This is a genomic window from Skermanella sp. TT6, from assembly GCF_016653635.2.
In the GTDB taxonomy this organism is placed as follows: domain Bacteria; phylum Pseudomonadota; class Alphaproteobacteria; order Azospirillales; family Azospirillaceae; genus Skermanella; species Skermanella cutis.
Genome location: NZ_CP067420.1, coordinates 1,305,172 through 1,359,056, shown reverse-complemented (window position 1 = coordinate 1,359,056; position 53,885 = coordinate 1,305,172). Strand labels below are relative to the sequence as shown.

Here is a 53,885-nt window from a genome sequence, read left to right as displayed (position 1 = left end):
TCGAGCATCGCCCACTGGAGACCTTCTGAATGAGTTCGGCCGATCTGATCGGACAGATCATGGAAAAGCCGGCGGAGTTCGCTCCGTCCACCTTCGCGCAGCGGGGGGTGGCGGTCGACTTCACCACGCCGCTACTCGTCCAGGCCCGAATCCGGCAGTCGACCGGCGACTCCGTGGAGCTGATCCTGCCGAACCTCGCCGGCGGCCGCGGCTCCTATATCCTGGCCTGGCGCTCCCTGGTGCAGTTCGCCACGATCACCATGCATGACCATGCCCTCTACGAGTCCGTGCTGCGCGTCGAGCGGATCGATCCGGCGACCGTGCGCACCGCGACGCTCGGCGTCGCGGCGGAAGGCTTGGCCGGCCGCGACGCCATGCGCCGCGCCCAGGCCCTTCTCGCCCAGGAGAAGGAGGAGGCGCTGCTGACCAACTTCCTGCTGGTCGTCGACCTGCTGAAGCTGGCCGGCATCTCGGCCCAGGAACTCATGACCGGCCGCCCTGGGGAGGATACCGAAGCCCGCATGAAGCGGGCGATCTTCCAGGTCTCCGGCGCGCTCAACATCTCGCCGGAGATCCTCTACCAACGGATCGAGAGCCTGACCCGGTCGACCTTCTCGGTGGGGCTGCCCTGGGCTCCGGCGCCCGGCCGGCTCCGGCGCCTGCTGCTCGACCTGGACTCGTTCCAGGAGACGGTGTCCCAATGGCAGAGCCGGGACGTCTCCGGCGCCGCCGAGGTCGGCCGGTTCGCCGTCCAGGTGGCGATCCATACCACCACCATGGCCCGGCTCACCCTGGTGGAAACCGACGCGATACTCCGCAACGTCCTGAGCATCATGCGCAACTGGGACCGCGACTCCCGAGTGGTCAGCGGCCAGATGTCGCGGCTCGCCTGGCTGCTGGACGGATGGTCCTACATCGTATCATTGTGGACCTCGGTCGTGAACGAGCCGCACGAGCGGCAGCGCGACGCGATCCTGGACCTCGCCAGGCTCATCCCGGTGATGCCCAAGGAGGTTTCGGAATGGACCGAGAGCGGGCTCGAGCAGGAAGCCCGGACGATCCAGCGCAAGTGGGTGCGGCTGAACCAGGATTGGCGCACCGGCAGGAACCTCCGTGACCAGGTGGTCCGGAACGAGTTGCTGAAGGGAGCCATGCGATGACGCTGAACTGGGCGGAACTGCAGCAACTGGGCCTCGCGATCGCCCAGGCCTCGGACGAGAAGCTGGTCCAGATCGTCAGGATGGTGGACACGCTGCCGGAAAGGACGCAGCTGGACGACGCGATCGCCAAGGTCCGCCACCGGCTTTTCTGGCTGAAGCCCCCGCGCCCGCTGTCCATGGCCCGGATCCTGTTCTCCCCGGTGGAGGACCTGCTGGACACGCCGCTCCGCTATCGGCGCGGCACCCGGCGGTTCAACCGCGCCATCATCCGGCCGGTGGTCGACCTGGTCGAAAGCGGCCTGGGCGCCCAGAAGGCCGCCGCGATCAGGGCCGAGCTGGCGGGCAAGACGACGCTGGACAGGACCTTCATGCTGGCCCTGGGGGAGCGCCTGTGGCCGGTGGCGGCGGGGATCCTGGCGGATTTCGTCAAGCGTGCCCAGCTGGACACGCGCCTGCGGATCGAACGGATCGGGCGCGACGACGACGTGCTGGTCCAGATCGCCGAGATGGGCGGCTTCCTGCAGCTCGGCGCGCAGATCGAGCGCATGAAGGCCGATCTGCCCCCAAAGCCGTTCGACGACCTCCAGGCCCACCATGTGCAGCTGATCGAGGAAGCCTTCGTCGCCCTGCCGACCCCCGAGGACGTCTCGCTGCTGACCCGCATCCTGCTGTCCCTGTCGGGAGAGCCGGCGAAGATCCTGGAGCTCCTGGAGCGGGTGAAGCTCCAGGCGACCCAGCGGCAGCGCGACATGCTGGTCGGCGACCTGACCCAGTCGGTGATCGACCGGCTGGGCGACGATGCGGAACGGCTGATCGACATCCCGGAGACCGACATCCAGGTGGCGGCGAAGGTCGCCAGCCGGCTGGTCAGCAGCCTGGACAGCCTGGGCCGCAAGCGCCAGTGGGGAACGGTCAACATCGACAACCGCACGCTCGACCGGACCCGCCGGGCGATCGGCGACTTCGTCATGGACAACCTGGACCGCACCGCCGGGAAATCTGCAGCCGCCCGCGCGGCGGTCGCGGCAAATCCCGGCACCTCCAGCGATGCCGAAGTGGCGGAGGCCGAGGATCGCGCCTCGGCGCTCCGCCAGTTCAAGGACCTGTCGCGATCGCTCAAGATCGAGCACCAGACCAAGGCGAAATTCGATTCCATCACCAGATCGATGGAAGCGGAGGCGATCGAGCAGATCCGCTCGGCGGTGAAATGCGGCCTGTCCCGCGCCGAAATCAACCAGATCATCGTGGACCGGCTGCGGCTGTGCGACATCGTCGAAGGCTACGACCGCGTCAAGGAACTGAAGGCCAAGCTGCTCGCCGCCACGAGGTGAGCCGGTCTCGATGCCCCGTCACGCGGTCGGCCGCTGCGCCTCCGCGTCCGCGCGCGGCGCCTGCCTCCGCTGCCCGGTCGGGCAGAGATCGAGCAGGACGCAGCGGCCGCAGGCCGGATTGCGGAAGTAGCAGCATCGCTGGCCGTGCAGCATCATGACTTCGTGGTTGTCGTAGATCTGCTGCGCGGTCCATTCCTCCGGCAGTTGGGCCGACAGGACGGCATGGGCGGGACCGACGGCCAGGGTGGCCGGTATCATGCCGGTGCGGACGGCGACCCGGTGATGATGGCTGTCCACCGGCAGGGCCGGCCGCCGCAGCGTGCTGAAGCTCAGCACGGCGGCGCTGGTCTTGGGGCCGACGCCGGACAGCTCCTCCAGCCAGGCCCTCGCCTCGGCGACCGGCAGGTCCGCCAGGAAGTCGAGCGACAGCTCGCCCCGTCGCCGCTCGGCGATGCCGCGCAGGATCTGCTGGATGCGCGGAGCCTTCTGTTCCGGCCAGGTCACCCCGGAGATCACCTGCTGGATCTCGTCCGTCGGCGCATCGCGCACCGCCGCCCAGTCCGGATAGGCCGCCCGCAACGCCTTGAAGGCCCGGCCCGAATCGGCATTGCGGGTCCGGTGGGACAACAGGGACGAAACCAGCTCGCTGAGCGGGTCCAGGCTGTGGAAATAGGCCACCGGACAGTCGTAGGCGACGCAGAGCCTGTGGTGGATCTCCAGCACCTTGGCGTTCGGATCGTCCAGATTTCCGGTCATCGGCAACCTCCTGTCGCAGGCAAGGTGACTTAGGACGAAAGGAGCCTCAGAAAAGCCCATGCAGCAGGGTCCTGCGGGAGCGCCGGACCGTCACCACCAGCCCGGCGGCCCGGCGCTGGATGTCCTGGCAGCGGAAAGGGTCGGAACCGCGCCCGGACTCGGCGAAGTCGCCGCCGCTGACCGCTTCGAACAGGCCGATCAGGTCGGCATCCGCGTCGAACCGGAACACCCAGCTTTCGCGGTCGAGCAGGTCGAGCCACAGCTCGATCCGGCGCTGCAGGCCGAGGATCTCGGCGCGCAGGCGGATCCCCTCGACGCCCATTTCGGCGGCCGGCAGGCTCCAGGCGCGAACGCCGGCATCGGCGAAGCGCTCGATGTCGCGGCAGAGATCGTCGATCCGCGCCGACAGGTCGCCGCTGCGCAAGCCCATGCGGTTCAACGCGGTATTGGTCAGCGCCGTCAGCATCGCGCCGCCCAGCGCGCCGCCGAGGAGGCTGCCCAGGAACGCCTTGTCCTCCCACATGGATCCGCCCCCGAGCCATAGTTTGCAAACGCATGTTCTGTGTTTGTTCACTATAACCGCGAGTTGGTCCGGAGCCAAGGGGCGGCTCGACGGTCGGAGGACTTTATTCCAGCGATTCGGAGGACGGCGGCAGCCCGAGGATGTAGGATTCGATCGCCAGCTTCGTTCGGCGATACTCCCCATCGGCTTCGATCACGATACGGCGGGCGAGGTCCTCGCGCGAGAAACCTGCGGTGTCGAGGGTGGCGAAAACCTCCTGGAGCCACGCCATGGAATAGGACGGCCCACCTATCCTTACCACCACCGTGTCCCCGCGCCTCAGGGCCGGGACCAGCAGGTCGTCGCGGAACGCCTCGGCACTGTGGGGGCCGCCGCTGCGATGGCGGCCGCCCGTGACCAGGGAGAAATCCCTGCCGATGTCGATCAAGGTCATCGCGTCCTCCGGCGTGGCGGCGATCGGTCCGCGCCGGTGACATTAGCGAAAATTTCCGGAGTCTTCGAGAGGCGACTTGCTCAGGACCCGGTCAGGCCGCAGCTCCATTTGCGGACGCGGTACTTGGGATGGGCTTCCGCCCATTGCACGGCGAGCCGCTGACCCTCGAACATGCAGGCGTGCATGCTCATCTGGCTTGACTCGAAGGGAGGCCATTCCTTGTGGCACTTGGTCGGGTCGGACGCGAGGCAGACGAGCAGAACCAACTCAATCATCTGAATCTCTCTCCACTTGGCTCTTTACGCGATAGCCGGACCTTGATCCCTGCTTGAGGATCGTCGGCGGGGCGGCCTGATGAACCTGTCAACGGTTTCGCGGATTGCCAGTGCCACCCGATTCGATCGGTTCCCTTGGCCGATTCGCCCCGGGAATTTTTTTGTCGCGACAGTTTTCATGTTGCGTCGCCGAAGAAGAATGCCGCACTGCCACGGAAACGTTGCAGTAAGTTTGCTAAAACTTAGTTTCATTCGCCTTTTAGTACGAACTAATGTGTCGGCAACCCATCAAAAGATCTTACGCCAGAGCGATAGGTGCACGCAGTTTCAACGCTTTAGGGTCATTCCGACTGGTGCCTTCTAAAGTCTTATTGTCCGCCCCCGGGAGAGGCGTTACGGTGATCTTCTAAAAATCTGCCCATTGCCACGGAGGCGGAAAGACGGTCGGCAAGGGAACGCCGATCGATCACAAAGTCGGTTGCGTCAGAGAATAACGAACTCGGGAGGAGACAGATATGCGGCGGATGAAAATCCTGCTGACCACGGTTGCCTTTATCACCGCGGGAACGGCATACGCCAACGACGAAGTGATGAAGCTGCAGAAGGACCCGAACAACTGGGCGATGCAGCTCGGCGACTACTCCGGCAAGCGCTACAGCCCGCTCGACCAGATCAACACCCAGAACGTCAAGGACCTGCGGGTCGATTGGAGCTTCTCCACCGGCGTCCTGCGCGGCCACGAAGGCGGCCCGCTGGTCATCGGCGACGTCATGTACGTCCACACCCCCTTCCCCAACATCGTCTACGCCCTCTCGATCCCCGAGAAGGGCAGGATCCTGTGGAAGTACGAGCCGCGCCAGGATCCGAACGTGATCCCGGTGATGTGCTGCGACACGGTCAACCGCGGCGTGACCTATGCCGACGGCAAGATCTTCCTGGCCCAGGCCGACAACACGCTGGTGGCGCTCGATGCCAAGACCGGCGAGGAAGTCTGGAAGGTCAAGAACGGCGACCATGCCAAGGGCGAGACCCTGACCGCCAACCCCGTGGTCGTCAAGGACAAGATCTTCGTCGGCATCTCCGGCGGCGAGTTCGGCGTCCGCGGCCACCTGACCGCCTACGACATCAAGGACGGCAAGCAGATCTGGCGGGCCTACTCGACCGGTCCCGATGCCGACGTCAAGATCGACCCGCAGAAGACCACCATGCTCGGCAAGCCGATCGGCGACCGCGACCTGGGCGTGTCGACCTGGAACGGCGACGAGTGGAAGATCGGCGGCGGCACGACCTGGGGCTGGTACACCTACGATCCCGAGTTGAACCTCATATATTACGGCACCGGCAACCCGGGCACCTGGAACCCGGCCCAGCGCGCCAAGGACGGCAAGCGGGAAGGCAGCGACAACAAGTGGTCGATGTCGATCTTCGCCCGCGACGCGGACACCGGCGAGGTCAAGTGGGTATACCAGAAGACCCCGTTCGACGAGTGGGACTATGACGGCGTCAACGAGAACATCCTCGCGGACATCACCGTCAAGGGCAAGCAGGTCAAGGCCCTGGTCAACTTCGACCGCAACGGCTTCGTCTACACGCTCGACCGCGCGACCGGCGAACTGCTCGTCGCCGAGAAGTACGACCCGACCGTCAACTGGGCGACCCACGTCGACATGAAGACCGGCCGCCCGGCCGTGAACGAGAAGTACAGCACCTTCGCCAACGGCCCGGACACCAACTCCGAAGGCATCTGCCCGGCGGCGCTGGGAACCAAGGACCAGCAGCCGGCGTCGTTCTCGCCGGATACCGGCCTGTTCTACGTGCCGACCAACCACATCTGCATGGACTACGAGCCGTTCGAGGTCGCCTACAGCGCCGGCCAGCCCTACGTGGGTGCCACGCTGTCGATGTATCCGGCCCCGAACTCCCACGGCGGCATGGGCAACTTCATCGCCTATGACGCGGCCGAGGGCAAGATCGTCTGGTCGAAGCCCGAGGCGTTCGCGGTGTGGAGCGGCGCTCTGACCACCAAGGGCGGCGTCGCCTTCTACGGCACGCTCGAAGGCTTCCTGGTGGCGGTGGACATGAAGGACGGCAAGGAGCTGTACCGCTTCAAGACCCCGTCCGGCATCATCGGCAACGTCAACACCTTCGTGGCCGACGGCAAGCAGCACATCGCGGTGCTGTCGGGCATCGGCGGTTGGGCCGGCATCGGCTTGGCGGCGGGCCTGAACGACCCGCATGCGGGTCTGGGCGCCGTCGGCGCGCACGCCTCGCTCGGCCAGTACACCAACCTGGGCGGCGTGCTGACCGTCTTCACGCTGCCGGACTGATCGGTCCCCGGGCGCTGAGAACCAAGTACCGATAAATACTCCCGGTGTTTCCGCTCCGCGAGGGGCGGAAACACCGGCTCGTTTCACTGGAAATCGAACGCCATGAATCTGTCTTTCCTGACGCGGGTCGCGACTGCCGGCGCCGCCTTCTTTTTCCTCTCAGCCGGAACTCCACACGCCCAGGACGCCGAAACGGATCCCTACGAGAAGCCCTACATCGTCGAGGACGGCAAGGTCGATCAGGGAACCTACAACGGGTTTCGGCGCTATCACTCCTCCTGCCACGTCTGCCACGGCCCCGACGGCCTGGGCGGCTCCTTCGCGCCGGCCCTGGTGGAGTCGGTCAAGAGGCTGGACTACGACCAGTTCGCCGAGATCATCGCGAACGGCAAGCAGGAGGCCGGCGCCTCGGGGCAGCGGGTCATGCCGTCCTTCGGGACCGATCAGAACGTCATGCTCTACGTCGCAGACATCTACGGGTACCTGAAGGCCCGGGCCGACGGGAAGATCGACCGCGGCCGCCCCGAACGTATCAAGAAGTAACGGATCAGCAAACATCGCACCGGGAAGTGACGCTGCCGTCACGGAGATCTGACATGCTGGCACGAATCTCGATGCTGGTCGCCGCCGCCCTGCTGGCGGCCGGCACGGCCTCGGCGGTCGAATTGCCGAAGCGCGACGCGCTTCGGGTCTGCGCCGACCCGAACCTCCTGCCCTTCTCCAACGACAAGCTGGAAGGGTTCGAGAACAAGATCGCCGCCATGATCGGCGAGGAACTGGGCGTTCCCGTCGTCTATACGTGGTGGCCCCAGACCATCGGCTTCGTCCGCAACACGCTCCGCGCCCGCAAATGCGACATCGTCATGGGAGCGGCGTCGGGCGAGGGGCTGATGCAGAACACCAACCCCTATTACCGCTCGGTCTATTCCCTGGTGTACCGCGAGAGTACCGGGTCGAAGATCACGGCCATGAACGATCCGGCCCTGCGCGACATGCGCATGGGCGTCGTCGCCCAGACGCCGGGCGCCACGCTCGCCACCATGAACCGGATCAACAACCTGGAGCCCTACCAGCTCGACGTCGATACCCGGGTCGATAACCCGGCGCGCCGCGCGGTCGAGGACGTCTCGTCCGGCAAGATCGACGCGACGGTGCTGTGGGGACCGATCGCCGGCTACTTCGCGGCCCAGCAGCCGACCAAGCTGACGGTGGTGCCGCTGGTCGGCGATCAGGGAACCCGCGTCGAGTTTCCGATCACCATGGGCATCCGCGTGGAAGAGCCGGAATGGAAGCACTGGCTGAACGACTTCATCCAGCGCCGTCAGAGCGACATCGACGCCGTGCTGGCCCAGTACAATGTTCCGCTGCTGACCTCGAACGGTCAGCTCCAGTCCGCCGCCGTCACCCGGTGATCGGTCGGACCGTCGCCGCCGCGCTGGTCGCGGCGGCGACGCTTTCTGCGCCGTCCGCCGCGGCGCCCCCCAAACCGGCGGATTTCAGGATGTCCGACTACCGGGCGCCGACGCCCGAGTCCGTTCCCGGCGCCGCCACGGTCGGCACCGGGCGGGTCCAGGAGATGGCGAAATCCGGCGAGGCCGTGCTGATCGACGTCTACCCCGCCCCGCCCCGCCCGGCCACCCTCCCCGCCGACGCCGTCTGGATGCCCAAGGCCAGGCGCACCGTCCCCGGCGCGGTCTGGCTGCCCAATGTCGGGTACGGCGCCCTGTCGGACGACATGGACCGATATTTCCGGGACAGCCTGGAGCGCCTGACCGGGGACGACCGCGGCCGGCCGATCGTCTTCTTCTGCGAGCCGGACTGCTGGATGTCCTGGAACGCGGCGCTCCGCGCCGTCGGGTACGGCTACGCAGCCGTGCACTACTACCCCGAGGGGGCCGGTGGCTGGGCCTCGGCGGGATTGCCGCTGGAACCGGTCCAGCCCGAGCCCGGACCTGCCCGGGCAGAGTCCGGCGGCTTCCCTTAGGGTGGCGTCACTCCATGTGGTTCGCGATGGTCCGGGCCAGCTGGCCCACCCGCCGCTCGACGATCACGGGCTGCTCGCACAGGGCGCCCAGCGAGCGGTGCCGTTCCTCGATGATCCGGCGCTGCCATGCCAGTTGCTCGCCGAGCTCGCGGATGCGCGCCTCGTCGCGAGGCTCCGCCGCACGGGCCTTGTCGAGTTCGCCGACCGTCTTCGTCATGTTGGCGAGCATGCCCTTCTGCGCCCGGTCGAACTTGCGGATCGCGTCGACCGCCCTGCTCCGCGTGCGGTTCGCTTCGTCGAAGACGCCCGCGAACAGCAGCGTCAGCGTCTCGTTCCGGTCGCCCTGGATGCCCTCGGCGAACCGGTCGACCGCCGCGTTGGCTTCGTCGTCGGGAACCGCGCGGGAGACGGCCCGCGTCGCGAGCGAGGCGATCTCGCGGTTTTCCGGCCATGCCTTCAGGTAATCATCGACCGGCGGGCCGGCCCAGATCGTGGCGGCGGAGAGGGTCGGCACGAAGACCTGGACGCACGGCCAGTCGGGAGGGGTATCGACCCGCGGCTGGGCGTGCGCCGCGGCGGCGGACATCGCGGCGAGGCCCGCCCCGAGCAGCGCGGCTTTGAGGCTCGTCTGTACGGAATTCCGGAAACCCATGTCTCTCCCTCTGGTCGCTCTTCATTCTTGATCGTTTTCAAAGGAAGCATACACCGATGTCACGGCTGATTCCGCTGCTGATCGCACTCCTGACGGCGGCCTTGCCGGCCGTCGCGGCGCCCCTGCCCGCCGCGGTCTTCGAGATCGAGCTGGTCGACACCAGCGGCGAGGGACGGTCGCCCGCCCAGGAGCAGCGGATCCGGGCGACGACCGAGGCGCTGCGCCGCGAACTGGCCGAGACCGGCCTCTATGCCCCGCTGGACCTCGCTCCCGCCGCCGGCCGGATCGGCGATCACCTGTCCTGCGAACAGTGCCTGCTGGACATCGCGCGGGACATGGGCGGCCAGGTGGCGGTGATAGGCAAGGTCAACAAGATCAGCACGCTGATCCTCAGCATGGACATCGTCGTTCGCGACCTCGCCGATGGCAAGGTGATCGCCCGCGGCACCGCCGACATCCGGGGCGACAACGATCGCGCGTGGCTGCGCGGCATGCAATGGCTGGTGGAACACCGGATCGCCCCCCAAGGGGCGGCCGGGGAGGAGCGTGCGCCCCGTTGAGGGCGGGGCGCAGCCGGCTCTTCGGACTACTGCTTGGCTCCGCCCTGGGGAGTCGCTTCCGGCGGACGCTCCTGGGATCCGATGGCACCCTGGCGCTGGGCCGCGAGCGAGTTGGAATCGGCGTCCTTCGGACCGAACTGGAGGCTGCCTTCGGTACCGCCCCCGGTCGCCGCCTCGGCCTCGCTTTCGGCGCCGCTGCCGGACAGGTTGCCGGACTGGTCGGCAGGCTTCGGGGGCTGCTGCTGGTTGCCCATGGCGCCCTGCCGTTCCTGCATCAGGGTTCCGTCGGGATTGGTTTGCTGAGCGAACGCCGCAGATGCGCTCCCCAGGGTCAGCGCCAGAATGGCGGCGACCGTGGAAACCTTCTTCACTTGCATGAACATCCTCCAGTCTTCTTGTTGATTCCCGGTGGCTCTCACCACCGTCAAGAACCATCAACACCGGGCGGATCGTTTCATCACGAACGGACGACTGCGCCGGCGGCGCCGATACTGGTATAACCGAGACAAACGAACGGGAGGACCTTCAGATGAAGGCTGTGATCATCGTGCTGGCGACGGCACTCTCCATCGGCGGCGCCAGCGCCCAGACGGCCGGTTCCACCGCCGACCCCCACGATTACCCGACCGCCGCGCGGGTCGATTACGTGATCGGCTGCATGGCGACCAACGGGCAGACCCAGGAAGTCATGGAACGCTGCTCCTGCAGCATCGACCATATCGCCCGGACGATCCCCTACAACAGCTTCGTCCAGCTGGAGACCATCCGCAGGATGCAGGACCAGCCGGGCGAGCGGGCGATGCTGTTCCGCGGCGTCGGATGGATGAAGGACCTCCAGGATCGCTTCCGCCTGGCCCAGGTGGAAGCCGACCTGGAGTGCTTTCCCCAGTGAACCCGCGGCGGCGGCTCAGCTCGCCGGCTCAGGCGTGACCTGCCAGTCCCCGGTATAGACCTGGTCCTTGCTGTCGGTCACCCGGACGTCCAGTTCGCCCGGTCCCCTGGGCTGGAACGTGAAGTGCAGGCTGGGATCCTCGCTCAGCGAGATGTCGGTCTCGACCTCCATCAGGGGCTTGCCGTCATAGCTGACCTTGATCGACCTGACGAAGTAAGGCGGCACGTATGTGCGCGAGATCTGGTCGAACTGCATGCCGCTGTGGTTCGGATGGCTGACCAGGAGCTGCGCCGTCACCGGCGCGTCCGCCGGGACCGACTGCGGCAGGTTAAGCTTCATTTTGCCCAGCCGGGCCAGGGCCTGCTGCGGGTCCTTCATGGCCGGAGCCGAGCAGCCCCCCGCCGCCTTGACGTAGCGTTCCGCGCTGAGCAGGCGGCCGTCGCTGGTCTCGGCCACGGCATGGATCAGGGTATATTCGTTGACCCGGACCCGCGTGCTGATCTCCAGCGCCTTGCGGTCGTCATGGAGGTGGAACTTGCCGGCGAGCGGCACGGGGTTGCCGTCGATCAGCAGGGTCAGCGTCCGGATCGACCACCCGGCATCCTCCGGGATCGAGGCCTTCATGGTGATCGGGACGAGCGCCGCGTCGTGCGCCCGGTACGGCGCCTCCAGCGACAGGAACGCGCTGCCGTCCTCGATCTCCCGGTCGGGAAAATAGACTTCCCTGACGCTGTCCCAGCGGGCGTAGTCCTCGGGCTTGGCGTCGCTGGGGCGGGTTTGGGCCGGCACCGAGCCGACGGTCAGCAGCAGGGCGGCCAGGAAAGATCCGAGCAGGATTGCCGGACGCGAAGCTCGTGCGGACATGATGCGATCCTCCGATCAGGTTTCTTATTCCCACTCCAGTTCGGCGAACACGGTCACCGCGTTCCGGGGGTTGTCCTCGTCGAACAGGCGCCAGCGCCCCCGTTCCGACGCGGCCGCCTCGGCCGACGCCCGGTCGATGGTGCCGCCGTCCTTCTGGATGGCGCGGATGTCGCCGACCAGCGCGGTCAGGTAGCGGCGGGTGTCTTCGGCTCCTTCCGGCCAGGGGGACGATGCCGGCCCGTGGCCCGGCACGACCCGCCGGGCCGGTACCCGGTCCAGGGCGTCGAGCACGCCGAGCCAGCCGAGCCCGCTGCCGTCGACCGTGGGCAGCCTCTCCTGAAACACCAGATCGCCCGCGAACAGCGTGCCGGTCGCGCCGTCGAACACCGTCAGGTCGTTGTTGGTATGGCCGGTCGGGTGGGCCGTCAGCTCCAGGGTGCGGCCCCCCAGGTCGATCCGGTGGGTGGCCTCGACCGTCACGGTCGGAGGAACCAGGACGGCCCGGGCCGCCGCCTCCTCGCCGAACTCCTCTTCGAGGCGCCGCTGGTAGGTATCGGCACGGGCCATCAGGGCGCCTTGGAAATTGGCATGCGCGACGAAGTCGGGGCGGTCGTCGAGGAAGGCGCCGTTGCCGAACACGTGGTCCGGATGCATGTGGGTGTTGATCACGACGCGGATCGGCAAGTCCGTCCGCTGCCGGATCGCCTCGCGCAGATCCCGGCCCAGGGCGGGCGTGTTGCCGGTGTCGATCACCGCGACCGCCTGCGTCCCGACGACGAACGCCATGTTGGCCACGTCGCCGCGGTTCGAGCGCTCGGCATATTCCGGCAGCCCGGCATGGACGAAGACTCCCGCGGCCACCTCCTCCACGCGCAAAGGATCGGCCATCGCGGGTTCGGCGCCGGACAGGCAAAACAGTATGATGGCCGCCCTCGATACCTTCATGACGACCAAGATAGTGGATCCCGGCTCCGCGAAAAACATCTCGATGGTCGAAAAGATCAGGCGGCTATCCGTAGAGCGGAATTTCGCATCTGCGAAGAATACCGAGAAGAGTGGGGAAAGAAGTCAGATGATTCGATGCAAGGGTTAGATCATTGCTGCGGCCTTCGGGGCCAGGGGATGCCGGCTGGCCGGCCAGCGGATCCGGAACCTGCCTTGGCCACGCCGGATCCCGGCCCCGGACGACCAAGGGCGTAAGCGCCCCTCCGCCTCAGATGCCGTCCGCCCGCACGATCACGGTGACGGTGCGCCGGAGGATCGCCATGTCCTGCCGGAACGACCGCCCCTCCACATAGGCGAGGTCGAGCCGGATCCGATCCTCGAAAGTCGTGCGGTGACGCCCGGAAACCTGCCACAGGCCGGTGATCCCGGGCTTCACGCGGGCGATCGCGGCGCGGGCTCCCGGATGGGCCTCCAGTTCGTGGGGCATGTAGGGGCGCGGGCCGACCAGGCTCATGTCGCCCGCCAGCACGTTCCAGAGCTGAGGCAGCTCGTCCAGGCTGGTCCGCCGGAGCAGGCGGCCGACCCGGGTCACCCGGGGATCGTCATGCAGCTTGTGGTGCCGCAGGTACTCGCCCCTCAGGACCGGATCCGCCGCCAGCAGCCTGTCGAGGCGGGCTTCGGCATCGACATGCATGGTGCGGAACTTGAGCGCGCTGAACGTCCCCTCCCCGGCACCGCAGCGCCGCTGCCTGAACAGGGCCGGCCCTGCCGTCTCCAGCCTCACCGCCAGCGCGGTCAGCAGCAGCAACGGCGCCAGCAGGCCCAGCAGCATCGCCGCGGCCGCGATGTCCAGCAGGCGCTTGGCCGGACCGTACGGCGTCGACCGCCCGGCGGCCGGCGGCGCCGTCGCGGGCATCGCCGCATCCCGATCCCCTGCTTCCATCACCGACATTGAGGCCTCCCCGTCGAGCGTCGTTCCGGACTTGTCGGCGGGACGTTAGCCGCACCGGCCGCGCGGCGCTGTGAGCCGGATTACAGGCGGAACCCCGGCGGGGCGCGCGGATCGAAGCGATCTTGTTCTCCGCGGCCGTGGATCGTTCCGCGGCGCCCCGCGTTCCCCTCCCATGCTTTCCGGACGGCAGCCGGACCTCCGGATCCCCTTCCCCCGCGAGACTCGAAGGAGCTTTTCCATGACCGAACAACAGACGCCCCTGCGTATCGTCGGAATTTCCGGCAGCCTGCGCAAAGGGTCGCTCAACACGGCCGCCCTGCGGGCCGCGCGCGATCTCGCCCCGCCCGGCGTGACGATCGAGATCTTCGACATCGCCGACATCCCGCTCTACAACGACGACGTCCGGACCGGGAACGGTTACCCGGAACCGGTCCAGGCCCTGCGCGACGCCCTGAAGGCGGCCGACGGCATCCTGTTCTCGACTCCGGAGTACAATTACTCGGTGCCCGGGGTGCTGAAGAACGCGATCGACTGGGCCTCGCGGCCGCCGGAACAGCCGTTCGACGCGAAGCCCATCGCGATGATGGGTGCCAGCCCCGGCGTGCTCGGCACCGTGCGCGCGCAGACCCACCTGCGTCAGTTCTTCACGTACCTGAACGGATTCGTGCTGAATCGGCCCGAAGTGATGATCGGGCAGGCCAATTCCAAGTTCGATCCGGAGGGACGGCTGACCGATCAGGGCACGATCGACTTCCTCAAGACCTTCCTGGCCTCCTTCGCCGATCACATTCGTTACCACCAACGTGCTAAATCAAGGCATTAGACGGTTGGACGATTGACCTCACCGGACGAATGGTCAACGATCGCGGCACAAGGGAAGAAATGTCTCGGTTGGGAGGGACTTTGTAATGGACGTACGTGCTGCCGTAGCCTTCGAGGCCGGCAAACCACTCAGCATTGAGACAGTACAGTTGGAAGGCCCCCGGGCCGGTGAAGTGCTGGTCGAGATCAAGGCCACCGGCGTCTGTCATACCGATGCCTACACGCTCTCGGGCGCCGACAGCGAGGGCAAGTTTCCCTGCATCCTGGGCCACGAGGGTGCCGGCGTCGTGGTCGATGTCGGGCCGGGGGTCACCAGCCTGAAGAAGGGCGACCACGTCATTCCGCTCTATACGCCGGAATGCCGCCAGTGCGAATACTGCCTGAGCCAGCGGACCAACCTGTGCCAGGCGATCCGCGAGACCCAGGGCCGCGGTGTGATGCCCGACGGCACCAGCCGGTTCTCGCTGAACGGTCAGCCGATCTGGCACTACATGGGCACCTCCACCTTCGCCAACTACACAGTGGCTCCGGAGATCGCGCTGGCCAAGATCCGCGAGGACGCCCCGTTCGACAAGGTCTGCTACATCGGCTGCGGCGTCACGACCGGCCTCGGCGCCGTGATCTGGACCGCCAAGGTCCATCCCGGCGCCAACGTGGTCGTCTTCGGCCTGGGCGGCATCGGGCTGAACGTGATCCAGGGCGCCCGGATGGTCGGGGCCAACATGATCGTCGGCGTCGACATCAACCCGTCGCGCCGCGAGATGGCCGAGAAGTTCGGTATGACGCATTTCGTCAACCCGAAGGAGGTCGAAGGCGACCTCGTCCCGTACTTGGTCAACCTGACCAAGGGCGGTGCCGACTACAGCTTCGAATGCATCGGCAACATCAATACGATGCGCCAAGCATTGGAGTGCTGCCACAAGGGCTGGGGCATCTCGACCATCATCGGCGTCGCCCCCTCGGGCGCCGAGATCTCGACCCGGCCGTTCCAGCTGGTGACCGGCCGCGTGTGGAAGGGCAGCGCCTTCGGCGGTGCGCGCGGACGGACCGACGTGCCGAAGATCGTCGACTGGTACATGGACGGCAAGATCAATATCGACGACCTGATCACCCATGTCGTGCCGCTGGACCAGATCAACGACACCTTCGACCTGATGCACGAGGGCAAGTCGATCCGCTCTGTCGTCACCTTCTGACGTCCGGCCGACGTCGGGCCGGCGATACGGACAAGAACGCCCGCGCGTGGCTTCACGCGCGGGCGTTCCCATTCGGGGTACGGGTTCCGGCAGGCGGCTTTCAGTAGCCGGAGCGGCCCGGCCGGCCACGCGGCGGGAAGCGGCTGGACGTGGACCTGATCTCCTGGCGCGAGCCGCCGACATCGTCGTCATCTTCGGGATTGCGGGCGGATTGCCTTTCCCGCTTGTTCTCGGCCTCCGCGCTGGCGATGGTCGCCTCCATTTCCCGGATACGCTCCTTCAGGGGGGCGATCACCGAGCCGTCCGGCTTGCGGGCGATGAACTGTGCGAGATCGTGCTTCAATCTGGCGAGTTGGCTCTTCAGAAGCGGCACGTTGGGCTTGGCGTTGGGATTGGGCTTCCCACCGCCGACCCGGTAGGCTTGCTCCTCGTATTTGCTCACGGCTTCCCTCCTGATTCGACCCACGATACACGGGGACCGTCCGGTGTACCCATGGGACCGGCTGGAGTACCGTAAGGTGCTTTGCCCCCGGGGTCACGCGGTTTAGGCCGCCGGAACATGGACCGGCGGCCCAAAGGCCAACGAAAGCCGGACCTTACGTCTGCTGTATCGCCGACAGGACCCAGCCGCCGCCGGCGGGGCGCCGGAAGGTCCAGACCTCGACGGCCTCGGTCGGCTTGGTCCGGTCGCCGTCCACCACGGAGTCGCCGGCCCGGTCGACCGTGTAATCCACCAGCGAGTAGCGCATGGCGACCGTGGCGTAGTCGATGGCGCCCTCGCGCCAAGCCTCGGACAGGTCGCCCTGGAGCAGGCGGACATCCTCGATCCGGTTGACGACGCCGCGCGCCGCGTTGGCGTCCAGTTCCTCCGCGAAGTAGGAGGCCATCTCGGGCGTGGTCAGCGACCGCAGGGCGGCGCGGTCCTCACGCCCGTAGCCGGTCTGGATCTCGCGCAGCAACCGTTCGAACGCCTCGTAATCGGCCGGCCCGATCCCGATGCCGTCGACGCCCTTGGGCGTCCTGGCCGTCCGCGCCGCGCCGCCTCCAAGCCCGGAGCCGGTCCCGGCATGCCCCCCGGAGGCGGCGCCCGGTGCGGCGCTGCGGTTCAGCGGTCCCCGGCCCAGCGGACCGCGGCCGCCGGGATTGCCGGCTCCGGCATAGGCCGGCTGGTTGCGGCTCCTGAAGAAGCGGACCGCGAGCCAGATCAGCCCGCCGATCAGCGCAACCTGGAGCAGGAACCCGAGAATCGACGCGAAGCCGCCCAGCCCACCGAAGAAGCCGCCCCCGAGCAGCATGCCGATCAGGCCGGCGCCCAGCAGGCCGCCGGCGAGACCGCCGAAGAATCCACGGTTGGCCGGGGCTGCCGGACGCTGGAGTCCCGCGGCGGCGCCGGGCTGCCCCGCCGTCGGCCGTTCCGTCGCGGAGCGTTCCATCGGGGCGGCCGTCCTTGGGGCCGTATTGGTCGGCGCGGGCGCTTCGTAGGTCCGGGCGCCCCGGCTGCCGAGATTGCTGTTCCGCCCGGGACGGGCGTCGACCGACGTCGCGACGAGCGTCAGGACGGCGGCAAGGGCTATGAGCGCCTGGGTGCGCCCGGGTTTTCTGTTCTGGGTCATGACCTGCTTCTTAGGGTCTGTTTCTTTTGCTTTCCCCATATGGGAGGTCGTGACCGGAATTTCAGCGATTCTCCGAACCGGTCCCTGCCAGCCCGGACCGGCCCGAGGGATCGCGCATCTGGCGCAGCCGATCTGACCGCCACTCCCAGAAACCGGCGCCGATATCGGCGATCTCGCCGTAGCCGCGAGCGGGACGGACCCGTTCGGAGAACGGGTCGGACGGCGGCGGCGACGTTCCCAGCAGTTGCCTGTCATCCGGCAGGGGCGTCAGGTTGCCGGTATGGTTGGGCGATCCAAGGGAATCGCGGTAGGTGTCGTAAGGGATCGCGCCCTGCGCGAAGGCGCCGGTCGGCACCAGGAGCAGGATCGCGCAGGGGACGGCGTGACGCAGCGGAAGGGGCATGGCGACGGCGCTCCGATTTCTCCGCCCGAGATTAACCGGAGGCCGCTCCGCTCCCCATGCTTCCGGCCGAGGTACGGCCGAATACTTCCAGGGTCCCGGCTGGACCACCCGGACCTAGCGCGGGTAGATGACCTGCTCGTCGTTCAGCAGGTTGAAGTCCCCGTTCGCCGCCGACGACCGCGCCAGGACGATGCTGATCCCACGGGTGCGCAGCGTATCGAGGACCTTGTCGGCATCCCTGATGTCGACGCTGCCTATCGGAAGCAACCTGTCGAGTTCCGCGATCGTGACGTTGCCCTGCCGTTTGCCGATATCCAGCAGCCTCAAGACAGGAAAGCTATGATCGACAGTAGCCACAGCCGGCCCTCCATCAAGGTTGTTCCGCCATAGCCCAACATCTTGGCCGCCGAATCGTCACTTCGAACCGCCCGCTGAACTCCCTTGCGGCGATGCTTGAAAGCAATCCCTTCGGATAAAACCTCGCCAAATGATCAGAAGCCGAACTCCTGCGTCGTTTGTTTTGCTGCAACGCACCGGTTAGAACCGCCAGAAATCTTCATATGAGGAAACTTCCATGGTAGGGCTTTTCGGCATCATACTATCCTTGGTACTGCTTATGTATCTGGCATACAGAGGCATCACGGTTCTCGTGCTTGCGCCTTTGCTTGCCGCCATGGCCGTTCTTTTCGCCGGCGATCTGCCGCTGCTGGCCACATATACGCAGGTCTTCATGACCTCGGCGGGCCGGTTCGTGACCACGTACTTCCCGCTGTTCCTGCTCGGCGCCCTGTTCGGCAAGCTGATGGACGACAGCGGGTCCGCGCGCGCGATCGCCCATGGAATCGTCGAGAAGCTGGGGGCCGAACGCTCCATCCTGGCGGTGGTCCTGGCCTGCGGGATCCTGACCTATGGCGGCGTCTCGCTGTTCGTCGTCGCCTTCGCGGTCTACCCGATCGCCGTGGCCCTGTTCCGCGAGGCCGGGATTCCCAAGCGCCTGATCCCCGGTGCCATCGCGCTGGGCTCGTTCACCTTCACCATGACGGCGCTGCCCGGCACCCCGGCGATCCAGAACCTGATCCCGATGCCCTATTTCGGCACCGACGCCTTCGCCGCCCCCGGACTCGGACTGATCGCCGCCGCGATCATGCTGGTCGGCGGCACCGCATGGCTGACCTGGCGCCACCACCGCGCCCATGCCGCCGGCGAGGGCTACGGCAACCATGCCGACGATCCCCGCCCGGAACCGCGCCCCCGCTCGGCCGGCGCCATGGCGATCGACCGGGACGAGGTCGCCGCCCCCGGGTTCCTCATCGCCGTGCTGCCGATCGTGCTGGTCATCGCGCTCAACTACGTCTTCACCAACTTCCTCATCCCGACCTGGGACACCGGCTACCTGGCGGAACCGAAATACGGCTCGACCACCGTCGACCGGGTCCAGGGCACCTGGGCCATCATCATCGCCCTGATCGTCAGCAGCGTGGCCGTCGTCGCGCTGAACTGGCGCGTCCTGCGCGACCGGGTCGTCACCTCGATCAACGAGGGCAGCCTGGGCTCCCTGCTGCCGATCTTCAACACGGCCTCGGAAGTCGGCTACGGCGCCGTCATCGCCTCGCTGGCCGCCTTCACCATCCTGCGCGACTTCGTGCTCAACCTGTCGCCGGACAACCCGCTGATCTCGCTGGCGGTCGCGGTCAACGTGCTGGCCGGCGTCACCGGCTCGGCCTCGGGCGGCATGAGCATCGCGCTGGAGACGCTCGGCAGCACCTATGCCGAGCTCGGACAGGCGGCGGGCATCAGCCCGGAACTGCTGCACCGGATCACCGCCATCTCGTCGGGCGGTTTCGACGCCCTGCCCCACAACGGCGCCGTCATCACGCTGCTGGCGATCTGCAAACTGACCCATCGGCAGTCCTACGTGGATATCCTGATGGTCGCGGTCGCCATACCGGTGACGTCGCTGATCACCGTGATCGTGCTGGGCACCATGTTCGGCTCGTTCTGACGAGGTCGCCGAAGGGGCGGCGGGACGCCGCCCCTTCCCGGACGCTCAGCGATTCCGGAGCTTCTTGTAGACGGTGTTCCGGGTGACGCCCAGGCGGCGGGCGGTTTCGGCGACGTTGCCGCCGGTCTGCTCCCAGGTCGCCACGACGCGGTCGATCACCGCCCGCTCCAGCGTCGAGGGTGACGGCGCGGGAGCGGTCCGGGCAGCGCCGACATGGTCGGCATCGATCAGGCCCCGCTCCCCGACCGCGATGGCGAGCCGGGTCAGCGCCCCGCGCAGTTCGCGGATGTTGCCGGGCCAGGGTCGCCCGGCCAGCGCTTCCAACGCCTCGTCCGTGATGGCGCAGCCGGGATCGATCGTCCGCAGCAGGTGGCGGGCGATGGCGGCGAAATCGGATCGCCCGGCCAGCGGCGGCAGTTCCACCTCCATCATGTCGAGCCGGTAGAACAGGTCGGCCCGGAAGCGCCCTGCGCCCACGGCCTCCGCCAGATCCACGTTGGTCGCGGCGACGAGTTGGAGATCCACCTTCCTGCGGGTCCCGCCGCCGACCGGACGGACCGTCCAGTCATCGAGCAGCCGCAGCAGGCTTCCCTGCACCGGCAGCGGCATGTCGCCGATCTCGTCCAGGAACAGGGTGCCCCCGTCCGCCTCGACGACCAGCCCCCGGGCGCCGCCCCGGCGGGCCCCCGTGAAGGCGCCCTCCGCATGGCCGAACAGTTCGGCCTCCACCAGGCTCTCCGGCAGCGCCGCGCAGTTCACCGGCACGAAGGCGCCGGAACGGCCGCTGGCGGCATGGGCGTGGCGGGCCATCAGTTCCTTGCCAGTCCCCGTGGCCCCCCGGATCAGGATCGGCACCCCCCGCGCCGCGGCACCGGACACCTGCCGCATCGCCGCCCTGACCGCAGGGTCCTCGGCGATGAAGCCGGCCTGGGCGCCGGGCGTCGTCCGGTCCTTGCGCGCATGGATCGGGCAGGCATGGCGCAGGTTGTCGATCGCCACGACGTAGCTGCTGCCCTCGTGGTCCTCCAGCCGCACACGGTCCCGGCGATGCCCCTCGTCCAGGAACCGGTGGAAGCCGGTCCGGAACAGTTCCGCGAAATGGTGCCCGGGTCGGGCCGGCAGCCCCTGGAGGAAGAACTGCGCCTGCCGGTTGGCCGCCAGGACCCTGCCCTCCCCGTCCACCGCCAGCAGGCCGGCGCTCAGGGTACGCAGATACTCGGCCCTGGTGTGGAAGATCAGGACGAGTTGGTCCCGGTACGCCTCGCGGAACAGCCCGTTCTCGATCTGGCGGACCGACATCTTCACCAGCGCCATGGTGTGCCGCTGGCGCGACCGGCAGTCGCTCGACGCGTCCAGCACGGCGGCGATCTCGCCATTCGGGCCGAAGATCGGCGCCGCGTTGCAGGTCAATCCGCCATAGGTGGTGAAGAAATGCTCCGGGCCGTGGACCGTCACCGGCGCCCGCATGGCCGCCGCCAGCCCCAGGGCGTTGGTGCCCTGGTGAAGCTCGCCCCACAGCCCGCCGGCCCGGATATTCTTGGCGTCGGCCGTGGTGCGGAAGGTATCGTCCGTGATGGTGTCCAGCACCATGCCCGCGGGGTCGCCCAACGCGATCATGAAATTCGAGCCGGAGATCTGGTGATAGAGGTTGTGCATCTCGGCCAGCGCCAGCCGTCGGGTCAGCTCGTGCCGCTCCCGCGCCTCGTCCAGCACGCTGCCGGCGGCGTAGAGAAGCTCCGGCGAGCGGTGCGGCTCGAGCCCGGCCTCAAGGCAGCGGTCCCAGGATTGCCGGATCTCCGGGGCGAGCAGGTCCGGCGAGGCGATCCCCCGGTCCTGGAGCACGATGCGCGCCTGCCTCAGGCGCTCCGCGGGCGAGAGCGATCCCATGTCCCGTTCCTCCCCTGACGACCTGTTATGTTCAAGTCTTGCACAGCCAAGGTGTGAGCAGGCGTTGATTATGTAAACACGCAATTCGGGGCAATTCCGGAGAATGCCGCGGATTCCCGCCGCTCCCGTCCCTGGCACGCCCATTGCCTCCAGGGTACCGGTCCCGACGAGGACCGGAACATCGACCGAATCACAAACGGGGAGGCTCATCCATGAAGGCGGCCGTGCTTTACGAATTCGACCCGTCGCTGACCAGCCCGCAATTCGTCCGGTACGAGGAGGTTCCCGATCCGAAGATCGAGAAGACCACCGACGTGATCGTGCGCATCGGCGGCGCGGGCGTCTGCCGGACCGACCTGCACATCGTCGAGGGGATCTGGCGCAGCAAGGTCGATGTCCAGCTTCCCTACATCATGGGCCACGAGAACGCCGGATGGGTCGAGGAGGTCGGCAAGGGCGTCGAGGGCATCAAGGTCGGCGACCCCGTCATCTGCCACCCCTTGGTGACCAGCGGCCACTGCCTCGCCTGCCGGCGCGGCGACGACATGCACGCGACCGACAGCAAGTTCCCCGGCATCAACGCCAACGGCGGCTACGCCGAGTACCTGCTGACCGGCGTCCGGTCCCTGATCAAGCTGCCGTCCAGCCTGACGCCGAAGGACGTCGCCCCCTATACCGACGCCGGCCTGACCGCCTACCGGGCCGCCAAGAAGGCGTCGCGCCACCTGCTGCCCGGCGAGTACGCCGTCGTGATCGGCGTCGGCGGCCTGGGCCATATCGGCGTCCAGGTGCTGGCGGCCCTGTGCGCCGCGGAAATCATCGCGGTGGACCGCTCGGACATGGCGCTGAACCTCGCGAAGGAATGCGGCGCGCATCATCTGGTGAAGTCCGACGGCACCGAGGTCGAGCAGATCCTGGCTCTGACCGGCGGACGCGGGGCCGAAGCGGTGATCGACTTCGTCGGGGAGGGCGACGCGGTCGAGAAGGGCCTCGCCATGACCCGCAACGCCGGCTTCTATTACATCGTCGGCTACGGCGGGAAAGTGGAGATCCCGACGATCGAGATGATCACGTCGGAGAAGACCATCGTCGGCAACCTGGTCGGCACTTATCCCGAACTGGTGGAGCTGATGGCGCTGGCCGACCGCGGCCTGGTCAAGCTGGCGACCCGCGAATACCGGCTGGAGCAGGCCAACGAGGCGCTGCACGACCTGCACCATGGCAAGGTCAAGGGCCGCGCCGTCCTGATACCCTGAGGCCCACATACCCGGAGGAGATCGCCATGGGTTTCGAACCCGAAGTCGCCCAGGCCGGCCCGTACGAGTGGGAGGTCGAGGAAGGCGATCTGGTCTTCTGGTGCCGGTGCGGACGCAGCGCCACCCAGCCGATCTGCGACGGCTCCCACGCCGGCACGGGGATCAGCCCGATGGGTTGGAGGGCGCCCGGCACCGGGACGGTCTTCCTGTGCGGCTGCAAGCGCACCGCCAACCCGCCGCTCTGCGACGGCCATCACAATGACCTCTGACGACGCGTTCCAGACCCTGATGGCCGAGCGCTACGCCATCGTCGCCAAGCTGACCGAGCTGAACTCGGCCCAGCTCACGCGGGAGGGCCGGCGCGCCGGGGTGGAGTTCGAGCTGTCGCGCTGCCGCCAGGATCTGGCGGCGGAGCCCACTCCCGAACTGTCGGCCCGGCTGGCCGAGCTGGAACGGGAGCACCGCGACGCCATCGAGCAGACGAAGAAGATCGAGGCTGAACGCGAGGCCCTGATCCTCAAGCTGGAAGACATCGTCCACCGGCTGAACGAACCGCACTGAACGCTGGACAGAACGAAAAACGGAGTTCCGACACCATGACCACTTCAGCCGCATCGGCCGAGGATGCTTCCAAGGACGAGTTCTTCAAACGGCTCGCCGACCTGTCACAGGAAATGATCGCCGCCCACGGCGAGGACTTCACCATGGGCGCCCTGATCCTAGGCGCCCGCTACATCGCGGAGAAGAAGGCGAAACCGGAGGAGGCGGCGAAGAAATAGCGCCTCGATCAGTGGCTCGGCATGGCGAAGCGCATGAGGCTGTAAACGGTCACGACCAGCCCCGTCAGCGCGACATACATGTGCCAGTAGCTCGGCAGGTGCTTCATCGACAATTGGAGCGCGAGGACACCTTTGCTCAAGACTTTCATCTCGGACTTGATCCCGCTGACCTCGGTTTCAAGCGTCTCGACGCGCATGTCCGTCCGATCCAACTGCCTGTCCATCTGCTTGGAATGCTCATCGATCTTTTCCAAGCGCTTGTCCACCTGCTCGAAGCGCCGGTCCACCTGCTCGAAACGCCGGTCCACCTGCTCAAAACGCCGGTCCATCTGCTCGAAACGCCGGTCCATGCGAACTCCGAGCTCGTGTATGGCGGCAAGGATCACTTCACGCTCGCTGCCGGTAACTTGGCCGAAGCTTCCACCAGTCATCGTCATCCCGCCGTCGTATTCCAGGTCCGGCATATTCGCCGTGCCAAAAAAGTAGCATGGCGTTGCGGAGCGCTCCAGAGAACAATCCGGATCACCGGGAACGACATACTGTCGCATGACGCGAACTAATCAAATTCCCACAACCGTCCACGTCGGCCCGTTTTGAAACACTCCAGCAGGCCTGAACGTCCCATAAGTAAACAATGACCACAGATCAGTTCGGGAAAAGGCTCCCCAAGCCAGTATTTTCAAGGAGCTTCGAGGCCCCCAAGAATTGGCACGGCCTTTGCTGACTATCACAAGCACAACAAAGCACCGCCCATGACGCAGTGCAATAAACAAGGAAGTAGTGCGGGGAAACGGACATGACAGCAGCACGGCGGAAAATTTCTGCACCCTGAGCGCATGCCACGCTCCGGAACGTCATGGATCGCCATCCCGGACTGAACTCAAGCCGGCCCGAAGAGCCGGCCAAGGCGGAAACCTGTCGTTATACGAAATGTCGGCAACGAGATTCCAGCCAACGAATTCCAGGGAGTAAACCATGCCTGACGGTTTGACGCTCAACAAGATCATCGCTCAGAAGGGCATCAGCATCGGCGAGGCGGCGCGCCGGGTCGCGGACTTGGGCTGGACCCCGTCCTATGTCCAGGAAGCCATGACCTTCCCGACGGACTACAAGATCTCCAAGGCGCCCAAGGACCCCATGAAGCAGGTCCTGCGGTCGTACTTCCCCATGCAGGAAGAGAAGGACAACCGGGTCTACGGCGCGCTCGACGCGGCGTTGCGCGGCGACATGTTCCGCAACGTGGAGCCCCGCTGGGTCGAATGGATGAAGCTGTTCCTGGCGATCATCCCCTTCCCCGAGATCTCGGCCGCGCGCTCCATGGCGATGGTCGGCCGGCTGGCGCCGGGCGATGACCTGCGCACCGGGTTCACCATGCAGATGGTCGACGAGTTCAGGCACTCGACCATCCAGATGAACCTGAAGAAGTGGTACATGGAGAACTACATCGACCCGGCCGGGTTCGACATCACCGAGGCGGCGTTCGGCAAGTGCTACGCCACCACCATCGGCCGTCAGTTCGGCGAGGCATTCGTGACCGGCGACGCGATCACCGCCGCCAACATCTACCTGACCGTCGTCGCCGAGACGGCCTTCACCAACACCCTGTTCGTCGCGATGCCGTCCGAAGCGGCGCGGAACGGCGACTACGCCCTGCCGACCGTGTTCCTGTCGGTCCAGTCGGACGAGAGCCGGCACATCGGCAACGGCCACTCGCTGCTGATGTCGATCCTCAACAATCCCGACAACCACCAGCTCCTGGAGCGCGATCTCAAATACGCGTTCTGGCAGAACCACGCGATCGTGGACGCCGCCATCGGCACCATCATCGAGTACGGCACCACGAACCGCGACAAGAACAAGGAGAGCTACGCGGAGCTGTGGCACCGCTGGATCTTCGAGGACTACTACCGGACCTACATGCTGCCGCTGGAGAAGTACGGCATCAAGATCCACCATGACGACGTCCACGAGGCGTTCGACCGGATCGTCAAGAAGAACTACGTCCACAAGGTCGCCCAGTTCTTCTCCGCCGGCTGGTGGGCCAACTTCTGGCGCATCGAGGCCATGACCGAGCGCGACTTCGAGTGGTTCGAGCACAAGTATCCCGGCTGGTACGACGAGTTCGGCGCCTGGTGGGAGAACTACGCCAAGCTCAGCAAGCCCGGCAACCCGCCGATCACCTTCGTGGACACCGGCTACGTCTATCCGCACCGCTGCTGGTCCAACCTGGTGCCCTGCCTGATCCGCGAGGACATGGTGGTGGACGAGGTGGACGGCCAGATCTACACCTACGGCCACGAGGTGGACCGCTGGACCCACAAGGTCGCCTTCCAGGGCGAGTACGAAGGTCGGCCGACCCCCGCCATGGGCCGTTTCAGCGGCCATCGCGAGTGGGAGAGCATGTACCATGGCTGGGACCTGGCCGACGCGATCAAGGACATGGGCTTCGTCCGTCCCGACGGTAAGACCCTGATCGCCCAGCCCCACCTGTCGTTCGACGAGAAGGACATGTGGACCCTGGACCATGTGCGCGGCTACGAGATCAAGAGCCCCCTGATCACGCTCCGCGAGATGACTCCCGAACAGCGCGAGAAGCACGTCGCCGAGTACAAGAAGGGCTTCAAGGTCCATCGGATCTGACGTCCGGCCGGGACAGGGGAGCGCCGCCAAGGCGCTCCCCGACTTCCGCCCGATACCGCCAGATCTTCGTCCAGGGGAAACGCACATGACCCAGAACCCGTTGGCCGCCCGCGCGGTCCACACGGTCCTGTTGCAGCCCGCCGGCATCGAGATGGAAGTCGAGGAAGGGGAAACCGTTCTCGATGCCGCGTTCCGCCAGGGCATCTCGCTGATGCACGGCTGCAAGGAAGGACAATGCTCAAGCTGCAAATGCGTGCTGGTCGACGGTGACGTCGAACTTCTGAAGTATTCAACGTTCGCGCTGTCCGAGATGGACCGCGACACCAACCATATCCTGCTCTGCCGCACGCTGGCCTACAGCGACATCGAGGTCGAGCTGCTGAACTATGACGAGGACCTGCTGTCCCGTTCGATCGCGGTCAAGGACTTCGCGGCCAGGCTGACCGCCATCGTCCCGCTGACCCACGACATCTTCCGCCTGGAACTGGAGATCGAGCAGCCGCTGAAGTTCTGGGCCGGCCAGTATGTCGACGTCACCATCCCGGGCAAGGGTATCACGCGCTCCTTCTCGATGGCGAACCCGCCCAGCGACCCCCACCACCCGCACTTCATCATCAAGAAGTACGCCCAGGGCGCCTTCTCGGCCCAGCTCGACGGGAGTCTCAAGGCCGGGGACAGCCTGATGCTGCGCGGCCCGTTCGGTACCTGCCTGCGGCGCGAGAACCGCTCCGGCCCGATGGTGCTGGTGGGAGGCGGCTCGGGCATGTCGCCGCTGTGGTCGATCCTCCAGGACCAGATCGGATGCGGCGAGCCTGCCCGGCCGATCCGCTTCTTCTACGGCGCCCGCCAGGCCCGCGACCTATTCTACCTCGACCGTTTCGCCGAACTGAGCGAACGCCTGCCCGACTTCCGCTTCATCCCGGCGCTGTCCGACGCGGCGCCCGAGGACGGCTGGACGGGCGAGACCGGCTTCATCCACGAGGTGGTGCGCCGGCATCTCGGTACCCTCGGCGACGCCTCCGACATCGACGTCTACTCCTGCGGGCCGCCGCCGATGATCGACGCCCTGCTGCCGGTGCTCCAGGTCGGCGGCGTCGAGCCGGACCGCATCTATTTCGACAAGTTCACGCCGGCCCTCCGGTGAGGGCCGTCCGACAACATTCGCAAACGGGGAGGAAAACAAAAATGACGGCACAGGTTCAGGAAACGGAAGTCAAGTCCGGCGCCGCCGGCGCGAAGAAGTTCCCGGGATGGGACAGCCGCAAGTACAATTACTATGAACCGAAGGGACGCAAGGCGACCCATTACGAGGACATGACGGTAGACGTCCAGCCCGATCCGGAACGCTACCTGCTCCAGAACTGGATCATCTCCTTCGCCGACGGGACGCCGACCTACTACAAGGGCTGGACCAAGCTCCAGTCGTCGGACTGGCACAAGTTCCGCGCGCCCGACCAGGAATGGGAGCGGACCCATTACCAGCGCCAGTCCACCATCGAGGGCATGATCAAGAACGTCGTGGACAATGCCCGCAAGTCGGGCGCCCCGTCGCGCTTCGATCAGCGCTGGGTCAAGATCCTCCAGGACCATGTCGGCGCCTACAAGCATGCGGAGTACGGGTTGGGCAAGGCCACCATGCATGCCCAGCGCTACGGCTACACGCAGATGGTCAACAACGCGATCCTGACCAACTCGTCCTACAAGCTGCGCTTCGCCCAGGACCTGACGCTGTACCTGAGCGAGATCGGCATGGACCTGCCCGTCTTCGACGCGACGGCCGGCAAGACCCACTGGCTCGAGGATCCGGTCTGGCAGGGTGCCCGCGAGGCGACCGAGGCCGTCATGGGCGCCGAGGACTACCTGGAGCAGTATTTCGCGACCAACGTCGTGTTCGAGCCGCTGGTCGCCGAGCTGTTCCGCAGCGGCTTCGTCATGCAGCTGGCCGCCGCCCAGAACGATTTCGCGACCCCCGCCGTGGTGTCCGCGGCCGAGGCCGACTACGAGCAGAACCTGGCCAACACGGTCGAGCTGTTCCACCTGTTGGCCCAGGACGCCGAGCACGGCGAGGCGAACCGCAAGGTCATGGAAGGCTGGCTGGAGAAGCACGGCGCCCTGTGCGTCAAGGCGGCGAACCAGTTGCAGCCGGTCTGGTCGCAGCCGCGCGTCAAGGCGGCCCAGTTCACCGACGCCTTCGCGGCCTCGTCCAACCGCCTCAGGGCCATCTGTGCCGAGATCGGCATCGAAGTGCCCGCCGCCGTCGCGATCGCGCCGGCCGCCGCCCCCGCCCAGCCGGCCGCCGACGCCTGAAAACCCCGGATCGAGAGAGGAGAAAAGAGCCATGAGCGTCGCCCATGACTTCAACATCTTCAAGCCCATGCAGGACCTGACCTTCGAGCACACGATCTCGCACCAGTGCGGCGTCACCATGAACGACAGCGTCGAGGCGCGCTGCATCGCCGAGGTGATGGAGAGCAAGCCGGGCATCAAGGTGACCTACATGCCGGCCATGATCCGCATCGACGGCGAAGGCAGGATGGAATTCAAGATGGACGAGATCAGCGAGGCGCTGGGCCGCGAGATGACCCCGCACCTGTTCGAGATCTCCACCTCCACCCATTACGGCCGCATGGTCATGATCGACGACAACACGGTCATGCTGTTCGGCAACATGGACGACGCGCTCGAATACACCTGACCCGACAAGATCCAATCAAGAACCGATCGGCGGAGGAAACGATGTTCAAGACGGCGGAAGGCGAGGAAATCTTCATCATCGACGGCCACACCCACCTGTGGGACGGCAGCAAGGAGAACCAGAAGAACGTCCACGGCGCGCAGTTCATCGACTGCTTCTACGGCTACCATACCGCGCTGAGCCCCAAGGATTATGTCTGGCCCAAGGAGAAGTTCGACAAGTACGGCGCGGAGACCATGTACAACGACCTGTTCGTCGAGGGCTACGACGACATGGCGATCTTCCAGCCGACATACCTGAAGGACTTCTACGTCAACGGCTTCAACACGACGGAGCAGAACGCCGTCCTGAAGGAGAAGTATCCCGACCGCTTCATCCTCAACGGCGCCTGGGACCCGCGCGACGGCGAGGCGGGCATCGAGGCGCTGCACGAACTGGTCGAGAAGTACAAGATCAAGGGCGTCAAGCTCTACACGGCGGAATGGAAGGGGGCCAGCAAGGGCTGGAAGCTGACCGACGAATGGGCCCAGCGCTACATGGCCGAGTGCGTCAAGCTGGGCGTGAAGAACATCCACGTCCACAAGGGCCCGACCATCCTGCCCCTGAACCGCGACGCCTTCGACGTGGCCGACATCGACGACGCGGCGACCAGCTTCCCCGAGCTGAACTTCATCGTCGAGCATTGCGGCCTGCCGCGCCTGGACGATTTCTGCTGGATCGCGGTGCAGGAGCCGAACGTCTACGGCGGGTTGGCGGTCGCCCTGCCCTTCATCCACAGCCGGCCCGACTACTTCAACCAGGTGATCTCCGAGCTGCTGTTCTGGCTCGGCCCCGACCGGCTGCTCTACGGCAGCGACTACGCGATCTGGTCGCCCAAGTGGATGGTCGAGAAGTTCATGGCGCACGAGCTTCCCGACACCATCAAGAAGGACAAGGGCGTCGATCTGAACCTGGATGCCAAGCGGAAGATCCTGGGGCTCAACGCCGCGAAGCTCTACGACATCGACGTGCCGGCCCACAAGGCCAGGCTGAGCGGGACGGCGCCGGCCCATGCCGGGGAACAGACCATGGCGCAGGTCGCCGAAGTCCTGGGAGACTGACGCCCATGACACCCCACGTCACCTCGGGCGACCCCCGCGTGGCGGAGGTGTGGGCGAGCCTGGCTGCGGTGACGGACCCCGAACTCGACGAATCCGTGACGGAGCTCCGCTTCGTCACGGAGGTCGAGGTGGACGCGGAGGACCGCGTCCATATCGGGTTCCGGCTGCCGACATACTGGTGCGCCGCCAACTTCGCCTTCCTGATGGCCGACGACATGCGCGTCGCCGTCTCCGCCCTCCCCTGGGTCCGGCAGGTCCTGGTCGACCTGCGCGACCACATGTATTCCGACACGATCAACGAGGGGCTGGCCCAAGGCCGCTCGTTCAAGTCGACCTTCAGCGACGAGGCGGCCGACGAGGACCTGGACGACCTGCGCCGGACCTTCCGGATCAAGGCGTTCCAGCGCCGGCAGGAGGCGGTGATCCGTTACCTGCTCGACCGGGGATGGACGGTCCCGTCGATCCTCGACCTCGACTGCCCGCGCCTGGCGACGCTGGCGATCGACGACGCCGAGGTCGCCCGCCAGTGCCGCCGCTACCTGGAAATCCGCCGCGAGTTCGGCGGCCCCGGCGACGCCGCCTTCACGACGGCGCAGGGCGAACCGATCGACCCCCGGAACTTCGCCGAATACCTGTCGGTGCTTCGGCGGGTCCGGATCAACACGGAGTTCAACGGGCATCTCTGCCGGGGCCTGCTCCAGGCCCGCTATCACGACCCCGCGCCGGACGGGGAGCCCACCCTGGCCGACTTCATCGCCGGCCGGGTGGCAACAGGGAACACGGGAGGGAACGACGGATGCCGAAAATGATGCTCCACCGCGCCGAAGCGCGCGCCGCCCTCGGCCGGGGCGTCGAGAAGCTGACCCTGGCGGTCCAGGGCACCCTCGGCCCCAAGGGCATGAACGCGATCATCGACCGGCCCATCGGCACGCCGATCGTCTCCCGGGACGGTGTCAGCATCGCCGACGAGGTCGAGCTGGAATGCCGGTTCGAGAACATGGGCGCCCAGGTGGTGCGGGAGGTCTCCAAACAGACCAACGAGATCGCCGGCGACGGCACCACCACCGCCACCGTGCTGGCCAACGCGCTGATCCAGGGCGGGCTGAAGGTCCTGGAAAACCAGGGCAGCCCGGTCGATCTGGTCGCCGGCATCGACCGGGCAGCGGGAGCGGTCATCGAAGCGCTGCGGAAGTCCGCCAAGCCTCTCTCTGGCCACACGCAGCTGGAAGCGGTCGCCACCATCGCCGCGACCGACCCGGCGCTGGGGCATCTGGTCGCCGAGGCGCTGCGCCGGGTGGGAAGCGACGGCATCGTCGAGGTGACGTTCGGCCCCGGCATCGAGACGACCCTGGAAGTCGTCGAGGGCATGTCGTTCGACCGGGGCTACATCTCCCACCACATGGTCACCGACGTGGAGACCATGCGGGCCATCCTGGACGATCCGCACATCCTGATCACCGACCAGCGGATCTCCTCGCCCGACCAGATCGCCCATATCCTGACGGAGGTCTCCGCTACCGGCCATCCGCTGCTGATCATCGCCGACGAACTGGCCCCGGAGGTCGTCGTTACCCTGATGGGCATGCGCCGCAACGGCGCGGGCCTGGCGGTCGCGGTGAACCCGCCGGAATTCGGCCACTGGCGGAAGGCCATGCTGGAGGACATCGCGATCCTGACCGGCGGACGGGTCATCGCCCGCGATCTCGGCGGCCGGCTGGAACAGGTCACCCTGGAGGACCTGGGAAGCGCCGACCAGGTCCGGGTCGGCCAGAGCTTCACCTCCCTGATCCGCGGCCACGGCGATCCCGAGCTGATCCGCGCCCGCCGCGCCCAGGTGCAGCGCCAGTTCGACGCGGCTCCGCCCAACATCGAGCGGGACAAATACACCGAACGGCTCGCCAAGCTGACCGGCGGCACAGCCACCATCCTGGCCGGCGGCGCCACCCCCGCGGAGCAGAAGCGCCGGGTCCAGCTGCTCGACGACAGCCTCAACGCCGCCCGCGCGGCCCTGGAGGAAGGCGTCGTGCCCGGCGGCGGCACGGCCCTGATCCAGGCAGCTTCCGCCCTGGACGGGCTTGCGGACCAGACCTCGGGCGGCATCCGCGACGGGGTGCGGCTGTTCCAGCGCGCGCTTGCGGCACCGCTCGGCTGCATCGCCGAGAACTGCGGCCTCGCGGCGAACGACATCGTGGCCCGCGTGGCCGAGGCGCCCCGGGGCACCGGGTTCGACGCGCGGACCGGCCAGTTCACCGACCTGATAGAGGCCGGCATCACCGACCCGGTCAAGGTCACCACGACGGCGGTGCGCAACGCCTCGTCCGCCGCGTGCCTGATCCTGAACACGCACACGCTGATCGCGGACAGGCCCGACATGTCCGATCCCACGGCCGGACCGGCGCTCGGTGCCGGAGCGGAGAAGTTTGGACGCGAATAGGCTTGGTTGGCAGTGAGATCCGCCGCTACCTGCCGGCCGGGGGTGCGACGCACGGGGCTGACCGCCGGTCCCGTGCGTCAATCTTGCGGTGGGCGGTGAAGCCGAAGGAGATCGTAAGAAGAGATCACCCGAACTTTATCGTTACCCAAAGACTGTGCGCAGTGTAAACTCCATGTTCCGGACCGCGCCGTCTGAGCACTAATAATAGGATCCGGGCGAGGGAGTGTGAATACATGCCCAAGACGGGAATCGGAGCGGCGATGCCGCCCCGTGCCGCTGCCCATGCCGATGAGGCGTCGATCATGCGGGCATGGGAGGATTTCCTGGCCGGCGTCGACAGCCATCCGCCGGTCCGGAACGTGGTCGTCAATTCCTGGCGGCGCAGCCTCGAGAGCGGCGTGAATGCTCATGGTTCCAGCGCTCCCCTGGCAGTCCGGGACGACGGGCTGCACCATCTCCGCATCCGTAACCGCGACCTGCTGACGGCGGCGGCCGGGACCCTTGCCGAGGCGGTGGACCTGTTCATCGGCACCGGGTCGATCATGCTGGTCACCGATCCCGAAGGCGTCGTCCTGACCACCGTCGGCGACCGCGCGACCCTGGAAGCCGGCCGCGAGATCCATCTGGAACCCGGCGGGGCCTGGCACGAATCGGTGGCCGGGACGAACGGCATCGGGACCGCGCTGGTCACCCGGCAGCCGGTCCTGGTCCATGCGACCGAGCATTTCTGTGCCGGGGTCAAGTCCTGGACCTGCGCCGCGGCGCCCATCCGAGACCCGATCGACGGCTCGCTTGTCGGACTGCTCGACATCTCCGGCCCCCGCCAGACCTTCCAGCGCCACAACCTCGCCCTGGCCGTCGTCGCCGCCCGCCAGGTCGAATGGGCCATGGCCGACCAGGCGCGGCAGGAGCGCGTGAAGCTGCTGGAGGCCTGCGTCGCCAAGCTGCCGACCTGGGTCGAGGACGGCATCATCGCGGTGGACCGGAAGGGTCGCGTCCTGCACATGAGCGAACGCGCCCGCGGCTTGCTGGAGCACGGCACCGGCCCTGCCCGGGTGGTGCTCGACAAGGAGTCCAGGGTCGCCAGCCTCGACCCGTCGTGCTGGCCGGCCGAGTGGACCAAGCCGCTTACGGTCGACGGCGAAACCCTGGGCGCCCTCCTGGTCATCCCGGCGAAACCCCGGCGCACGGCCAAGTCGGCGGGGCCGCGCCACGAGGGCGACGCCCGGCGCGGCAGCTTCGCCGCCATCGTCGGCTCCAGTCCCTCCGTCCGCGACGCCATCGACCGGGCCCGCAGGCTGGCGGGCCGGCGGGCGCCCGTGCTGATCGAGGGGGAGACCGGCACCGGCAAGGAGCTGTTCGCCCGCGCCATCCACGGCGAGGGTGCCGCGTCGCCGTCAGATCCCTTCGTCGCCTTCAACTGCGGCGCCGTCTCCAAGGAACTGGTCGCCAGCGAGCTGTTCGGCTATGTGCGCGGCGCCTTCACCGGGGCGGCAACGGAAGGTCGGCTCGGCCGCTTCGAACTGGCGCATGGCGGCACCCTGTGCCTGGACGAGATCGGCGAGCTGCCGCTGGACCTCCAGCCATACCTGCTGCGCGTCCTGGAGGAGGGCATCGTCTACCGGGTCGGCGACAGCGAGCCGCGGCACGTCGATGTCCGCCTGATCGCCATGACCAACCGCAACCTGCGCGACGAGGTCGCCGCGGGGCGGTTCCGGCAGGACCTCTATTACCGGATCAGCGTGACGACGGTCCGGATCCCGCCGCTCCGCGACCGTGCCGGCGACACCGACCTCCTGGTGCCCCATTTCAACGACCTGCTCGCCCGCCGCCACGGCCTGACGCCCAAGCGCTTCGAGCCGGCCGTGATGGACGCGCTGCGCCGCCACTCCTGGCCCGGCAACGTGCGCGAACTGCGGAACGTGGTCGAAAGCCTTCTGCTGATGAGCGACGAGGAGACCGTCACGCTGGCGGACCTGCCGCCCGACATCGTGCCGGCCCCCGCCGAACCGGCGGCCGGGCACCGGCTCGACCGGCTGGAACGCCAGGCGATCGAGGCCACCATCGCCGCCCATACCGGCAACCTGACCAGCGCGGCCCGCGAGCTGGGTATTTCCCGGACGACCCTGTACCGCAAGATGGAGCAGTACGGGCTGGAGCGGTATCAGTAATCCCGGCCGGGGCGCGCCCTGTAGACCGGCAGCGAAACCCCGAAGGCGATTCCGATGGCGCGGGTTCCGAAAGCGGTCAGGAAACCCGCCGCCTGCGACCACAGGGCGCCCGCTTCCGCCAGGATCAGCAGAAGATAGACCAGGGCGCCGGCCGCCGCTGCGGTCGCGTAGATCTCCTTGCGCAGGATCAGCGGCACCTCGGCGCACAGCACGTCGCGGATGATGCCGCCGAAGGTGGCCGTCATGACGCCCAGGATCACGGCGACCGGCAGCGGCGCCCCGGCGGCCAACGCCTTCTCCGCCCCGGTCACGCAGAACAGCGCCAGCCCGGCGGCATCGGCCCAGAGCAGGGCCTTGTAGCGCGATTCGAGGTAGGGTGCCGTGAAGAACAGCAGCACCCCGACGCCGATGCAGGTCATCACGTATTCCGGCGCCGAGATCCAGTAGACCGCCCCCTGCCCCAGCAACAGGTCGCGCATGGTGCCGCCGCCGATCCCCGTCACGGTGGCGATCAGGCAGAACCCGACGACATCCATCTGCTTGCGCGACGCCGTCAGCGCGCCGCTGGCCGCGAAGACGGCGACGCCGCAGAGGTCGAGCCAGGCGATCCATTGGTCCAACGCGAGTCTCCCATGCCGATGGTTGGGGCTCCACCTTCTATACAGGCATGCCCAAGGGTGCGAAGCTGGGCGGACATATCCCCGCGACGCGGAAGACTCAATGACATCGCTGTCCGCAGGACGGGCCAGGCCCGTCAATCCCCATTGGCTCGCGATCGTCCTCAGCTCGCTGATGGCGTTCGCCCCGTTGGCCATCGACATGTATCTCCCGGCCTTGCCGGAGATCGGCCGGAGCCTCGCCGCCTCCCCGGCATCGGTCCAGCTTTCGCTGTCCAGTTTCTTCCTGGGCTTCGGCTCAGGGCAACTGGTCTGGGGACCGCTGGGCGATCGGTTCGGCCGGCGCGGGCCGATCACCGTCGGCATCCTGATCTACATCGCCGCCAGCTTCGGCTGCGCGCTGACCACCGACGCCGACCACCTTGTGCTGTGGCGTTTCGCCCAGGCGTTCGGCGCCTGCGCCGCCCCCGTCCTGGCCCGCGCCATGGTGCGCGACCTGTTCCCCCAGGACCAGGCGGCGCGCATGCTGTCGCTGATGATGCTGATCATGGGCGTGGCGCCGATGGTGGCGCCGCTGCTGGGCGGCCAGATCCTTGTGCTGCTCGGCTGGCGCGCGATCTTCTGGGGGCTGGCGGCCTTCGGGCTCGCGGTGCTGCTGGCGCTTTTCTCGATACCGGAAAGCCTGGCGCCGGCGGCGCGCCGGCGGGTCGGCATCGGCGCCATGCTGTCGGGCTACCTGCGCCTGCTCGGCGACAGGTCATACCTGGCCTACTCGCTGGCCGGCGCCTTCTTCACCGGCGGCATGTTCAGCTACATCGCCGGGACGCCGTTCGTCTATATCGAGTATTTCGGGATATCGCCGCAGTCCTATGGCCTGCTGTTCGGCGTCAATGTCGTCGGCATGATGATCTTCAACCTGGTGAACCGCCGGCTGGTCCTGGCGGTCGGCTCCGACCGCGCGCTGCGCTACGGAGCCCTTGGCTGCGCCGCGTCGGGTATCGTCCTGGCGGCTCTGGGCGCCACCGGAAGCTTCGGGCTGGCGGGTGTCGCCGTGCCGCTGTTCTTCTATCTCGCCATGCTGGGTCTGGTCGGCGCCAACTCCATGGCGGGCGCCATGTCGGTCGTGCCCGGCATGGCCGGCGCGGCGTCGGGCCTTGCCGGGACGATACAATTCGGCGTGGGAGCCGCGGCGAGCGCCCTGGTCGGCTGGCTGTCGGACGGAACGCCCGGGCCGATGGTCCTGGTGATCGGGGCCATGGGCATCTGCTGCGCCCTGGCGGCGCTGGCGCTTCCGGCGCGGACGTGACGACGATCAGTGGAGATGATCGTCCGGGAAGACGGCATCGAGCGATTCCGCCGTCAAGGAACGCCTCAGGATTAGGTCAAGCTGTTCGAAGGGAGTTCTTCGAAGCCTTTCCTCCATGGCGGGCGGGATCGATCCGAATCGGGTTTCGAGGGCAATGCGGATACTCTCCGCCTTGCCCTCGATCACGCCCTTGGCATGACCCTCTTCCAGCCATTGCTGCGCAGCGAGCGATACCATGTCCTGCTCCCGGTCCGGCCTGACCCTGGCGTTCACCGTCCGCATCATGTCGACGGAGATCCGCGGGTACATCTCCAGCATATAGTACAGCACTTTCCGCGCCAGGGGCGAGCCCTCGCGCAGGCCCGACAGCACCGCCTCCAGCAGCATTTCCGGATCGGGCTGGCGGTAGACGTACTTGAGCGGCAGCAGCGCCGCCCGGACCTCCGGGTCGGAGGAGAGCTGGTCGTCGGGAATGGGGACGATGTTGCAGACGACGTAGCGGAAGTCGTGCAGCAGGTCGCGTAGGCCCTCGTCGGCACCGATGACGTCGACGACCGAGGTCGGCACCGTCCACGGTCCCCGCCCGTGATAGAACACCAGCGGGACGATCGGCGGCAGCCGGCGCATCCTGGAGGCGTCGTCGCCGACGAAGCTCTCCCAGATGTCGACCAGGTAGCCCAGCACCTGGAGCGGGGTCCGGGGATCGGCATGGCTCTTGTGCTCCAGCAGCACGTAGATCAGCAGCGTGCCGCCGTCGCGCAGCCGGACCGAGAACAGGCGGTCGACCCAGCTGGGGGTCAGCGTCCGGTCGACGAAGCTGCCGTCCAGCGGCACCGGCGGCTCGTCGCCCAGGCGGGCGGCGATGTCGGCCGGCAGGTAGTCGCGGATCAGGATGCCGGCCCGGACCGGATCGTCCAGCAGGGCCCGGAACAGGAGATCATGCTGCTGGCCCATCGGAAGCCGACCGTCCGCATGCGGTGGAATGACGGCGCCACTTGAAGGCGCCCGCATTCAACCGGCAATGCGGCATGTCGCCGTGCGTCAGGCGGCCTTGCGGACGCCGTCGTTGGCGGGCCGGCCGTTGAAGTTCGCGCTGCCGACACCCTTGACGCCGCCCTCGGCCAGTTCGTCGCGGGTCAGCTTACGCGCGATCACGGCGGTCACGGCGAAGTGGACGATGGCGATCAGGGCGAGCAGGGTCACGATGTTGGCGGTGGCTTCGGTAAGCATTGGATAAGTCCTGTCTTGGAAGTCCGTTTGTGCAGTGCAGCAAGTATGGTCCCGGACTGCTCCGAATGTCAAATGCGGCATTAGGTATTTTGTATACCAGAACAGCGAGGCAGCGTTGCATTTCGCGGACAGGTAACGCAAACCCGGCGGAACCCATCGTCCCGACCGGATCGTGGATACCCTCGGGGCAGGCCCCCGCATCTCCCGCGGGCTTCCAGGATTACTCATTCGCTTTTCGCAACAGTATGACGCACCGCAGCGCAGGACCGCCATTTCCTTGCCCGCGGCGCCCGATCGACAAGGTTTCGTTACCTGCCGGAAGGGCGCTGCCGGGTCCAGCGGCCGGGGCGGCGCTTCGACAGGCCCCAGAACCAGGCGATATGCTCGATGCAGGCGATTCCCATGTCGAAGACATAGGGCGCCGTCAGGACCGACCGCGCGCCGCTGCCGGCCCGCACCGGCGTTCCGTGCGCCATCCCCTTGACGACATACTCCTCGACGACCGCCTCGCCGGCGCGGTTCAGCCAGGCGCGCCGCATGTGCCCGTTGACCTTGTCCACCGTGGCGGGACCGCGGGGCAGCCGGTGGACGCCGACCCACTGCTTGACGATCTCCGCGCCGTTGGCGGGATTGACGGTCCTGTCCGAGTCGCCGTGCCAGACCGATACCCGCGGCCACCGCCCGCGGTGCGCCGAAGCGGCGCGGACGAGCCCCGCCCAGACGATGGACGGCCTGGCTCGGCCGTGGACCATGGCGTTGAGCGCGTCCATCCTGCCATAGGCCGCCTTGTAAGGCATGCCGGCGACGATGGCCCCGCCGGCGAAGACATCCGGATACGCGGCGAGAAGAGTGGAGGTCATCGCCCCGCCGGCGGACAGGCCGGTCACATAGATGCGTCCGGGGTCGAGCCGATGTTCGGCGACCATCCGGTCGACCATCTGGCGAATCGACAGGGGCTCGCCCCGGTCGCGCTCCATGTCGCCCGGCGAGAACCAGCCGAAGCACCGGTTGAAGTTGTTCGCCCGCTTCTGCTCCGGCAGAAGCAGCGCGAATCCCAGGCGGGCGGCCAACTGCGACCAGGCGATGCCATGGTCGAGACTGGCCGCCGTCTGCCCGCAGCCGTGCAGGGCCACCACCAGCGGAGCGTTCCTGGACAATCGCGGCGGCACGAACCTGTACATCCGGAGATTCCCGGGGTTGGAGCCGAACTCCTCCACCTCCACGATGTCGGGCCGCCATGACGGGGCGGCATTGGCCGAACCCGGATTGCGGAATGCCGTCGCAGCCCCGCCTGTCGCTCGGGCCATTGTCCTGCCTGTCAAAACGATTGGAAACGCCGGGAAAGCCTGCCATCGGCCGGCCGCCACCGGGAGTGAACCCGTCGCGCAAGCGACTCGTTCCTTCGCGGTTGCGATATGACGGCGGAGAACCGGACGTGCCTGAAATCGCGGCACCAGTGACTGCCTAAATTCCAGGCATAGTTACAAAAAAAGGATATAAGAAAGTTGGCGCATTAAGCAGTTGGCAAGCGCTTCGTTTTGTGCAAAAAAAAGGCCGCCCCGAAAGGCGGCCTGAGTCTAGGGAGGAAACGCCCAAAGAGGCGTATGCAGCATCACTGCTGCGATATCGAAGTTATCCGAAACCGGAATTCGATCAATGGGAAAGGCAGGTCGTCAGATCTGCCCTTCGCCATTCGCATGGCCATGAGCCCGTTTCCCGGCCGCGCGAATAACACCGGGCCAGCACCGTCCCTCCTTCGGGTACCCCTCCTTCCCCGCCCGGCATGTCGCCGAACCATCGTCAGACCAGCGGTTCTCTGCCCGCCTATGCCGTTCGCACGATGAGCACCGGGCGGATACACCGGCATATCCCTAAAATTCTATTAATTTCCCCTTTATATTGGGCATTTTTTAGACCATTCTTAGTCTCAAGAAGATCACAGCACAACGACGACTTACCAACCGCCCCCCTCGTCTAGCTGCGCAACAGCAATTTATAGGAACCCATAGTCATGAACGCCAATGGTCGCACGATCCTCGTTGAGTCCAACCGTCTTTTCCGTGAAGGGCTGAAGCATCTGCTGGCAGGCACCCGCTTCGAAGTCGGTGCGGAGTTCAACACCCTGGAGCAGGCGATCGCCCATGCCGGCGCCCAACAAGGTTCGGGCCAGGACGCCGAGCCGGGCCTGGTGATCACCGGGCAGCCCATCAAGGAGGCGGCCGACCTGCGGCAGCTCCGGGACGTCCATCCCGCGGCCCGGATCGTCGTGCTGGCCGACGACATGTCGGTGGACATGCTGCGCGAGGCGATGGGCGGCGGCGCCGACGGGTTCCTGATCAAGAACGTCTCGCCGGAGGCGCTGATCCAGTCGCTCCAGCTCATCATGCTGGGCGAGAAGGTGTTCCCGACCAATCTCGCGGCGATGCTGCTCGACATCAACGCGCCCTCGCCCCAGAACTCGATCCGCGGCCTGTCGCCCCGCGAGCAGGAGATCCTTCAGTCCCTGGTCACCGGGGCCAGCAACAAGATGATCGCGATCCGGCTCGGCATCACCGAGGCGACCGTCAAGGTCCACCTGAAGACGCTGCTGCGCAAGATCGACGTCAACAACCGCACCCAGGCGGCGATCTGGGCCATGAACAACGGCTTCTCGGCGGAAGGCGCCAGCACGCCGACCCGCAACCTCCAGGCGGTTTCCGCCTGAGGTCGGGCAACCGGGGTCACGACAGGAACCAGGACGGCGACAACAGGCTGCAGACGGGGCTTCCCATGAACGATCATTCCAAACTTCACACCATTCCGGTCAAGCTGGGCCTCAGCGAACACTACCTCGTGGGCCGCATGCTGATGCTCAGGGAGAGGCTCACCCCGCAGCAGTGGAACGTCTACGACCGGAGCGCGGAGGCGATCTGCAACCAGATCCTCAGCCGTCTGCCCGCCGACAATCCCGACTCCGCCAAATGGGACAACCGCCGCAAGCGGGGCTGAGGCGCTCGCCCGAAGCCAAAGCGGAGAAGGCCCGAACGGCCGCGCCCCAGGATACGGGGCGCGGCCGTTTGCCGTTCACGGCGGTTCAAGTGACTGCCTGCAACTGTTCTTAATTCAGTCTGAAAAACATAGTAAACGAGGAGGGATTAATCCTCTGGACAAAAGCATCACCGCAGTGCAACAAGGCTACCTTTTCCCGCATCGGCTGTTACTCTGATACCGAAGTGCGAAAGCCATATCCAAGAGCGTCAATCCCCAACAGACGCCAATAGAAGGAACAGCTTGATGCAACTCAAGATCATGGGCCTGATCCTCGCCGGCGGCAAAGGCACGCGGCTGTTTCCGTTGACGAAGGAGCGGGCGAAGCCGGCGGTACCCTTCGGCGGCAAGTACCGCATCGTCGATTTCGTCTTGAGCAATTTCATCAACTCGGGAATTTTCTCGATCTATGTCCTGATCCAGTTCCGCAGCCAGTCCCTGCTCCAGCATCTGCGCGACGGCTGGCAGTTCGGCGGACTGCTCCAGGAACAGTTCATCATTCCGGTGCCGGCCCAGATGCGCTCCCCCGGGGAGACCTGGTACAGCGGCACGGCCGATGCCGTGGCCCAGAACTGCAACCTGATCGAACAGTCCCGCCCCGACCTCGTCGTCCTGTTCGGCGCCGATCACATCTACCGGATGGACATAAGGCAGATGATCGAGTTCCATTCCCGGAAGAATGCCGGCGTCACGGTCGCGGTGATCCCGGTCGACAAGAAATACGCCAAGGAATTCGGCGTGATCGAGGTGGACGAGGACGGGCGGATAATCGGCTTCGTCGAGAAGCGCGAGGATGCCCCGACCATGCCGGGGGACCCGACCAAGGTCCTGGCGTCGATGGGCAACTACATCTTCTCGACCGACCTGCTGCTGAAGATGATCTACGACGACGTCAAGAACCCGAACAGCTCCCACGACTTCGGCAAGGACATCCTGCCCAACCTGGTGGGCAAGGTCGAGATGTTCGCCTACGACTTCCAGACCAACAGGATCGCCGGCGACCCGCCGGACCGGGTCCCCTACTGGCGCGACGTCGGCACGCTGGACGCCTATTACGAGGCCAGCATGGACGTGCGCGCGATCGATCCGCCGCTCAACCTCTATAACCGCCAGTGGCCGCTGCGCACCTCGGGCTATTCGGACCCGCCGGCCAAGTTCGCCTTCGACGAGGACGACCGCCGGGGCCAGGCGATCGACAGCATGCTGTCCGGCGGCTGCATCGTGTCGGGCGGCATCGTCAAGCGCTCGGTGCTCGGCCGCTGGGTGCGCGTCCATTCCGGCGCCCTGGTGGAGGACAGCGTGATCTTCGACAACGTGGACATCGGACGCCGGGCCAGGATCCGCCGCGCGATCATCGAGAAGAACGCCCGCATCCCCCCGGACGCCGTGATCGGCTACGATCTGGAGGAGGACCGCAAGAAGTACCATGTCACCGAAAGCGGGATCGTGGTCATCGACGGCACCCGGTCGCCGGTGCCGCTGGGCCGCGTCACCGTCTGACCAGCTACCCGCCGCCACGGCCGGCCGACGACCGGCCCCCCACCGACCAAGCGAACAGGAACAGGAATGGCCCCGGTGATCGTCCAAACCACCCCCTTCAACGATCAGAAGCCCGGCACCTCGGGCCTGCGCAAGAAGGTGGCCGTCTATAGCCAGCCGCACTACGTGGCCAACTTCGTCCAGTCCATCTTCGACGTGATGGACGGCATCCGGGGCCAGACCGTCGTGGTCGGCGGCGACGGGCGCTTCTACAATGCCGAAGCCATCCAGATCATCATCAGGATGGCGGCGGCCAACGGCATCGGGCGCCTGCTGGTCGGCCGCGGCGGCATCCTCTCCACGCCGGCCGCGTCCAACGTCATCCGCAAGCACAAGGCGTTCGGCGGGATCATCCTGTCGGCCAGCCACAATCCCGGCGGCCCCGACGGCGACTTCGGCATCAAGTACAATACCGGCAACGGCGGCCCCGCGCCGGAGCGGATCACCGACGCGATCCACCGCCGCACCGGCGAGATCACCGAATACCGCACGGTGGAGGCACCGGACCTCGACCTCGACCGGCTCGGCGAAACCCGGCTCGACGGCATGGCGGTGGAGATCATCGACCCCGTCGCCGACTATGCCGACCTGATGGAGAGCCTGTTCGACTTCGGCCGGATCCGCGCGATGTTCCAGGGCGGATTCCGGATGACCTTCGACGCGCTCAGCGCGGTCACCGGCCCCTATGCCACCGAGATCCTGGAGAACCGGCTGGGTGCCCCCGCAGGGACAGTGCTGAACGGGACTCCCCTGCCCGACTTCGGCGGACACCACCCCGATCCCAACCCGGTCCATGCCCACGACCTGGTCGCCGCCATGACCGGGCCGAACCCGCCGGATTTCGGCGCCGCCTCCGACGGCGACGGCGACCGCAACATGATCATGGGACCGAACCTCTTCGTGACGCCCAGCGACAGCCTGGCGGTCCTGGCGGCCAACGCCCATCTGGCCCCGGGCTATTCCGCCGGCCTGAAGGGGATCGCGCGTTCCATGCCGACAAGCCGCGCCGCCGACCGGGTCGCGGCCAAGCTGGGCATCCCCGGCTTCGAGACCCCCACCGGCTGGAAGTTCTTCGGCAACCTGCTGGACGCAGGCATGGCGACCCTGTGCGGCGAGGAAAGCGCCGGCACCGGCTCGGACCATGTCCGCGAGAAGGACGGGCTGTGGGCGGTGCTGCTCTGGCTCAACGTCCTCGCGGTCCGGGGCGAGCCGATCGGCCGCATCATGACGGGGCACTGGCGCGAGTACGGCCGCGACTACTATACGCGGCACGACTACGAGGACATCGACACCGCGACGGCCGACGCGCTGATGGCCGACCTGCGGGCCGCTTTGCCGACCCTTCCCGGCAAGGCTTTCGGGGACACCTCGGTCGAAGCGGCGGACGATTTCGAGTACCGCGATCCGGTGGACGGCTCCGTCGCCAGCCGCCAGGGCGTGCGCGTCATCCTGAAGGACGGCTCCCGCGTGGTCTATCGCCTGAGCGGCACCGGCACCGGGGGCGCCACGCTCCGTGTCTATATGGAACGCTACGAGGCCGATCCCGCCGGCCAGGACAGGGACGCGCAGGAAGCCTTGTCGGGCCTGATCGCCATCGCCGACCGGATCGCCGGCATCCGGTCCCGGACCGGCCGGGAAGCGCCGTCGGTCATCACCTGACCGGCGGCCGGGACCGCCCGAAGGGGCGGTCCCTCTCACACGGCGGGACTGCTTCCCGCTTCAGGACCCAGCATCGCTTTCAGCGTGCGCAGCATGCCGGCAAGGTCGAGCGGCTTGGTGAAGATCTCGATCGGGCCGTCGATCTCGACCCGCAGCCGGTGTTCGATCGCTTCCGACAGATAGCCGCTGGCGACGATCACCGGCAGGCGCGGCGCCGCGACCCGCAGACGGGCGGCCAGTTCGTCGCCGGTCATGCGCGGCATCTTCAGATCGGTCACGACCGCGTCTGCCCCGTCGCGCTCCCAGATGTCCCAGGCCTCCTGCCCGTCACCCGCCCGGCTGACCCGGAACCCCCGCCGCTGAAGCACATGCTCCATCGCCATCGCGGCAAGCACCTCGTCATCGACGACAAGGATGTGGCGCTGGTCCGACATGTTTCCTCGCTTTGAACCGTAACGACCTATTGAACACCTGAACCGGCCGGTTGGCACTTCCGAAATTGTGCTTATTCCGCAAGCGGCAGTCTTACCTCGAAGCGGGCGCCGGTCACCGTATCGCCCTCCACGATATTGGCGGCGGTGATGCGGCCCGCCATCGCCTCGACGATCCGAAAGCTGATGGCGAGGCCCAGGCCGGTTCCGCGCCCGGCCTCCTTGACCGTGAAGAAGGGATCGAAGATGCGGGCCATGTCGCGCGGCTTGATGCCGGTGCCGGTGTCGGAGACGCAGATCACCAGCGTGCCCGCCGCCGGGTCGGTCCGGGCCGCCACCTCGATGCGGCCCTCCCGGTCGGGCGCGACCGCGGCCCTGTCCTGGACGGCGTCGCGGGCATTCGTCAGCAGGTTCAGCACGACCTGCTCGAGCTGGAGCGGGCGCCCCCGCGCCTGGACCGGCTCCCCGGGCAGGTCGAGCGCCACGGTGACGCCCTCCGCCGCGAACTGCCGTTCGACCAGCTGGATCGCGACCCGCAGGCTATCGCGCACGTCGAAGACCTCCGTCGTGCCGGTATCGCGGCGGCTGAAGACGCGCATGTGGTCGACGATGCCGCGCAGGCGCTGCGCCTGCTCGACCGCCACCCTCATCACCTGCTTCATGTGGTCCTCGTCGAACTCGCCGTCCTCCATCGCCAGCAGCGCGTCCTCGCTCCACAGCGAGATCGCGTTGAGCGGCTGGCTCATTTCATGGGCTATGCCGGCCGCCATGGTACCCAGGGTGGCGAGACGCGACGCCTGATCCAGTTCCTCCTCCAGCCGCAGGCGTTCGGTCAGGTCGCGGAAGGTCAGGACGATCCCGCCCACCGCAGGCTGGTGCAGCAGGTTGGTCGCGATCACCTCCAGCGTGCGGTAACCGCCTTCCGGCAACTCCGTCCTCACCGTCCGGCTGACGCTCTCGCCCGGCCTGGCCGCGGAGTCGGAGACCAGTTCGGCGACGTTCCCACAATCCCCCCTCACGACATCCGAGGCCGGCTGGCCCAGCAGCGCGGTCTCGGAGCGGCCGAAGATCCGGTCGGTCGGGCCGCTGGCGAAGCCGATGGTGCCGGCATCGTCGGTCAGCAGCATGGCATCCGACGCGTTCTGCACCAGTGCCCGGAAGCGCAATTCGCTGGCGCGCAGCATGACGGCTTCCCGCCGTGCCAGCCGCCGGTCGATCATCGCCGAGGACAGCGCCATGGAAAGGAGCAGGAAGCTGACCACCGTCACCAGGGTGCCGACGACGGTCTGGTCCAGACCGTCCCCGCTCGGACCCGGCAGGTCCGCGTCCACCACGAAGATCGCGGCCGCCATGCCGGTATAGTGCATGCCGACGACGGCGAGCCCCATGACGCCTGCGGCGGCGAACCGCTGAAGCCCGGAACCGGTGCGGAACGCAAGCCGCAACGCCGCGACCGAGGCGCCGATGGCGATCAGCACCGATACTCCGACCAGCACGGGATCGTATTCCAGCCGGGCCTGCATCCTCATGCCGGACATGCCGAGATAATGCATGGAGACGATGCCGGCTCCCATCATGGTGCCGGCGGCCAGGGTCCGCGCGGTGGAGGATGCGTCGGCATTGACGACGAACAGCCCGATGCCGGTGACGACGATCGGGAGCAGAAGCGACGCGACGGTGATGCCGGAGTCGTAGGCGACCGGCATCGGCATCATCCAGGCCAGCATGCCGACGAAATGCATCGCCCAGATGCCGCCGCCCATCGCGACGGCGGCGGCGGCGATCCAGGCCCTTGCGCCCGTTCCGTCGGAGGTACGGACGCGCGCGGCCAGATCGAGGGCGGTGAACGAGGCGAAAACGGCGATTGCGTAGGACAGCAGCACAAGTGCGGTGTTGTAATGCCCGCTCATGTCCATGGTCGTCCCGCCAATTTCAGCCTCCCTCAGGTTGCGAAGAGGCTTATACGACGGTCCAGGCCCAGTCGCACCTGACCTTTCGGCCCTTTCCTGTTCCGGATAGAAGGGGTGTATGCGGAAAGGCCAGGTACCCGTCAGGTCCTAGGCATCACCTGATGTCGAACCGCCACCACACGCTCGGCGGCGGCGGGCGGTAATAGCGCGGCGGGGCCTGCCAATGACGGCGGCCGAAGTCGTCCTGGCGCCAGACGCGTTCGCGCCGCGCCGCCCGGCGCTCCCCGATGATCTCGCCCAGCTCGACGCAGGCGCGGCGGTTGCCGAAATCGCAGGCCCGTTTCAGGCTGTGGGACTGGTATGGGTTGGAATGCAGTTGCCTGCCCCAACGGTCCCCGTGCCGGTCCCAGTCGGCCTCGGCCGGGAGAGCGGACAGTAGAAGCAGGGACGCTGATGCGAGCAGGGTACGGATACCCATGGGGGGTCACCTTGCAGGTTCGTGTGCAAGGATCAACAGCCGTGCCCGGGGCGTTATTCCGATCCCGGGCGGAGGAGGCGGCCGGAATGCCGCTCCCCGCCCGGATGGTCGCGGTCAGAGACCGGTCGCGGCGGTCCGGGTCGCCGAGTCGACGCGCAACTTGTCGCCGTCGCGGGTCAGCACGAGGCGGGCGGCCGGCGTACCCTCGTCACCGGCCAGTTCGATCACGGCCGACTGGCCGGCGGCCAGATCGTGGGTGAAACGCAGGGCCGGCGACCGGTCGTCCGCGGCGACGGTGGTGACGACTTCGAACTTGTCCGAGGAATTGGTGAAATAGACCACGGCGGAACCGTCGCGCAGGGAGACGGTACGGGCCTGATCGGCGCTCACGACGTCGGCGGCCGAGGCGGCCGAGGGAACCAGGAGGGCCAGGGCGGCAGCGGCGATGATGCGACGCATTGTGAAGTCCTTTCGCAGTGCAACAAACTGCGAGGATATATAATAGATTTTGGTTAGGAGAACATGAATTTTTGCACTGCAAAAAAGCTATAGGTGGTTTGCATCCATCGTATCGGCCCGATCGGGACGCGGCGCGGCGCATTCGGGATGGGACATACTCGCGCCGATTGCCGGGTCAGGTTGACAGCACCTGCGGAAGATGCCGATCAACCTGTCCTGGAAGTCCCTGTTACTTACGGTCTCGCGGCGGCGTCAGCATGGGCATCCAGAACTGCATGGACATACGGATCCAGTTCTGGATGAACTCCTGCTGCTGACGCTGGATTTCGGCGTTCCAGGCGCCGCGCATCATGCCGGCCGAGGAGTTGAAGGCCGAGAGCCAGACGCTCATGAAGGGGTTCTTGGCGGTATAAAGGTTCTGCACGGGGACCTCCTGTCGTGGGTGCGTGGAGACTCAACATCCCGCAGTGCGGAACGGCACCACGGGATGTTCATCGACCGACCGGCAGGAAGCTTCGGCACGGCGCCGGAGCCTGCGTCACGTTGAAGCGGCGAGCCCCGTAAGCGCGGGAGCCGGCGGCGTCCTGCGCGGGCGACGAAGCCCCAGTTCGGTCCGGAGGCGCCAGAGATTGCTGACGAAGCACATGGTGTCCGATGCCAGCCCGAACGGCGAGCCCACCATCATGTTGTGCGTCGCCCACCCCATGGAGCAAAGGATGAAGAAGCCGCGCAGCTTGAAGGTGTCGGTCTGCCAGCGCCCGAGCGTCGCCATGGCCATGCCGAACGCGGCGCCGGCCGATGCGAGCCCGTTCCAGGTCAGGACGGTCAGCAGCGCGATCATCGGGACCGTCGACCAGAACAGGATCGTGGTCGCCCGGTTGCGGCGCTCTGGCAGCGAGGCCACCGCCTGGACCAGGGTCACGGCGCACATGGCCGAGCCGCTCCAGGCGCCGAGCAGTCCGTAATGGATGCCGAACATGACGGTGGCGAAGGCTTGGACCGCGAGAATGGCGCGGCGGTCCTTGAGGAAACCCCAGGACGAACCGGCGACGACGCCGGTGATGCCAAAAATTTCGGCGAGCATGGCTCTGGACAGCACTGCATGGGAGGGAGGGGAAAAGACAGTATTGTATATACCCCGGCCGACGATCGGCCTGTCTTGCGATGTTCGCTGGTGAGCCATGCGGAAACTGTGCCCTCCATGGCGCACTTGTCACATGCCGGACACACCCGCATGATCGGATGATACCTGTTCGAACGGAACGGCCGGGCGGAAGATCCGACTCGCCAACGGTCCGCGACCCGGCTGGAACCGGACGATCCCTGCAGTCCAGGTCTATTCGCCGCCTGTCCGCCGGCTTTAAGATTTCGTTATCGAACCTTTCCGCATACGCCGGGAACCAAGCCTGGAGGAAAGTTAGACAAGTCACGATCATTAACGACTTTGAACATATGACCTATCTCAAAAGCCCGGATTCGTTGCAAATTTCCGTTGATTTTCATTGTATTGCAAGGGGATGGCAAAATTGGTTTGACGCCTAACTCCCGCGAATTGGGTAATCATTCGTTAACTTACCGCGCCGTATTTCAGATCTCGAAAGATCACGCTGCGTATGGAGCACGTCGACCATGAAGGACGATCAGAATTCCGGTAAGGACAACGGTTCCTACCTGCTCGGACAGGCCCTCTCGGGTCGGCACCTGCTGGATTCTCCCGGTTCTTCGAGCGGCATCGACAGCGGCGGAAAGCGACCCGACGGCGACACCTACCTGCGGAGCCCGCGGCCCCTGCCCCGTCGGCCCAACCGGCGCATCGACCCGCGCGGCTTGGCCGACCGCCCGGCGGCGGCGGACAGGACCGCGGGCATTCCGGAGCGCACCGCGGCCGAGCGGATCTCGGCCGCCGCATCGGCCATGCAGGCCGACAACGACCTCGACCTCGACCTTGATGACGATTCCGACGACCTGAACTCCAACGGCCTGATTTCCCGCTCCGGCTGCCCGCGCGGATGGCTGATCAGCGAAGCGGAACTGGCACGCCGTTTCGCCCGCCTGGGCAGCCGGTTCGAGGACGTCGAGGTGGACACCGAGCTGGACCGGCCCGCCGCCTCCGCCAAGCCTGCCCAACCCGCCCCGCGGGACGCCGCGCGCGCCTCCTCCTACACCTCCTTGTTCGACCTGCCCCGCCGTCCTCCCGCTTCGAAGCGCTGACCGGACGCCCTGCTCATGGGGGCTTGAAACTTCCCGCCGCCGACGTGTTTCCTTCCCGGGGAATAGGCCCCTACGGGAAGAGGAAATGGATATGTCGAACCACCCTGCCCTGGCAGCCGGCCGCGTCGCCGTCGTCACCGGGGCGGCCAGCGGCATCGGCCTTGCCGCGGCACGGCGCTTCGCGGCGCTCGGCATGAAGGTCTGCATGGCCGATATCGATGCGGACGCCCTGGAAGCCGCCGCATCCGATCTTGGCGGCACGACCGAGACGCTGGCGGTCCCGACCGACGTCTCCGACCGCGCCCAGGTCGAGCGCCTCCGGGACAAGGTCCTGAACCGCTTCGGCGAAGTCGCCGTCCTGATGAACAATGCCGGCCGCGAGGGCGGCGGCGGGCTGTTCGGCGATCCGGCGCGCTGGCGGGCCATCCTGGACACCAACCTGTGGGGCGTCGTCCACGGCGTGCAGGTCTTCGCCCCGGGCATGATCGCCCAGGGCGCGCCGGCGGCCATCGTCAACACCGGCTCCAAGCAGGGCATCACCTGCCCGCCCGGCGACACCGCCTACAACGTGACCAAGGCCGGCGTGAAGGTCGTGACGGAAGCGCTCGCCCACGAGCTGCGCAACGCCGAGGGCTGCCAGGTGACCGCCCACCTGCTGATCCCCGGCTTCACCTTCACCGGCTTCACCCGCGTCCGCGTTTCCGAGAAGCCGCCGGGAGCCTGGACGCCCGAGCAGGTCATCGACTTCATGCTGCCGGCCATGGCCGCGGGCGATTTCTATATTCTCTGCCCGGACAACGACGTGACCCGGGAGATGGACGAGAAGCGCATCCGCTGGGCGGCCGAGGACATCATCCGCAATCGTCCCCCTCTGTCCCGCTGGCATCCGCTGTACAAGGAAGAGTTCGAGAAATTCGACCCGAAGGGCTGAAAGGGACATCATGACCGCCACAGCGAACGATACCGCCACCGCACGCCGGGACCCCAGCCGGGTCGCCTACCAGAAGCCGCAGCCTTTCGGCATGATGCCGGACATCTTCTTCGGCGGCGCCCTGGACCTCGGCGACGACGACCGCTCCTGGGTGCCCCAGGCGGACGGCGTCTGGTTCAAGCCGCTGATCCTCAACGTCAGCCAGGGCTACTATGTCAACCTGCTGAAGGTCCGCCAGTCCGGCGTGCTGTCCCGCCACCGCCATTCCGGCCCGGTCCACGCCTTCACCCTGCGCGGCTCGTGGCACTATCTGGAGCATGACTGGATCGCCCGCGAGGGCGATTACGCCTTCGAACCGCCGGGCGAGACCCATACGCTGGTCGTGCCGGAAGGCGTGGAGGAGATGGTGACCCTGTTCCACGTGACCGGCGGCTACACCTATGTCGATCCCCAGGGCGAGGCGCTGGGTTACGAGGACGTCTTCACCAAGCTCGCCAACGCCCGCCGCCACTTCGAGGCGATCGGGCTGGGTGCCGACCACGTCCAGCGTTTGGTGCGGTAAGGCGGCGGCAATGGTGGATCGAGTGTGATCTGCCTATGGTGCGGACATATTGTTCTTGAGGGAGAAGTGCTTAGAGCGGTACCCGATCCGGTTGAATCGCTTCGGATCACGCTGCCTGCCGTTCCACGCGTCGCACCGTGTTGCGCCATGGGCGCAACCTACGGCTCGATGCAGGGCGGAGATAATGCAGGGCGACGATCTTAGGTTGCGCCCATGGCGCAACGCATCGGATCAGCTGCCTCGGGCGGATCGACCAGATCGGGTACAGCTCTAGAAGTCTACTCGCAAGGTAGTGCCGGGCGCTGGATGACCTTGGACCTTCACTACCCCCATCCCAACCATTCTCAATCCCGGTATCACGACATAAGGTCTACAGGCCAAAGGCTTTCGTGGTCTGCTTTGCTAAAATACTGTCTTCAAGCACCCCAAGAGTCATTGGTCCACAAACCCTCACACGTGCTCGGCCGCCGCCGCTGCCGCGGAGGCCTCGCCGCGGGCGTGCTCCGCGCTCTTCATGCCGTTGAAGAAGGCGTTCAGCGCGACCGCGACGATGGCGGCCAGCAGGATGCCGGACTCCAGCAGCGGGTGCAGGGCGTGGGGCAGGTTCTTGAAGAAGTTCGGCGCCACCAGCGGGATCATGCCGAACCCGATGGAGATCGCGACGATGAACATGTTGTTCGGGTTGTTGCGGAAATCGACGGCGGTCAGGATCCGGGCGCCGGTCGCGGCGACCATGCCGAACATCACCAGCCCCGCCCCGCCGAGCACCACCACCGGCACCGCCTCGACCAGAGCCGCCATCTTGGGCAGCAGGCCCAGGATCAGCATGATCACGCCTCCCGCCACCGTGACCCAGCGGGAGCGCACCCCGGTGATGCCGACCAGACCGACATTCTGCGAGAACGAGGTGTAGGGAAAGGTGTTGAAGATGCCGCCCAGCAGCGTGCCGACGCCGTCGGCGCGCAGGCCCCGGGTCAGCGACGCCTGGTTCACCTCGCGGCCGGTGATGTCGCCCAGCGCCAGGAACATGCCCAGCGACTCGATCATGACGACCAGCATCACGATGCACATGGTCAGGATCGGGATCAGGTGGAACTGCGGCATCCCGAAATGGAAAGGCAGCACGAGGTCGAACCAGGCCGCGGTCGCGACCTTCTCGAAATGCATCAGGCCCAGCGACGCGGCCAGCACCGATCCGGCGACGATGCCCAGCAGCACAGCGATGTTGGCGACGAACCCCTTGCCCCACTTGATCAGCGCCAGGATCACCAGCAGCACGAACAGCGCGATGCCCAACCCGGTCACCTGGCCGTAATTGGGGTTCGGGAAGGCAGCCGGCACGCCGTCCACCATCCTGGTCAGCATCGGCAGCCCGCCGCCGGCCCAGTTGATCCCGACCCGCATCAGGGAGATGCCGATCACCAGGATGATCGTGCCGGTCACGACCGGTGGAAAAAGAGGCAACAACCTGCTGATGAAGGGTGCAGCCGCGATCCCGAACACGCCCGCCGCGATGACCGAGCCATAGATTCCCAGCAGCCCGACATCGGGCGCCGCCGCCATGGAGAGCATCGGGCCGACCGAGGCGAAGGTCACGCCCATCATCACCGGCAGCCGAATGCCGACTCCAGGGAAACCCAGGCACTGCACCAGCGTCGCCAACCCGCAGGCGAACAGGTCGGCGCTGATCAGGAAGGCGACGTCCTCCGGGGGCAGGCTCAGCGCCCGCCCGATGATCAGCGGTACCGCGACCGCGCCGGCATACATCACCAGCACGTGCTGCAAAGCCAGGGGAATCAGCCGCGGCAGCGGCAGTCGTTGGTCCACGGGGTGGAGGGTGGTCGCCATGGGGGTCCTCTGCGCCAGGAATGCCTTCATGGGCGCAGAGGGTTGCAACAATTACGCCACAATTCCACCCGACCGGCGGCCGGACGCCCGTTACTGCCCTTGCCCGTAGGCCAGGACATGGTCGGGATACCGGACGTCGGCGGCGGGATCGCGCTTGTAGTCGAGCAGCAGCACGACGCGCGTCTCGCCGCTGCGGTTCCAGGCCTCGTGCTCGGTCGTGTCGTCGAACAGCATCAGGCCCCCGGGAGTCCAGGACTTGGTCTCCGGACCGACCCGGATCGCGCAGTCGGGGGGTGTCAGCAGCCCCAGGTGGGCGCGCAGGACCTCGCTGGTATAGCCGAAATGGGGCCCGATATAGGTCCCGGGCGCCAGGGAGGAGAAGCCGGCGGTGAGCAGTCCGGGGATCCCTTCGATGGCGTCGGTGGTGCGCGGGCAGAGCGCGCAGTGCTCCTCCACCTTCTGGCCGAACTTGTAAAGCGGGAACACCGTCCAGTTCCCGTCGTAGATGCTCTTCTCGGGCCAGGCGATGAAATATTCCTTGGAGAGGGCGAGCAGTTCGGCCCGGATGTCCATCCAGGCGTCGGAGAGGGCGGCCAGTTCCGGCACCTGCGCCGGGTCCATGAACATGATTGAACCTCGTGAATACAATGTAACTCAAAAGCGAAATATTATGGCACGAGCCACCCGTTGAGGGCAATCGGCACCATGGCGCCGAGCTTCCAGTGGCATAACCGCCCGTCCGCCCGGATGTACGGTCAGCAAACCCCTCAATTGGTTACCCCAACGAAACCTATTGCAAGTCACTCTCATTATCACTAGCGTCCCGCGGCACCGTCCCGGCGGCCTGCCGCCCTGTCCTTGTCCTCTGCGGGAAAATCCCCATGCCTTCCGAAACTCGCCCGATTTCCCTCCTGGCAAGACTGCTGGGAACCGCGGCGGTCATGATCCTTCCCGCAGGTGCTTCCGCCCAGGGAACCGAAGGCGGCCAGATCGTCCTTCCACCCATCTCGGTCGAAACCACGGCC

General features: G+C 66.7%; 59 protein-coding genes (1 of these 59 running past the window's edge). 32 read left to right on the top strand and 27 right to left on the bottom strand.

Annotated features, from left to right (window positions below; translation table 11 throughout):
- Positions 1 to 29: 29 nt before the first annotated feature.
- Together IGS68_RS06310 and IGS68_RS06305 are read left to right on the top strand one after the other, a co-directional pair.
- Positions 30 to 1,160, top strand: coding sequence for a hypothetical protein (locus tag IGS68_RS06310; protein WP_201078203.1), 1,131 nt, complete (start codon positions 30 to 32; stop codon positions 1,158 to 1,160).
- Entirely contained in the window at positions 1,157 to 2,491 is a 1,335-nt protein-coding gene (locus tag IGS68_RS06305; protein WP_201078200.1) for a hypothetical protein, read from the top strand. The genes IGS68_RS06310 and IGS68_RS06305 overlap by 4 nt, the downstream gene beginning before the upstream one ends.
- An 18-nt stretch (positions 2,492 to 2,509) precedes the next feature.
- On the opposite strand, the gene IGS68_RS06300 is transcribed toward IGS68_RS06305, so the two are convergent.
- The 4 genes from IGS68_RS06300 to IGS68_RS06285 all read right to left on the bottom strand — a co-directional run bounded on the left by IGS68_RS06300 (position 2,510) and on the right by IGS68_RS06285 (position 4,478).
- Positions 2,510 to 3,247 (bottom strand): endonuclease III domain-containing protein, encoded by a 738-nt coding sequence (locus IGS68_RS06300; protein ID WP_201078198.1) that lies wholly within the window; start codon positions 3,245 to 3,247, stop codon positions 2,510 to 2,512.
- Positions 3,248 to 3,293: 46 nt separating this feature from the next.
- Positions 3,294 to 3,770, bottom strand: coding sequence for a hypothetical protein (locus IGS68_RS06295; protein ID WP_201078196.1), 477 nt, complete (start codon positions 3,768 to 3,770; stop codon positions 3,294 to 3,296).
- A 103-nt stretch (positions 3,771 to 3,873) separates the two neighbouring features.
- Complete coding sequence (locus IGS68_RS06290; RefSeq protein ID WP_201078194.1) at positions 3,874 to 4,203, bottom strand: hypothetical protein; 330 nt, start codon at positions 4,201 to 4,203, stop codon at positions 3,874 to 3,876.
- A gap of 80 nt (positions 4,204 to 4,283) precedes the next feature.
- Positions 4,284 to 4,478: a hypothetical protein gene (locus IGS68_RS06285; protein WP_201078192.1), complete on the bottom strand. Its 195-nt coding sequence runs from the start codon at positions 4,476 to 4,478 to the stop codon at positions 4,284 to 4,286.
- A 515-nt stretch (positions 4,479 to 4,993) separates the two neighbouring features.
- Between IGS68_RS06285 and IGS68_RS06280 the strand changes: the two genes are divergently transcribed.
- The 4 genes from IGS68_RS06280 (at position 4,994) to IGS68_RS06270 (ending at position 8,789) form a co-directional block, all read left to right on the top strand.
- Positions 4,994 to 6,805 carry a methanol/ethanol family PQQ-dependent dehydrogenase gene (locus IGS68_RS06280; RefSeq protein WP_247881202.1) on the top strand — a complete coding sequence of 604 codons (1,812 nt, stop codon included), beginning with the start codon at positions 4,994 to 4,996 and terminating at the stop codon, positions 6,803 to 6,805.
- Between the two features lie 102 nt (positions 6,806 to 6,907).
- Positions 6,908 to 7,348 (top strand): c-type cytochrome, encoded by a 441-nt coding sequence (locus IGS68_RS06275; protein WP_201078190.1) that lies wholly within the window; start codon positions 6,908 to 6,910, stop codon positions 7,346 to 7,348.
- Between the two features lie 53 nt (positions 7,349 to 7,401).
- Positions 7,402 to 8,217 carry a quinoprotein dehydrogenase-associated putative ABC transporter substrate-binding protein gene (locus IGS68_RS35395; RefSeq protein ID WP_247881201.1) on the top strand — a complete coding sequence of 272 codons (816 nt, stop codon included), beginning with the start codon at positions 7,402 to 7,404 and terminating at the stop codon, positions 8,215 to 8,217.
- An 89-nt stretch (positions 8,218 to 8,306) separates the two neighbouring features.
- Complete coding sequence (locus IGS68_RS06270; RefSeq protein ID WP_247881200.1) at positions 8,307 to 8,789, top strand: rhodanese-like domain-containing protein; 483 nt, start codon at positions 8,307 to 8,309, stop codon at positions 8,787 to 8,789.
- Positions 8,790 to 8,796: 7 nt separating this feature from the next.
- Here the strand turns inward: IGS68_RS06270 and IGS68_RS06265 are convergent, their stop codons facing one another.
- Positions 8,797 to 9,441 (bottom strand): hypothetical protein, encoded by a 645-nt coding sequence (locus IGS68_RS06265; protein ID WP_201078185.1) that lies wholly within the window; start codon positions 9,439 to 9,441, stop codon positions 8,797 to 8,799.
- A gap of 56 nt (positions 9,442 to 9,497) precedes the next feature.
- On the opposite strand from IGS68_RS06265, the gene IGS68_RS06260 reads away from it, so the two are divergent.
- The gene (locus tag IGS68_RS06260) at positions 9,498 to 10,001 is read left to right on the top strand and encodes a DUF3280 domain-containing protein (RefSeq protein WP_201078183.1); all 504 of its coding nucleotides are present in this window, start codon (positions 9,498 to 9,500) and stop codon (positions 9,999 to 10,001) included.
- A gap of 26 nt (positions 10,002 to 10,027) precedes the next feature.
- Here IGS68_RS06260 and IGS68_RS06255 read toward each other — a convergent pair whose 3' ends face one another.
- The gene (locus tag IGS68_RS06255; protein WP_201078181.1) at positions 10,028 to 10,378 is read right to left on the bottom strand and encodes a hypothetical protein; all 351 of its coding nucleotides are present in this window, start codon (positions 10,376 to 10,378) and stop codon (positions 10,028 to 10,030) included.
- Between the two features lie 152 nt (positions 10,379 to 10,530).
- Between IGS68_RS06255 and IGS68_RS06250 the strand changes: the two genes are divergently transcribed.
- Positions 10,531 to 10,893: a hypothetical protein gene (locus IGS68_RS06250; RefSeq protein ID WP_201078179.1), complete on the top strand. Its 363-nt coding sequence runs from the start codon at positions 10,531 to 10,533 to the stop codon at positions 10,891 to 10,893.
- 15 nt (positions 10,894 to 10,908) lie between these two features.
- Here the strand turns inward: IGS68_RS06250 and IGS68_RS06245 are convergent, their stop codons facing one another.
- The 3 genes from IGS68_RS06245 to IGS68_RS06235 form a co-directional block, all read right to left on the bottom strand.
- Positions 10,909 to 11,757 (bottom strand): quinoprotein dehydrogenase-associated SoxYZ-like carrier, encoded by an 849-nt coding sequence (locus tag IGS68_RS06245; RefSeq protein ID WP_201078177.1) that lies wholly within the window; start codon positions 11,755 to 11,757, stop codon positions 10,909 to 10,911.
- A 24-nt stretch (positions 11,758 to 11,781) separates the two neighbouring features.
- Complete coding sequence (locus IGS68_RS06240; RefSeq protein WP_247881199.1) at positions 11,782 to 12,645, bottom strand: quinoprotein relay system zinc metallohydrolase 2; 864 nt, start codon at positions 12,643 to 12,645, stop codon at positions 11,782 to 11,784.
- A 325-nt stretch (positions 12,646 to 12,970) separates the two neighbouring features.
- Positions 12,971 to 13,618, bottom strand: a complete 648-nt coding sequence (locus IGS68_RS06235; protein WP_201078175.1) for a sugar transferase — start codon at positions 13,616 to 13,618, stop codon at positions 12,971 to 12,973.
- A 274-nt stretch (positions 13,619 to 13,892) separates the two neighbouring features.
- Between IGS68_RS06235 and IGS68_RS06230 the strand changes: the two genes are divergently transcribed.
- Positions 13,893 to 14,477 (top strand): NADPH-dependent FMN reductase, encoded by a 585-nt coding sequence (locus IGS68_RS06230; RefSeq protein ID WP_201078173.1) that lies wholly within the window; start codon positions 13,893 to 13,895, stop codon positions 14,475 to 14,477.
- 85 nt (positions 14,478 to 14,562) lie between these two features.
- A complete protein-coding gene (locus tag IGS68_RS06225; protein WP_201078171.1) occupies positions 14,563 to 15,672 on the top strand; it encodes an S-(hydroxymethyl)glutathione dehydrogenase/class III alcohol dehydrogenase in 1,110 nt (369 codons plus the stop codon).
- A gap of 100 nt (positions 15,673 to 15,772) precedes the next feature.
- On the opposite strand, the gene IGS68_RS06220 is transcribed toward IGS68_RS06225, so the two are convergent.
- The 4 genes from IGS68_RS06220 to IGS68_RS06205 all read right to left on the bottom strand — a co-directional run bounded on the left by IGS68_RS06220 (position 15,773) and on the right by IGS68_RS06205 (position 18,015).
- Positions 15,773 to 16,114: a Gas vesicle protein V gene (locus IGS68_RS06220; RefSeq protein WP_201078169.1), complete on the bottom strand. Its 342-nt coding sequence runs from the start codon at positions 16,112 to 16,114 to the stop codon at positions 15,773 to 15,775.
- 154 nt (positions 16,115 to 16,268) lie between these two features.
- Positions 16,269 to 17,285 (bottom strand): Tim44 domain-containing protein, encoded by a 1,017-nt coding sequence (locus IGS68_RS06215; RefSeq protein ID WP_201078167.1) that lies wholly within the window; start codon positions 17,283 to 17,285, stop codon positions 16,269 to 16,271.
- A gap of 61 nt (positions 17,286 to 17,346) precedes the next feature.
- On the bottom strand, positions 17,347 to 17,688 hold the full coding sequence (locus IGS68_RS06210; protein WP_201078165.1) for a hypothetical protein: 342 nt from the start codon (positions 17,686 to 17,688) through the stop codon (positions 17,347 to 17,349).
- A 114-nt stretch (positions 17,689 to 17,802) separates the two neighbouring features.
- On the bottom strand, positions 17,803 to 18,015 hold the full coding sequence (locus IGS68_RS06205) for an RNA polymerase sigma factor region1.1 domain-containing protein (protein ID WP_206379351.1): 213 nt from the start codon (positions 18,013 to 18,015) through the stop codon (positions 17,803 to 17,805).
- A gap of 247 nt (positions 18,016 to 18,262) precedes the next feature.
- On the opposite strand from IGS68_RS06205, the gene IGS68_RS06200 reads away from it, so the two are divergent.
- Positions 18,263 to 19,690 (top strand): GntP family permease, encoded by a 1,428-nt coding sequence (locus IGS68_RS06200; protein WP_201078163.1) that lies wholly within the window; start codon positions 18,263 to 18,265, stop codon positions 19,688 to 19,690.
- A gap of 45 nt (positions 19,691 to 19,735) precedes the next feature.
- Here IGS68_RS06200 and IGS68_RS06195 read toward each other — a convergent pair whose 3' ends face one another.
- The gene (locus tag IGS68_RS06195; protein ID WP_201078162.1) at positions 19,736 to 21,577 is read right to left on the bottom strand and encodes a sigma-54-dependent Fis family transcriptional regulator; all 1,842 of its coding nucleotides are present in this window, start codon (positions 21,575 to 21,577) and stop codon (positions 19,736 to 19,738) included.
- 212 nt (positions 21,578 to 21,789) lie between these two features.
- On the opposite strand from IGS68_RS06195, the gene IGS68_RS06190 reads away from it, so the two are divergent.
- From IGS68_RS06190 to IGS68_RS06175, 4 genes are read left to right on the top strand one after another with little or no spacing between them, the layout of a single operon-like run.
- Entirely contained in the window at positions 21,790 to 22,833 is a 1,044-nt protein-coding gene (locus tag IGS68_RS06190; RefSeq protein WP_201078161.1) for an NAD(P)-dependent alcohol dehydrogenase, read from the top strand.
- A gap of 26 nt (positions 22,834 to 22,859) precedes the next feature.
- Positions 22,860 to 23,102 carry a CDGSH iron-sulfur domain-containing protein gene (locus IGS68_RS06185; RefSeq protein ID WP_201078160.1) on the top strand — a complete coding sequence of 81 codons (243 nt, stop codon included), beginning with the start codon at positions 22,860 to 22,862 and terminating at the stop codon, positions 23,100 to 23,102.
- Positions 23,092 to 23,394: a hypothetical protein gene (locus IGS68_RS06180; protein ID WP_201078153.1), complete on the top strand. Its 303-nt coding sequence runs from the start codon at positions 23,092 to 23,094 to the stop codon at positions 23,392 to 23,394. The genes IGS68_RS06185 and IGS68_RS06180 overlap by 11 nt, the downstream gene beginning before the upstream one ends.
- Before the next feature lie 35 nt (positions 23,395 to 23,429).
- Positions 23,430 to 23,612 carry a hypothetical protein gene (locus IGS68_RS06175; RefSeq protein ID WP_201078151.1) on the top strand — a complete coding sequence of 61 codons (183 nt, stop codon included), beginning with the start codon at positions 23,430 to 23,432 and terminating at the stop codon, positions 23,610 to 23,612.
- Between the two features lie 8 nt (positions 23,613 to 23,620).
- Here the strand turns inward: IGS68_RS06175 and IGS68_RS06170 are convergent, their stop codons facing one another.
- Entirely contained in the window at positions 23,621 to 24,076 is a 456-nt protein-coding gene (locus IGS68_RS06170) for a hypothetical protein (protein ID WP_201078149.1), read from the bottom strand.
- A gap of 511 nt (positions 24,077 to 24,587) precedes the next feature.
- On the opposite strand from IGS68_RS06170, the gene IGS68_RS06165 reads away from it, so the two are divergent.
- From IGS68_RS06165 to IGS68_RS06130, 8 genes are all read left to right on the top strand, one after another.
- Entirely contained in the window at positions 24,588 to 26,252 is a 1,665-nt protein-coding gene (locus IGS68_RS06165; protein WP_201078147.1) for an aromatic/alkene/methane monooxygenase hydroxylase/oxygenase subunit alpha, read from the top strand.
- An 85-nt stretch (positions 26,253 to 26,337) separates the two neighbouring features.
- Positions 26,338 to 27,396, top strand: coding sequence for an NADH:ubiquinone reductase (Na(+)-transporting) subunit F (locus IGS68_RS06160; protein ID WP_201078145.1), 1,059 nt, complete (start codon positions 26,338 to 26,340; stop codon positions 27,394 to 27,396).
- A 41-nt stretch (positions 27,397 to 27,437) separates the two neighbouring features.
- Positions 27,438 to 28,559: an aromatic/alkene monooxygenase hydroxylase subunit beta gene (locus tag IGS68_RS06155; protein ID WP_201078143.1), complete on the top strand. Its 1,122-nt coding sequence runs from the start codon at positions 27,438 to 27,440 to the stop codon at positions 28,557 to 28,559.
- Between the two features lie 31 nt (positions 28,560 to 28,590).
- The gene (locus IGS68_RS06150; protein ID WP_201078142.1) at positions 28,591 to 28,947 is read left to right on the top strand and encodes an MmoB/DmpM family protein; all 357 of its coding nucleotides are present in this window, start codon (positions 28,591 to 28,593) and stop codon (positions 28,945 to 28,947) included.
- A 41-nt stretch (positions 28,948 to 28,988) separates the two neighbouring features.
- On the top strand, positions 28,989 to 30,047 hold the full coding sequence (locus tag IGS68_RS06145; protein WP_201078140.1) for an amidohydrolase family protein: 1,059 nt from the start codon (positions 28,989 to 28,991) through the stop codon (positions 30,045 to 30,047).
- Between the two features lie 5 nt (positions 30,048 to 30,052).
- Positions 30,053 to 30,856, top strand: a complete 804-nt coding sequence (locus IGS68_RS06140) for a metal-sulfur cluster assembly factor (RefSeq protein ID WP_201078138.1) — start codon at positions 30,053 to 30,055, stop codon at positions 30,854 to 30,856.
- A complete protein-coding gene (gene groEL / locus IGS68_RS06135) occupies positions 30,844 to 32,481 on the top strand; it encodes a molecular chaperone GroEL (protein WP_201078137.1) in 1,638 nt (545 codons plus the stop codon). The genes IGS68_RS06140 and groEL overlap by 13 nt, the downstream gene beginning before the upstream one ends.
- Before the next feature lie 233 nt (positions 32,482 to 32,714).
- Positions 32,715 to 34,652 carry a sigma-54-dependent Fis family transcriptional regulator gene (locus IGS68_RS06130; RefSeq protein WP_201078136.1) on the top strand — a complete coding sequence of 646 codons (1,938 nt, stop codon included), beginning with the start codon at positions 32,715 to 32,717 and terminating at the stop codon, positions 34,650 to 34,652.
- Here the strand turns inward: IGS68_RS06130 and IGS68_RS06125 are convergent.
- A complete protein-coding gene (locus IGS68_RS06125) occupies positions 34,646 to 35,272 on the bottom strand; it encodes a trimeric intracellular cation channel family protein (protein ID WP_247881198.1) in 627 nt (208 codons plus the stop codon). The genes IGS68_RS06130 and IGS68_RS06125 overlap by 7 nt on opposite strands.
- A gap of 100 nt (positions 35,273 to 35,372) precedes the next feature.
- Here IGS68_RS06125 and IGS68_RS06120 point away from each other — a divergent pair, with 100 nt between their 5' ends.
- Positions 35,373 to 36,575 carry a Bcr/CflA family multidrug efflux MFS transporter gene (locus tag IGS68_RS06120; RefSeq protein WP_247881197.1) on the top strand — a complete coding sequence of 401 codons (1,203 nt, stop codon included), beginning with the start codon at positions 35,373 to 35,375 and terminating at the stop codon, positions 36,573 to 36,575.
- Between the two features lie 6 nt (positions 36,576 to 36,581).
- Here IGS68_RS06120 and IGS68_RS06115 read toward each other — a convergent pair whose 3' ends face one another.
- The 3 genes from IGS68_RS06115 to IGS68_RS06105 form a co-directional block, all read right to left on the bottom strand.
- Positions 36,582 to 37,529, bottom strand: a complete 948-nt coding sequence (locus IGS68_RS06115; protein ID WP_201078134.1) for an Rpn family recombination-promoting nuclease/putative transposase — start codon at positions 37,527 to 37,529, stop codon at positions 36,582 to 36,584.
- An 87-nt stretch (positions 37,530 to 37,616) separates the two neighbouring features.
- Positions 37,617 to 37,805: a hypothetical protein gene (locus IGS68_RS06110; protein ID WP_201078133.1), complete on the bottom strand. Its 189-nt coding sequence runs from the start codon at positions 37,803 to 37,805 to the stop codon at positions 37,617 to 37,619.
- A gap of 308 nt (positions 37,806 to 38,113) precedes the next feature.
- Positions 38,114 to 39,112 (bottom strand): extracellular catalytic domain type 1 short-chain-length polyhydroxyalkanoate depolymerase, encoded by a 999-nt coding sequence (locus IGS68_RS06105; protein WP_201078132.1) that lies wholly within the window; start codon positions 39,110 to 39,112, stop codon positions 38,114 to 38,116.
- A 704-nt stretch (positions 39,113 to 39,816) separates the two neighbouring features.
- On the opposite strand from IGS68_RS06105, the gene IGS68_RS06100 reads away from it, so the two are divergent.
- The 4 genes from IGS68_RS06100 (at position 39,817) to IGS68_RS06085 (ending at position 44,030) form a co-directional block, all read left to right on the top strand.
- A complete protein-coding gene (locus IGS68_RS06100; RefSeq protein WP_201078131.1) occupies positions 39,817 to 40,509 on the top strand; it encodes a LuxR C-terminal-related transcriptional regulator in 693 nt (230 codons plus the stop codon).
- Positions 40,510 to 40,574: 65 nt separating this feature from the next.
- Positions 40,575 to 40,793, top strand: coding sequence for a hypothetical protein (locus tag IGS68_RS06095; protein WP_201078129.1), 219 nt, complete (start codon positions 40,575 to 40,577; stop codon positions 40,791 to 40,793).
- A gap of 285 nt (positions 40,794 to 41,078) precedes the next feature.
- Positions 41,079 to 42,332 (top strand): glucose-1-phosphate adenylyltransferase, encoded by a 1,254-nt coding sequence (glgC, locus tag IGS68_RS06090; protein WP_201078127.1) that lies wholly within the window; start codon positions 41,079 to 41,081, stop codon positions 42,330 to 42,332.
- 66 nt (positions 42,333 to 42,398) lie between these two features.
- Positions 42,399 to 44,030 carry an alpha-D-glucose phosphate-specific phosphoglucomutase gene (locus IGS68_RS06085; protein ID WP_201078125.1) on the top strand — a complete coding sequence of 544 codons (1,632 nt, stop codon included), beginning with the start codon at positions 42,399 to 42,401 and terminating at the stop codon, positions 44,028 to 44,030.
- A 35-nt stretch (positions 44,031 to 44,065) separates the two neighbouring features.
- Here IGS68_RS06085 and IGS68_RS06080 read toward each other — a convergent pair whose 3' ends face one another.
- The 6 genes from IGS68_RS06080 to IGS68_RS06055 form a co-directional block, all read right to left on the bottom strand.
- Complete coding sequence (locus IGS68_RS06080) at positions 44,066 to 44,464, bottom strand: response regulator (RefSeq protein WP_201078123.1); 399 nt, start codon at positions 44,462 to 44,464, stop codon at positions 44,066 to 44,068.
- Between the two features lie 71 nt (positions 44,465 to 44,535).
- A complete protein-coding gene (locus tag IGS68_RS06075; RefSeq protein WP_201078121.1) occupies positions 44,536 to 46,371 on the bottom strand; it encodes an MHYT domain-containing protein in 1,836 nt (611 codons plus the stop codon).
- Between the two features lie 154 nt (positions 46,372 to 46,525).
- Positions 46,526 to 46,849, bottom strand: a complete 324-nt coding sequence (locus tag IGS68_RS06070; RefSeq protein ID WP_201078119.1) for a hypothetical protein — start codon at positions 46,847 to 46,849, stop codon at positions 46,526 to 46,528.
- Positions 46,850 to 46,963: 114 nt separating this feature from the next.
- Positions 46,964 to 47,308, bottom strand: a complete 345-nt coding sequence (locus IGS68_RS06065; RefSeq protein WP_201078117.1) for a hypothetical protein — start codon at positions 47,306 to 47,308, stop codon at positions 46,964 to 46,966.
- 229 nt (positions 47,309 to 47,537) lie between these two features.
- The gene (locus tag IGS68_RS06060; RefSeq protein WP_201078115.1) at positions 47,538 to 47,732 is read right to left on the bottom strand and encodes a hypothetical protein; all 195 of its coding nucleotides are present in this window, start codon (positions 47,730 to 47,732) and stop codon (positions 47,538 to 47,540) included.
- 114 nt (positions 47,733 to 47,846) lie between these two features.
- On the bottom strand, positions 47,847 to 48,392 hold the full coding sequence (locus IGS68_RS06055; RefSeq protein ID WP_201078113.1) for a YgjV family protein: 546 nt from the start codon (positions 48,390 to 48,392) through the stop codon (positions 47,847 to 47,849).
- Positions 48,393 to 48,937: 545 nt separating this feature from the next.
- On the opposite strand from IGS68_RS06055, the gene IGS68_RS06050 reads away from it, so the two are divergent.
- The 3 genes from IGS68_RS06050 (at position 48,938) to IGS68_RS06040 (ending at position 51,012) form a co-directional block, all read left to right on the top strand.
- Complete coding sequence (locus IGS68_RS06050) at positions 48,938 to 49,519, top strand: hypothetical protein (RefSeq protein ID WP_201078111.1); 582 nt, start codon at positions 48,938 to 48,940, stop codon at positions 49,517 to 49,519.
- Positions 49,520 to 49,610: 91 nt separating this feature from the next.
- The gene (locus tag IGS68_RS06045; protein ID WP_201078109.1) at positions 49,611 to 50,450 is read left to right on the top strand and encodes an SDR family NAD(P)-dependent oxidoreductase; all 840 of its coding nucleotides are present in this window, start codon (positions 49,611 to 49,613) and stop codon (positions 50,448 to 50,450) included.
- Positions 50,451 to 50,460: 10 nt separating this feature from the next.
- Positions 50,461 to 51,012: a 2,4'-dihydroxyacetophenone dioxygenase family protein gene (locus IGS68_RS06040; protein ID WP_201078107.1), complete on the top strand. Its 552-nt coding sequence runs from the start codon at positions 50,461 to 50,463 to the stop codon at positions 51,010 to 51,012.
- A 450-nt stretch (positions 51,013 to 51,462) separates the two neighbouring features.
- Here the strand turns inward: IGS68_RS06040 and IGS68_RS06035 are convergent, their stop codons facing one another.
- Positions 51,463 to 52,860 carry a nucleobase:cation symporter-2 family protein gene (locus IGS68_RS06035; RefSeq protein ID WP_201078105.1) on the bottom strand — a complete coding sequence of 466 codons (1,398 nt, stop codon included), beginning with the start codon at positions 52,858 to 52,860 and terminating at the stop codon, positions 51,463 to 51,465.
- Positions 52,861 to 52,950: 90 nt separating this feature from the next.
- Entirely contained in the window at positions 52,951 to 53,487 is a 537-nt protein-coding gene (locus IGS68_RS06030; RefSeq protein ID WP_201078103.1) for an aspartyl/asparaginyl beta-hydroxylase domain-containing protein, read from the bottom strand.
- Positions 53,488 to 53,741: 254 nt separating this feature from the next.
- On the opposite strand from IGS68_RS06030, the gene IGS68_RS06025 reads away from it, so the two are divergent.
- Positions 53,742 to 53,885 carry the beginning of a TonB-dependent siderophore receptor gene (locus IGS68_RS06025; protein ID WP_201078101.1) on the top strand. 1,998 nt of this gene lie beyond the right edge of the window, so only the first 144 of its 2,142 coding nucleotides appear in the window; it begins with the start codon at positions 53,742 to 53,744; its stop codon lies off the right edge, out of view.

Excerpts from the sequence above, each read along its gene's own strand:
- IGS68_RS06310 (WP_201078203.1), top strand. The coding sequence starts at position 30 with ATGAGTTCGGCCGATCTGATCGGACAGATCATGGAAAAGCCGGCGGAG.
- IGS68_RS06305 (WP_201078200.1), top strand. The coding sequence starts at position 1,157 with ATGACGCTGAACTGGGCGGAACTGCAGCAACTGGGCCTCGCGATCGCC.
- IGS68_RS06300 (WP_201078198.1), bottom strand. The coding sequence starts at position 3,247 with ATGACCGGAAATCTGGACGATCCGAACGCCAAGGTGCTGGAGATCCAC.
- IGS68_RS06295 (WP_201078196.1), bottom strand. The coding sequence starts at position 3,770 with ATGTGGGAGGACAAGGCGTTCCTGGGCAGCCTCCTCGGCGGCGCGCTG.
- IGS68_RS06290 (WP_201078194.1), bottom strand. The coding sequence starts at position 4,203 with ATGACCTTGATCGACATCGGCAGGGATTTCTCCCTGGTCACGGGCGGC.
- IGS68_RS06285 (WP_201078192.1), bottom strand. The coding sequence starts at position 4,478 with ATGATTGAGTTGGTTCTGCTCGTCTGCCTCGCGTCCGACCCGACCAAG.
- IGS68_RS06280 (WP_247881202.1), top strand. The coding sequence starts at position 4,994 with ATGCGGCGGATGAAAATCCTGCTGACCACGGTTGCCTTTATCACCGCG.
- IGS68_RS06275 (WP_201078190.1), top strand. The coding sequence starts at position 6,908 with ATGAATCTGTCTTTCCTGACGCGGGTCGCGACTGCCGGCGCCGCCTTC.
- IGS68_RS35395 (WP_247881201.1), top strand. The coding sequence starts at position 7,402 with ATGCTGGCACGAATCTCGATGCTGGTCGCCGCCGCCCTGCTGGCGGCC.
- IGS68_RS06270 (WP_247881200.1), top strand. The coding sequence starts at position 8,307 with ATGTCCGACTACCGGGCGCCGACGCCCGAGTCCGTTCCCGGCGCCGCC.
- IGS68_RS06265 (WP_201078185.1), bottom strand. The coding sequence starts at position 9,441 with ATGGGTTTCCGGAATTCCGTACAGACGAGCCTCAAAGCCGCGCTGCTC.
- IGS68_RS06260 (WP_201078183.1), top strand. The coding sequence starts at position 9,498 with ATGTCACGGCTGATTCCGCTGCTGATCGCACTCCTGACGGCGGCCTTG.
- IGS68_RS06255 (WP_201078181.1), bottom strand. The coding sequence starts at position 10,378 with ATGCAAGTGAAGAAGGTTTCCACGGTCGCCGCCATTCTGGCGCTGACC.
- IGS68_RS06250 (WP_201078179.1), top strand. The coding sequence starts at position 10,531 with ATGAAGGCTGTGATCATCGTGCTGGCGACGGCACTCTCCATCGGCGGC.
- IGS68_RS06245 (WP_201078177.1), bottom strand. The coding sequence starts at position 11,757 with ATGTCCGCACGAGCTTCGCGTCCGGCAATCCTGCTCGGATCTTTCCTG.
- IGS68_RS06240 (WP_247881199.1), bottom strand. The coding sequence starts at position 12,645 with ATGGCCGATCCTTTGCGCGTGGAGGAGGTGGCCGCGGGAGTCTTCGTC.
- IGS68_RS06235 (WP_201078175.1), bottom strand. The coding sequence starts at position 13,618 with ATGCCCGCGACGGCGCCGCCGGCCGCCGGGCGGTCGACGCCGTACGGT.
- IGS68_RS06230 (WP_201078173.1), top strand. The coding sequence starts at position 13,893 with ATGACCGAACAACAGACGCCCCTGCGTATCGTCGGAATTTCCGGCAGC.
- IGS68_RS06225 (WP_201078171.1), top strand. The coding sequence starts at position 14,563 with ATGGACGTACGTGCTGCCGTAGCCTTCGAGGCCGGCAAACCACTCAGC.
- IGS68_RS06215 (WP_201078167.1), bottom strand. The coding sequence starts at position 17,285 with ATGACCCAGAACAGAAAACCCGGGCGCACCCAGGCGCTCATAGCCCTT.
- IGS68_RS06210 (WP_201078165.1), bottom strand. The coding sequence starts at position 17,688 with ATGCCCCTTCCGCTGCGTCACGCCGTCCCCTGCGCGATCCTGCTCCTG.
- IGS68_RS06200 (WP_201078163.1), top strand. The coding sequence starts at position 18,263 with ATGGTAGGGCTTTTCGGCATCATACTATCCTTGGTACTGCTTATGTAT.
- IGS68_RS06195 (WP_201078162.1), bottom strand. The coding sequence starts at position 21,577 with ATGGGATCGCTCTCGCCCGCGGAGCGCCTGAGGCAGGCGCGCATCGTG.
- IGS68_RS06190 (WP_201078161.1), top strand. The coding sequence starts at position 21,790 with ATGAAGGCGGCCGTGCTTTACGAATTCGACCCGTCGCTGACCAGCCCG.
- IGS68_RS06185 (WP_201078160.1), top strand. The coding sequence starts at position 22,860 with ATGGGTTTCGAACCCGAAGTCGCCCAGGCCGGCCCGTACGAGTGGGAG.
- IGS68_RS06180 (WP_201078153.1), top strand. The coding sequence starts at position 23,092 with ATGACCTCTGACGACGCGTTCCAGACCCTGATGGCCGAGCGCTACGCC.
- IGS68_RS06175 (WP_201078151.1), top strand. The coding sequence starts at position 23,430 with ATGACCACTTCAGCCGCATCGGCCGAGGATGCTTCCAAGGACGAGTTC.
- IGS68_RS06170 (WP_201078149.1), bottom strand. The coding sequence starts at position 24,076 with ATGCCGGACCTGGAATACGACGGCGGGATGACGATGACTGGTGGAAGC.
- IGS68_RS06165 (WP_201078147.1), top strand. The coding sequence starts at position 24,588 with ATGCCTGACGGTTTGACGCTCAACAAGATCATCGCTCAGAAGGGCATC.
- IGS68_RS06160 (WP_201078145.1), top strand. The coding sequence starts at position 26,338 with ATGACCCAGAACCCGTTGGCCGCCCGCGCGGTCCACACGGTCCTGTTG.
- IGS68_RS06155 (WP_201078143.1), top strand. The coding sequence starts at position 27,438 with ATGACGGCACAGGTTCAGGAAACGGAAGTCAAGTCCGGCGCCGCCGGC.
- IGS68_RS06150 (WP_201078142.1), top strand. The coding sequence starts at position 28,591 with ATGAGCGTCGCCCATGACTTCAACATCTTCAAGCCCATGCAGGACCTG.
- IGS68_RS06145 (WP_201078140.1), top strand. The coding sequence starts at position 28,989 with ATGTTCAAGACGGCGGAAGGCGAGGAAATCTTCATCATCGACGGCCAC.
- IGS68_RS06140 (WP_201078138.1), top strand. The coding sequence starts at position 30,053 with ATGACACCCCACGTCACCTCGGGCGACCCCCGCGTGGCGGAGGTGTGG.
- groEL (WP_201078137.1), top strand. The coding sequence starts at position 30,844 with ATGCCGAAAATGATGCTCCACCGCGCCGAAGCGCGCGCCGCCCTCGGC.
- IGS68_RS06130 (WP_201078136.1), top strand. The coding sequence starts at position 32,715 with ATGCCCAAGACGGGAATCGGAGCGGCGATGCCGCCCCGTGCCGCTGCC.
- IGS68_RS06120 (WP_247881197.1), top strand. The coding sequence starts at position 35,373 with ATGACATCGCTGTCCGCAGGACGGGCCAGGCCCGTCAATCCCCATTGG.
- IGS68_RS06115 (WP_201078134.1), bottom strand. The coding sequence starts at position 37,529 with ATGGGCCAGCAGCATGATCTCCTGTTCCGGGCCCTGCTGGACGATCCG.
- IGS68_RS06110 (WP_201078133.1), bottom strand. The coding sequence starts at position 37,805 with ATGCTTACCGAAGCCACCGCCAACATCGTGACCCTGCTCGCCCTGATC.
- IGS68_RS06105 (WP_201078132.1), bottom strand. The coding sequence starts at position 39,112 with ATGGCCCGAGCGACAGGCGGGGCTGCGACGGCATTCCGCAATCCGGGT.
- IGS68_RS06100 (WP_201078131.1), top strand. The coding sequence starts at position 39,817 with ATGAACGCCAATGGTCGCACGATCCTCGTTGAGTCCAACCGTCTTTTC.
- IGS68_RS06095 (WP_201078129.1), top strand. The coding sequence starts at position 40,575 with ATGAACGATCATTCCAAACTTCACACCATTCCGGTCAAGCTGGGCCTC.
- glgC (WP_201078127.1), top strand. The coding sequence starts at position 41,079 with ATGCAACTCAAGATCATGGGCCTGATCCTCGCCGGCGGCAAAGGCACG.
- IGS68_RS06085 (WP_201078125.1), top strand. The coding sequence starts at position 42,399 with ATGGCCCCGGTGATCGTCCAAACCACCCCCTTCAACGATCAGAAGCCC.
- IGS68_RS06080 (WP_201078123.1), bottom strand. The coding sequence starts at position 44,464 with ATGTCGGACCAGCGCCACATCCTTGTCGTCGATGACGAGGTGCTTGCC.
- IGS68_RS06075 (WP_201078121.1), bottom strand. The coding sequence starts at position 46,371 with ATGAGCGGGCATTACAACACCGCACTTGTGCTGCTGTCCTACGCAATC.
- IGS68_RS06070 (WP_201078119.1), bottom strand. The coding sequence starts at position 46,849 with ATGGGTATCCGTACCCTGCTCGCATCAGCGTCCCTGCTTCTACTGTCC.
- IGS68_RS06065 (WP_201078117.1), bottom strand. The coding sequence starts at position 47,308 with ATGCGTCGCATCATCGCCGCTGCCGCCCTGGCCCTCCTGGTTCCCTCG.
- IGS68_RS06055 (WP_201078113.1), bottom strand. The coding sequence starts at position 48,392 with ATGCTCGCCGAAATTTTTGGCATCACCGGCGTCGTCGCCGGTTCGTCC.
- IGS68_RS06050 (WP_201078111.1), top strand. The coding sequence starts at position 48,938 with ATGAAGGACGATCAGAATTCCGGTAAGGACAACGGTTCCTACCTGCTC.
- IGS68_RS06045 (WP_201078109.1), top strand. The coding sequence starts at position 49,611 with ATGTCGAACCACCCTGCCCTGGCAGCCGGCCGCGTCGCCGTCGTCACC.
- IGS68_RS06040 (WP_201078107.1), top strand. The coding sequence starts at position 50,461 with ATGACCGCCACAGCGAACGATACCGCCACCGCACGCCGGGACCCCAGC.
- IGS68_RS06035 (WP_201078105.1), bottom strand. The coding sequence starts at position 52,860 with ATGGCGACCACCCTCCACCCCGTGGACCAACGACTGCCGCTGCCGCGG.
- IGS68_RS06030 (WP_201078103.1), bottom strand. The coding sequence starts at position 53,487 with ATGTTCATGGACCCGGCGCAGGTGCCGGAACTGGCCGCCCTCTCCGAC.